Here is a 57,082-nt window from a genome sequence, read left to right as displayed (position 1 = left end):
CTGACTGCGTCTCGCCGGAGTCCTTCTCTCCGGAGTCCTGCTCCGACTTCTTCTCTTCGTCGGCTTTCTTCTTCTCCTCCGCGGCCCTCTTCTCCTCCGCGGCCTTCTTCTCCTTGGCCTTTTCAGCGGCGCTCTTCTCGAGCGTGAACTCAGTCGGTTCGCTCTTCTTGTCATCGAGTTTCACGATGAGCTCATAGTCACCGGGGGCGAAGTCATCGTCTTCGCGGTTGCAGTTCTTGTCGACCTTGATCCGGTTCCACTTGAGCTTCGCGGTCTTCTCCGACTGCGGTGCGAACTCAGTGGACGCCTCTGCATTCTCGTCTTTCGAGGCCGCGCAGTACTTCGACGACCACACGACGTCACCGTCTTTCTCGACGATGAACTCCTGCTTGTCGGTGCCGACCTCGATGAGGCAGGTGGCCGAGTGTCCGTTCTCGATGACCATGCCGAATTCGGGTTCTTTTCCGTCCTTCACGGAATTCGGATCCACCTTCGCCTTCAGCGAGACCTGGTCCTCCGGGCACTTTCCGCTCGCCGCTTTCTTATCAGGCACCGGGGCCGCTGTCGTCGATTCGGCCGGAGTCGTCTCCTCGGCAGCAACCTTATCCGAGCCATCACTGCGGCCGCCGATGGCCGTGACGATGCCGACGATTCCGAGCACCAGGAGCCCCACGACTAGGAGGCTGGCCACAGCGAGCGTGATGCGGCGTCTGCGGTACACGTGAGCAGGCAGCTTCCCGCTAGACTGGCGGGGCTGCCCGGCAGCTCTGCTCGGCTGCGAACCACGATTGGAAGGAGTCATCGCTTTGAGCCTAGGCAATTGCGAATGAGCATCCAAATGACACACCGAGCCGGTTCCGAATCCGATTCCTCCGGGCCTTCTGCCGCCTTTCCCGAGGTGACGGAGCCTGTGCTCAGACGGGTCCAGGACACGATCATCGCCTGGTTCGAAGAAGCCGCCCGCGACCTGCCGTGGAGGGCTCCGAACACGAGCGCCTGGGCGATCCTCGTCAGCGAGATCATGTCTCAGCAGACGCCTGTCGCCCGGGTCGAACCACGGTGGCGTGCCTGGATGGAGATGTGGCCGACCCCGACCGATCTCGCTGCCGCGCCGACCTCCGAGGTCCTCCACGCCTGGGATCGTTTGGGTTATCCGCGCAGGGCCCTGCGGCTGCAGGAAGCCGCCGAAGTCATCGCTGCGAACCTGAACAACCGGGTTCCCGAAACGACCGAAGAACTCGAACGATTGCCGGGCATCGGTTCCTATACCGCCGCTGCGGTCTCGTCCTTCGCCTTCGGCCGAAAGACGACCGTGCTGGACACGAATGTTCGTCGGGTTCTCATCCGTCTCTTCGCAGGAAGAGAACGTCCTACCAGTTCCCCCAGCCGGAAGGAGACTGCGTGGGCGGCCGGCCTCGTGCCCGAGGATGGACATGTTGAGTGGAACGCCGGTGTCATGGAGTTCGGAGCCCTCGTCTGCACGGCTCGCAATCCCGACTGCCCCGCCTGCCCGCTCCAGGACATCTGCACATGGAACCAGTTGGGCCGACCCGCCTCGGCGACGAAGCCGAAGACACAGAAGTGGGCGGGCACGGATCGACAGCTGCGCGGAGCGATCATGGACGTCCTCAAAACCGCCCATGCCGCCGGGGACGACCGGGACGGCGTCAGCCTCGACGTCTTCACCACTCCGATGACTGACTTCGATCCAGCGCTTCTCGACTCATTGGCCGAGTCCACGGCCGCAGCAGTGGCCCGAGTGCGGGAACTCAGCGCCGACCGGGACAGGCTCTCTCGACTCATCTCTGATCTCGTCACCGACGGACTGGCACAGCAGATCGACGGCCGATTGGCACTGCCGAACCGCTGAAGCCCGAGCCGGCGCGCGACAATAGGAACAGCAGAGGTGGGGCGGCCGCCATCGCCCCCACCCGGCCGGTGAGAGGTGTGATCTGAGTCCGTCTCAGAGGTATTTGATCATCCGTGAGTTGCCCAGGGTGTTCGGTTTCACCCGTGCCAGATCGAGGAACTCTGCCACACCCTCATCGGTGGAGTGAAGCAGCTCGACGTAGACCTCGGGTGAGACGGGGATGCCTTTGATCGGCTCGAAGCCGAGCGATCCGAAGAACCCGGTCTCGAAGGTCAGGCAGAACACCCGGTCGACACCGATCTCACGGGCATCGGTGAGGAGCTGTCTGATGATCGCCTTGCCCACCCCCCTGCCCCGATAGTCCGGGGACGTGGCGACCGTGCGGGCCTCGGCGAGGTCAGCCCAGATGATGTGCAGGGCACCGCAACCGGCGAGGATCTCCGACCCGTCGGGCTGCGGGTCGACGACCAACCAGAACTCCTGCAGCGACTCGAAGTACGTCACCGTGTCCTTGGCGAGCAGAATCCGCTCCCCGGCCAGCGGAGCGACCAGTGCCTCGATGCCTTTGACGTCGCCGGTCCTCGCCCGTCGCAGGTACAGGCCTCCGGGCAGTTCGTGCTTGGAATGGTGGTCTTCGGAGATCCGCTCGTGGTCGAAGTCGCCTGCGTGTGAGCTCATACCCACATTCAACACCATCCCCGGCTGCGAATACGAAAGAGTCCGGGGAGCCGGCTGGCTGCCGACTCCCCGGACTCTTACGCGTTATCCGAGAAGGTGAGGAACGATCAGGCCGAGGTCTCCGAGGACCCGCTCGAACCGGACGAACTCAAACCTGCGAGTTCGCTGTCGACATCCTCAGCGGGCTTCAGGCTCTCGGTCTCGATGCCTTCGAAGGTGAACTCAGCGTCCTTTCCTTCACCCTTGACGTCGACCTTCACGGTCTGGCCACGCCCGAGCTCCTTGAACAGGATCTTCTCCGACAGGGTGTCCTCGATCTCGAGCTGGATGGTCCGACGCAGCGGTCGGGCACCCAGGACGGGATCGTAGCCGCGTTCGGCGAGCAGATCCTTCGCCTTGGCGGTGACGTCGACCTTCATGCCCTGATCGGCAAGGCGGACGTCGAGACGCTCGAGGAAGAGATCGACGATCTTGATGATCTCGACCATGCTCAGCTGCGGGAACACGATCGTGTCATCGACGCGGTTGAGGAACTCGGGACGGAAGTGCTGCTTGAGCTCTTCGTTGACCCGCTGCTTCATCCGGTCGTAGTTGGTCTTCGTGTCACCCTCGACCTGGAATCCAAGCTGGAGTCCACTCGAGATATCACGCGTACCGAGGTTGGTAGTCATGATGATGATGGTGTTCTTGAAGTCCACCTCACGGCCCTGCGAGTCGGTCAGGCGACCGTCCTCGAGGATCTGCAGCAGCGAGTTGAAGATGTCCGAGTGGGCCTTCTCCACCTCATCGAAGAGGACGACCGAGAACGGCTTGCGGCGAACCTTCTCCGTGAGCTGACCGCCCTCTTCGTAGCCGACGTATCCCGGAGGCGAACCGAACAGTCGCGAGACCGTGTGCTTCTCGGAGTACTCGGACATGTCGAGGCTGATGAGCGAGTCCTCATCGCCGAAGAGGAACTCGGACAGCGCCTTGGCCAGCTCGGTCTTGCCGACGCCGGTGGGGCCGGCGAAGATGAACGAACCGGAGGGACGCTTCGGATCCTTCAGTCCGGCACGGGTACGACGGATCGCCCGCGAGATCGCCTTGACCGCGTCGTCCTGACCGATGACGCGCTTGTGCAGCTCGTCTTCCATCCGGAGCAGACGCGAGGATTCCTCCTCGGTGAGCTTGAAGATCGGGATGCCCGTGGCAGAGGCGAGCACTTCGGCGATGAGATCGGCATCGACGACCTTCGAGGTGTCGGTGCCGGACTTGCGCCACGCCTCGGTCTGCTCTTCCTTCTCCTTCTGCAGCTTCATCTCGGAGTCACGCTCCGAGGCTGCCAGTTCGAAGTCCTGAGCATCGATGGCGGCTTCCTTGCGGTGGCGGGCCTCGAGGATCTTCTCCTCCAGGTCACGGATCTCCTGGGGAACCGACAGACGCGAGATGCGCAACTTGGCACCGGCTTCGTCGATGAGGTCGATCGCCTTGTCCGGCAGATACCGGTCGTTGATGTAGCGATCGGACATGTTCACCGCGGCTGCCAGGGCCCCGTCGGTGACGGTGACCTTGTGGTGCGCTTCGTACTTGTCCCGAAGACCCTTGAGGATCTCGATCGAATGCGCCAGCGACGGTTCGGGAACCTGGATCGGCTGGAACCGACGCTCGAGGGCTGCATCCTTCTCGATGTGCTTGCGGTACTCGTCCAGAGTGGTCGCACCGATGGTCTGCAGCTCTCCCCGAGCCAGCATGGGCTTGAGGATCGACGCGGCGTCGATCGCACCTTCGGCGGCTCCGGCACCGACGAGGGTGTGGATCTCGTCGATGAAGAGGATGATGTCGCCGCGGGTGCGGATCTCCTTGAGCACCTTCTTCAGGCGCTCTTCGAAGTCACCGCGGTAGCGGGAACCTGCGACCAGCGAACCGAGGTCGAGGGTGTAGAGCTGCTTGTCGGCGAGGATCTCGGGAACATCGCCGTTGACGATGGCCTGTGCGAGTCCTTCGACGACAGCAGTCTTGCCGACACCGGGTTCGCCGATGAGAACGGGGTTGTTCTTCGTACGGCGTGAGAGGATCTGCATCACGCGCTGCATCTGCTCGTGCCGGCCGATGACCGGGTCGAGCTTGGCTTCGCGGGCCGCGGCGGTGAGGTTGGTGCCGAACTGGTCGAGCACGAGCGACCCCGAGGGGGTTCCCTCTTCGCGACCGCCGGCGGACACGGGTTCCTTGCCCTGGTAGCCCGACAGCAGCTTGATGACTTCCTGCCGGACGCGTCCGAGATCCGCGCCGAGCTTGACGAGCACCTGCGCGGCAACGCCTTCGCCCTCACGGATGAGGCCGAGCAGAATGTGCTCGGTGCCGATGTAGCTGTGACCCAGCTGCAGGGCTTCACGGAGGCTGAGCTCGAGGACCTTCTTCGCCCGCGGGGTGAAGGGAATGTGGCCGCTGGGCGCCTGCTGGCCCTGGCCGATGATCTCCTGGACCTGGTCACGCACCTGTTCGAGGGAGATGTCCATGCCCTCGAGAGCCTTCGCTGCCAGACCTTCACCCTCGTGGATGAGGCCGAGCAGAATGTGCTCGGTGCCGATGTAGTTGTGTTTGAGAAGTTTCGCTTCTTCCTGCGCGAGCACCACGACGCGTCGTGCTCGGTCGGTGAACCGCTCGAACATATTCATCCTCCTCGGTCTTCTGATTCTTCTGAGCCTAACCACCACGACCGCGGATCTATTGCAGGTTTCGCCATCAGCCGAAAGGGTTTGGCTGTCGGCGAAATTCTCTAGACTCGAGACCCATACAGCAACGTCAGAGAGGACGCAGACATGCCCACCGATCCCACGATCATCCGGGACCTGGCCCGGGCCCACGGTCTCGACATCATCACCGATTCCATCGTCATCAACGAGCTCGGCCTCGACTTCCAGGTCGCCATCGCCGAGGCGGTCGACGGCGAATCGTGGGTGCTCCGGATACCTCGGCGTCCGGATGTCTCCGCCCGCGCCGCCGTCGAGGGCCGGTTCCTCAAGGCCATCGCACCGCACCTGAGCGTCGCGGTCCCGGATTGGCAGGTCCACTCGGACGATCTCATCGCCTACCCGCTGCTGCCAGGCACTCCCGGGCTGACGGTAGATGACGCCGGAGTGCCGCAGTGGCATTTCGATGTCGAATCCCCCGAGTATGCCGTGTCGCTGGGATCTGTCCTCGCGGAACTTCACACCGTCGACCCGGCCGCCGTTCGGGACACAGGCATTCCGGAGTTCTCCCCCACAGAGATCCGACAGCGCAAGCGCGATGACATCGAGACCGTCGCCGCTGAGTTCGAGGTGGCGCCGAACCTGCTCCGACGGTGGACCGCGTGGCTCGACGATGACAGTTATTGGCCGTCGTTCTCAACCGTGACTCATGGCGAAGTGTACCCGGCGCATCAGCTCATGGACGGACCCGTCAATCTGAGCATCCTCGACTGGACGACTGCTGCAATCGGCGATCCGGCCAGGGATTTCATGTTCCACCACGCCAGCGTCTCGGCCTCAGCGTTCGAGAACGCGAGCGCGCGATACGTGGAAGCCGGCGGTCGGATATGGCCCAGGTTCGCAGAGCACTGCGGCGAGCTCTACTCGACGTCGCCCGTCGAATTGGGTCTGTACGCTCTGCAGACTGGAGACTCGGAGCATATGAGCGCAGCACGAATTCAATTGAACCCGGAGAACTGAACCGACTTCAATAGCCGTCCGGTGAGCAGGGGTCTTGCCTCAGCCGCAGTGCAGGCTCCCTTGATTCGTGTGCAACTTCATCGAATCATTTGGCTGCCCATCAATCGGTATGATCTTCAACTACTCTCCACCTGGCAATTGTCTGTGATGTTTCATCATTGCTGTGTTGCCGCATCGCTGGAAGAGGGCAATTGAAAATGCGAAGGCCGAGCACAAAAAGCCCGAGGGGCCAGCGATTCAATTCGCTGGCCCCTCGGGACTAATCGGAGGTTATCGGCTTTCGAATGAGCCTCTTACTTCTCCGCTGCTTCGTATGCTTCGACGATCTCCAGCGGGATCCGCCCACGATCACCGAGCTGGTATCCGTTGCTCTGAGCCCATTCGCGGATCTTCGCCGTGTCCCGCTTGGGTCCGGACGAACCCGCACGGCGGCCACGACCACCGGTGTTGGCTACACGACGTGCCTTGGCGATGAATGGGGCGAACGTCTCACGGAGCTTTTCGGCATTCTCGGTTGAGAGCTCGAGTTCGTACGTTGCCTGATCGAGGCTGAAGCGAACGGTTTCCGCCGCTTCGCTTCCGTCGAAATCATCCGTGAGAACGAGGCGCATTTCCCTTGCCATGTTCACTCTTTTCGTAATCAGAGGATTTTGTCGATGTCATCTTAACATCCGTTTCAAGATTATCCTCGATTCCGCTAACTTCGATCTCTGAATAGTACTTATCAACCTGTGCGCGTTCATTGCGATCTGCGCGGACGATATTCCGGAATACATACCAGAACAGCAATCCCACACAGATCGACGGGAGCAGCGCTTTGAGGATATCCAACATATTCACATCAGCCCTCCTGAGCCGAATCCTCCTGCGAAGAAGCCAATGGCTTGGTGAATGGGAACAGAATTGTTTCGCGGATTCCCAAACCTGTCAGTGCCATGAGCAGACGGTCGAGCCCCATTCCCATTCCGCCGGTCGGCGGCATTCCGTGCTCCATGGCCATGAGGAAGTCTTCGTCGAGACCCATCGCCTCGTCGTCGCCGCGAGCGGCGTCCGCAGCCTGAGCTTCGAAGCGCTGCCGCTGGATGATCGGGTCGACGAGCTCGGAATAGCCGGTCGCCAGCTCGAAGCCGCGCACGTACAGGTCCCACTTCTCCACGACGCCCTTCTTCGTCCGGTGCTCACGCACCAGCGGTGAGGTGTCGACCGGGAAGTCGGTGACGAAGGTCGGAGCCCACAGCTTGTCCTGATAGAAGTGCTCCCACAGCTCTTCGACGTACTTGCCGTGTGACCTGAAGACGCCGTCTAAGTCGACGTTGTTGTCGGCGGCGATCTTGTCGAGGACGTCCAATCCGGTCTCGGGAGTCACCTCGACGCCGGATTCCTCGGACAGGGAGTCGTACATGCTCACGACCGGCCAGTCTCCGCCGAAGTCGTATTCGGTGCCGTCGTCGAGAGTCACGATGAGAGATCCGGTGGCTTCCTGGGCCGCGTTCTGGATCAGGGTCTTCGTCAGATCGGCGATCGAGTGGTAGTCGCCAAAGGACTGGTAGGCCTCGAGCATCGCGAATTCCGGGGAATGCGTGGAGTCAGCGCCCTCATTGCGGAAGTTCCGGTTGATCTCGAAGACGTTCTCGATTCCGCCCACGACCGCCCGCTTGAGGAACAGCTCCGGGGCGATGCGCAGATACATGTCGATGTCGTAGGCGTTCATATGCGTCTTGAATGGGCGCGCCGAGGCACCGCCGTGCATGGTCTGCAGCATCGGGGTCTCGATCTCGACGAAGTCCTGGTCCGCGAAGGTCTTCCGCAGCGATGACATCACTTTGGCGCGGGTGAGCATCGTCTCCCGGGCCTGCTCGCGGGTGATGAGGTCGAGGTAGCGCTGGCGGACGCGGGTGTCCTCGGCGAGTTCGGTGTGCAGGCCGGGCAGCGGGCGGATGGCCTTCGATGCCATGGTCCACGAGTCCGCGAGGACGGAGAGTTCACCGCGCTTGGACTTGATGACCTTCCCGTGCAGGAACAGGAAGTCGCCGAGGTCGACGTCGGTCTTGAAGTCATCCAGGCGCTCCTGACCGACTTCGCGCAGCGAGAGCATGCCCTGCAGTCGGGTGCCGTCGCCGGCCTGCAGGGTGACGAAGCAGAGTTTTCCGGTGGTGCGGACGAAGACGACGCGGCCGATGACGCCGACGACGTCGTCGGTCTCCTCACCGGCTTCGAGTCCGTCGTGGGCGGCGTGGACCTCGGCGAGGCTGTGCGTGCGGGGCACCGTGACCGGGTAGGCGTCGGATCCGTCATCGAGGAGACGCTGGCGCTTGTCCTTTCGGATCCGGATCTGTTCCGGGTCGAGGTGTTCGGGTGAAAGGTCTGCGTTCTCAGGTGTCTTCGAGTCGGTGTTCGCCATGCTTCAAGGCTACCGTGGACGGGCCGCACGGGGGAATTCGGCGGTCAGTCCAGAGCAGTCAGGATCTGCTGTGCCTGGGCTTCTGTGATCCGTCCCATCGCCAGGGCTTTCGCGGCTGTCGATCGCGCAAGCGCGATGTAGCTGTTGCGCACGGACGGGTTCGACCGGCTGAGGCTGAATTCGCTCAGTGCGGCCAGGTGCGCTTCGATGGTTCCGACGTCTCCGCGGCTGATCGGCCCGGTCAGTGCCTTGGGCCCATTCTGCATGGTGTTGGCGACGCTGGCGTCGACGAGGGCGTGGAGGACGGCCGAGGGATCGGCGACTCCCGCCTCTGAGAGCAGTTCCATGGCTTCGGCGAGGATCGTGATCGAATGGTTCGAGGCGTGGGTGATGGCCGCGTGGTAGAGGGGACGGTCCGCTTCGGCGATGTCGATCGGCTCGGCGCCGAGTTCGACGACGAGGGCCTCCCCCACCGGACGGATCGGTGCCGGCGCTGTGACCGCGATCGTCGCCTGCCGCAGCCGACTCAGGTCGACTTCGGTTCCGGTGAACGTCAGGGACGGATGCAGGGCGATGGGCAGGGCGCCGAGGCGGGTCCCGGCGTCGAGGACGTCCGTTCCGTACCGGCCCGAGCAGTGCACGAGGATCTGCCCGGCGTGGATGCGTCCGAGGTCGGCCAGGCCCGTGACCAACGGCGCGATCTCGTCATCGGGAACGGCGACGAGAACGAGTTCGGCGCGTTCGGTGATCTCGTCCGGGTCGAGGACGGGCACTGCCGGCAGCATCTCCTCGGCGCGTTCGAGGCTCGCCGTCGAGGTGGCGCTGACGCCGATGATCGCGTGCCCCGCCTGCCTCCAGGCGGCTCCGATGCTGGCCCCGACTCGGCCGCAGCCGATGATTCCGATGCCCAGCCGCGGTGCGTCGCCCTGGCTCATCCTTCGCCCTCCTCGAGGAACTGTGTCCGGTCGGTGTGGGGACTCTTCGCCGCCGCGTCGTAGGTCTCGCGGGCGATCCGAGTGCGTTCGGCATGCTCGGTGAAGAAGCGTTTGGCGGCGTCGGCATCCTGATGCTTCACGAGCGGGGTGATGGGTCCGGCGGTCGAATGCACGGCCACAGTGCCCAGGTTCAGCGCTCGCATCAGCGGGCCCTGATAGTAGCGCAGGGACTGGACCCTGACATGGGGCACAAAATCGACTCGTCGGTCGAGGATGCCCAGGCGCAGCACGAGCAGGGAATCGGTGAGCGCATAGGCGCGTCGCTTCCAGACAAGGGGGTCGATGATCCGTGAGGAGCGCGGCTGCGCGTGGAACAGCTCCTCGGCCGCCGCTGCGTCGGGATGTGTGGACTTCCGGTCGTACATGGCCGACCGGACGAGGCCGTCGGCGGAGATGCCTGCGGGCAGCTGCGGGTCGGGCAGGGCGAGACCCACCATGAGCAGTGCCTGGTCGATATCGCCGACGGGCAGGAGCAGATTCTCGTCGTTCTTGCCTCCGTCGCTGGCGATATTGTATTCGGCCCTCCACCAGCCGGCCCAGCGCCACAGCAGCGGCTGATGCAGGCAGACGGCCTGCAGTCGGTCGAGGGGGATGACCTTGCGGGAGGTGGAGAAGAGTCCGTGTCTGACGGCCAGCCCGTCTTCGCTGATGCGGACGACGAAATTGGCATTGTCGAGGTTCTTCTTGAATGCGGTGAATGCGGCGAAGATGCCGGGCAGTCCACCGATGAGGATCGGGAGGAAGGCCTCTTCGATCCCGACGACGAGGAAGACGACGGCAATGGCGATGAGGGCGACGATCACGCCGACGGAGATCAGCGTTCCGGTGTTGAGCAGGGAGGACACGATGACACGGTGGGCGGGCACACGGATGATCTCGCCCTCCTCACCGACATCGGCCGAGAGGTTGTACGGGGCCAGCAGATCGTTGAGGCTGCCTTCCGCTTCGTGGGAGACGTCGTCGGCGAGGGCGCCCAGCCGTTTGCTCAGCCGGACTCCGATGCTGTCGGCGCTGCGTTCGGGCACGGAGAGATCGATACCCCGCTGTTCTCCGCTGGAGTCGTGGGCTGGGCCGCCGTGGTCACCGGCCGTGACGCGAGCCTGACCTGCCGCATCCGCACCGGTTTCAGCTTCACCGGCTGCTCCTGTTTCGGGCTCGGGCCCACCGTGCTCGACTGTGGTTCCGCTCGGTGCCGTGGCGGCCGCAGTGGAAGCGTTCTTCTTCGCCTTCACCGCGGCGAGAAGCTCATCGCGAAGCTCTTCGGCACGCTTCTTCGACAAATATTTCAGGGAGATGTTCGAGTCGGTGCCGCCGGCGACGTCGAAGACGAGTTCGCCCATTCCGAGCATGCGCGGCAGCAGCTTCTGCTGCAGGTCGATCGACTGGACGCGGTCCAGACGGGCCTTGCGCAGCTTCTTCGACAGCAGTCCGCGCCGATAGTAGATCGCTTCGGCGTCGACCCGATATCCCATGACTCGCCATGCCAACCAGCTGAAGAAGGCTGTGAGAACGAGGATCAGGATGATTCCGCCGACGACGGCGAGGATCACCAGCGGGTGGGCGCCCAGCCATTCGGCGAAGGTGAGGTTGACGGAGCGGCCGGAAGCCAGGTCTTCGACGGCGCTCTGGAAGAAGTTCTGCAGACCGTAGACCGCGGCGATGAAGATGCCGACGAGGACGCCGAGGCTCTCGAGAATCGGCGTCAGCGGATGGACACGGTGCCAGACCTCCGGTGCGGCCGCCTCGGCGGGAGCGTTCGGGGTGTCGGGCGAGGATTCGTCGCTCATGGTCACAGTCCGGCGAGATTGGCCTGGCCGAGTCCGGCGAGGCTGTCGCGCAGGCGATCGGCTTCGGCGCGGGGCAGTCCGGGGATCGTCGCGTCGGTGGCGGCGGAGGCGGTGTGGAGTTTGACGGTCGCCAAGCCGAACATGCGGTCGATGGGGCCGGCGTCGACGTCGACGAACTGAAGTCGGCCGTAGGGCACGACGGTGGCGCGGTGGAACATGATGCCGCGGCGGACGAGCAGGTCGTCTTCGCGTTCGGCATAGCCGATGGCACGCGCCTGCCGAAGGATGATGATCGTCGAGATGATGCCGTAGACGGCGACGGCGATCCAGGCCAGGTGCAGCCAGGGCATCTCGGAGGTGAAGATGATCGCGACGACCAGACCGGCGATGAGCAGCGGAACGAGCAGAGTCATTGAGGCGAGGACCTCTTTCAGCCCGTACTTCGGGCTCACCCGATTGAAGGGCACATCGGCTCCGATGGAGAAGAAGCGGTCGCGGTTCATGCTGTTTCGGCTCCCGGCGGGTCTTGGGGTGGGATCTCGCAGAATCCCTCGACGATCATGCCGACGATCATGAGCACGGCGGCAGAGATCATTGCGACAAGCATACCTGCGGCCAGGTCGTTGCGGATCCCCGGGGCCGACAGGAAATAGTACCCGGCGTTGCCGAGATACCAGCCGGAGAGTCCGGCCCCGGTCAGGGCGCTGGCCTTGGCCATGATCGCCACTCTCGCCGCTTGGATCGGGTCGATCTCCTTCGTCCGGTCCCCGTCGTTCCATTTCTTGATGGGCCAGCCGAGCATGAACAGGATGGCGGAGAGGACGAGCATGCCGATGACGGCGAACCAGGGCAGGCCCGGCAGTGAGAACCCTTGGCTTTCGAGCACCACGTCGACCACGATCGCGAGCACCGTGCCGATGACGGCCCACACGGCGAGGGTGGACGAGGAGGTTCTCTGCATGCTTCCCAGTCTCTCAGATCGCGGACGGTTATCCAGAGGTGATCCGGGAGATGTCCTGGTCGTCGAGTTCGGCCAGAACCGCGCTGAGGGGGCGCCGTCCCTGAGGGGTGTCGATGAGTGTGTCTCCGACGAGCTCGGCCCAGGGGGCGAGCACGAAGGCGCGTTCATGGGCGCGTGGGTGCGGCAGCGTCAGCCGCGGGGTCCGGCGGTGCTGCTCGGCGTCCTCGCCGCCGAAGCGGATGAGGTCGATGTCGAGGGTGCGCGGTCCCCACCTGAGTTCGCGCGTGCGCCCGCAGGCGACTTCGATTCCCTGTGCCACCGACAGCAGCTCGAGTGCCGACAGCGTCGTGGTCACGAGCACTCCGAGGTTGAGGAAGTCGTCCTGGTCGACTCCGCCCCAGGGCGCGGTGCGGAAGAGTGAGGAACGGCCGGTGACGGTGATGTCCGGATGCCGGTCGAGGGCGGCCACCGCCTGGTCGAGGGTGTCCGCGGCATCGCCGAGGTTCGCCCCGAGGCTGAGATACGCTTCGGTCTCCCCCGCGTCTGCGCCGGCAGCGCGGTGGCGTTCGACGCGGATGCGCACATCATCGAAGGTCCGCTGGATCGGAGCGGATGGTTTGTGGACGACGACTTCGACGTGTTCACACAGGCTCAGGCAGTGGTCGGCGATGCGGTCGGCCAGCGTCTCGATGAGGTCGAAGGTGTTGTTCTCGACGATTCCGGCGACGTCTTCGGCGAGTTCGCCGTAGTGGATCGTCTCGGCGAGGTCGTCGGTGGCTGCCGCGCGTTCGATCGAGGTGTGCAGGGTGACGTCGATGACGAAATCCTGGCCTTCGCGTTTCTCGAAGTCGAACACGCCGTGATTGCCGCGCACTGTCAGCCCGCGCAGTTCGATGCGGTCGGGGGTCGCCTCGGCGCCGGTCATCGTCCGTTGCCCTCCGTATCGAGGTTCGCGGTAGGGTTCGCTGCTGCGGAGTGTTCCCGGACCGCGGCGATGACCTTGCACGCGACCGCCGAGGTGGCCGGATCGTGGACGCGGACCGCCCAGGCGCCGGCCTGCGCGGAGATCGCGGAGATCGTGGCCGTGGCCTGATCCTTCGCCGCCTGTTCGGCCCGCTTCGGGTCGTCGGGGCTGAGCAGGGAGGCGATGAAGCGCTTCCGGCTGGCGGCGACGAGGAGTCGGTGGTCGAGGGCGGCGAATTCGTCGAGGGAGGCCAGCAGCTGCCAATTGTGTTCGGCGTTCTTCGAGAACCCGAGGCCGGGATCGACGATGATGTTCGCAGGTTTCACGCCGACGTCGATGGCTTCGTCGATGCGGGTGCGCAGTTCGGCGATCACCTCGGCGACGACATCGTCGTAGTGGAAGGTCGCCGAGGCCTGATCGAGGTAGCCGCGCCAGTGCATGAGCACGATGGGGGCTCCGGACTCGGCGGCGACGCTGAGCATGGTCGGATCCGACTGTCCGGCGGAGACGTCGTTGATGATATGAGCCCCGGCTGCCAGGGAATCTGCGGCGACACGGGCACGCATCGTATCAACGCTGATGACTGCTCCGGCAGCAGCGAGCTCACGCACGACCGGCACGACTCGGCGCAGCTCTTCGGCTTCGTCGACGCGGGCCGATCCCGGACGCGTCGATTCGCCTCCGACGTCGATGATGTCGGCACCGGCGGCCACGAGTTCGAGGCCGTGGGCGACGGCCCTGTCGTGGTCGAACCACAGTCCGCCGTCGGAGAAGGAGTCGGGGGTGACATTGAGGACGCCCATGATCTGCGTCGTCTTCACTGCTGAGAGATCCATCGCTGTGTGATCCGTGTTCTGGCCTCAGCGGCCGAGGATGAGACTCATCGCTTCTGCGCGGGAGGCGCTTTCGCGCAGCTGCCCACGCACGGCCGAGGTGATCGTCGAAGCTCCGGGCTTGCGGACTCCGCGCATGGTCATGCACAGGTGTTCGGCTTCGACGACGACGATGACGCCCTGCGGTTCCAGGTGGTCGACGAGCGCATCGGCGATCTGCGAGGTCAGGCGTTCCTGCACCTGGGGGCGACGAGCATAGATCTCGACGAGGCGGGCCAGCTTCGACAGACCCGTGACCTTGCCGTTCTTGCTCGGGATGTAGCCGATGTGGGCGACTCCGTGGAAGGGCACGAGGTGGTGTTCGCAGGTGGAGTACAGGTCGATGTCGCGGACGAGGACGAGTTCCTCGTGGCTGATGTCGAAGGTCACGCCGAGGACTTCGGCCGGGTCGCGGTGGAGACCGGCGAAGATCTCCTCATAGGCGCGGGCCACTCGGCCCGGGGTCTCCAGCAGCCCTTCCCGGTCGGGGTCTTCGCCGACGGCGATGAGGATCTCACGCACGGCAGCGGCGATGCGCTCCTGGTCGACCTTGTTCTCCTGCCCCGAGGGTGCGGGGCCGAGGCCGGCGGAGACCTCTTCGATATCGGCCATCAGTCGTTGTTCCCTCTGTCTTCGTTCGTCTCATTCGTCGCCGGTCCCCCGGTTCCGGGACCGCCTGTGCCGGATCCTCCGGCCGGGCCGGTCGGTCCGCCCGTCGGGCCGGTGGGGCCGTTCGGGTTCTCGGGTCCCGGCGGGTTGTGCGGGACATGGGGTCCGCTGACACCGGTGGGTCCGGCTCCGGGGATGTCGGTGGTGTCGACCTCGGCTCCGGTCGAGCCTTCACCGTCGCTGCGTTCGCTCAGCGGTGCGGGAGGTGCGATAGGACCGCGTTCGGAGACGGGTCGATCGTCGTGGGCCAGCCACACGTCGCGGGTGGCGCGTTTGACGACAGGGGCGAAGATCTCTTCGAGGGCGGCCTGGTCCAGCGTTTCGCGTTCGAGCAGCTGGTAGGCGAGGTTGTCGAGCACATCGCGGTTGTGCGTCAGCGCCCAGTAGGCGTCGGCGTGTGCGGAGTCGATGAGACCGCGGACCTCGCGATCGATCGAGGACAGGGTCGAATCCCCGTATTCGTCGCCGCCGCCGTAGCCGCGTCCGGCGAAGGGTTCGGATTGGTCGTCACCGATCTTGACCATGCCCAGCTTGTCGCTCATTCCGTACTGGGTGACCATCTTGCGGGCGATGTTCGTCGCCTTCTCGATGTCGTTGCTGGCGCCGGTGGTCGGGTCGTGGAAGACGATCTCCTCGGCCACGCGCCCGCCCATGGCATAGGCGAGCTGGTCGAGCAGCTCATTGCGAGTCGTCGAGTACTTGTCTTCGCTCGGCAGCACCATCGTGTAGCCCAGTGCCCGTCCGCGCGGGAGGATCGTGACCTTGGTGACGGGGTCGGTCTGGTTCATGGCCGCGGCGACGAGGGCGTGTCCGCCCTCGTGGTAGGCGGTGACGAGGCGTTCCTTGTCGTTCATCAGTCGGGTCCGCTTCTGCGGGCCGGCGATGACGCGGTCGATGGCCTCATCCAGAATTCGATTGTCGATGACCTTCGCGTTCTCTCGCGCGGTGAGCAGGGCCGCCTCGTTGAGGACATTGGCCAGGTCCGCACCGGAGAATCCGGGGGTCCGCTTCGCGACCTGCCCGAGGTCGACCTCGTCGGCCAGCGGCTTGTCGGCGGCATGGACCTCGAGGATGTGCTTGCGGCCCTTCATATCCGGGGCTTCGACGGGGATCTGCCGGTCGAAGCGGCCGGGACGCAGCAGCGCCGGGTCAAGGACATCGGGACGGTTGGTCGCGGCGATGAGGATGACGTTGGTCTTGACGTCGAATCCGTCCATTTCGACGAGCAGCTGATTGAGCGTCTGCTCGCGCTCATCATGCCCGCCGCCCATACCGGCACCACGCTGACGGCCGACGGCGTCGATCTCGTCGATGAAGATGATGCAGGGGGCGTTCGACTTCGCCTGCTCGAAGAGGTCACGGACCCGGGAGGCACCGACGCCGACGTACATCTCGACGAAGTCGGAACCGGAGATCGAGTAGAACGGGACTCCGGCCTCACCGGCGACGGCCTTGGCCAGCAGGGTCTTACCCGTACCGGGCTGACCGTAGAGGAGCACGCCCTTGGGGATCTTCGCTCCCACGGCCTTGAACTTCTCCGGTTCGGCGAGGAACTCCTTGATCTCTTCGAGCTCCTCGAGGGCCTCGTCGACTCCGGCGACGTCGGTGAAGGTGACGTCCGGGTTCTCCTTGTTGACCAGCTTCGCCTTCGACTTGCCGAAGTTCATCATCTTCCCGCCCGACATCTGCGAGATGAGGAACCAGAAGACGACGAAGATGATGACGAACGGGATGAGCGTGCCCAGCAGCGACATCAGCCAGCTCTGCTTGGGAACCTCGTCGGTGAAGCCCTTGTCCGGGCCGGCGGAGTCGACAGCCTTGACGACCTGCTCGCCGCGCTGTTCGACGTAGAAGAACTGGACCTTCTTGCCGAAGTCCTTGTCGCCGACTGTGAAGTCGTCCTTGAGAGTGAGGTCGACGCGCTGGTCCTTGTCGACGATCTTGGCCTGTTCGACCTTGTCGTCTCCCAGCAGCTGCAGACCCTGTTCGGTGTCGATCTGGCTGAACCCGGACTGGCTGAACAGCAGCGCACCGATCGATACGACGAGCAGTGCCAGGACGATCCAGACCAATGGGCCCTTCGTCGCCTTGTTCAGCAGGGGGCGACGTTTGTTCGACTCGGCCATAAGTCCTCTCAGGAAAAAGATGTGGGCAACCGTTTCAGGCTACCGAGGCTGCCTGGGAACATCCCCCACAGCCTAGTACTTCGCACCCTTATAGCCCGAATGCGTGCCGAATCTATTCCGTCACAGACCCCGGAGGCGGCCCGGGTTCGCCGCGGGCGTAAAAAGCGGTGCAGTCGGTTCAGCTGTAGACGTGCTGAGCCAGGGTCGCGACGAACGGCACATTGCGGTACTTCTCCGCGTAGTCGAGGCCGTAGCCGATGACGAATTCGTTGGGCACATCGAATCCGACGTACCTGACGTCGATGTCGACCTTGACGGCTTCGGGTTTGCGCAGCATGGTGCAGATCTCGACAGTGCTGGCCCCGCGGGTGCGCAGGTTCTGGACCAGCCAGGACAGGGTGAGGCCGGAGTCGATGATGTCTTCGACGATGAGGACGTGACGATCGGTGAGGTCGGTGTCGAGGTCCTTGAGGATCCGCACGACGCCGGAGGACTTGGTGCCCGACCCGTAGGAGGACACGGCCATCCAGTCCATCGTCACCGGAGAATGCAGGGCACGGGCGAGGTCGGCCATGACCATCACGGCCCCTTTGAGGACGCCGACGAGGAGGATGTCCTTGTCTTTGTAGTCTTCATCGATGGCTGCGGCCAGTTCAACGAGTCGTGCGGCTATCTGCTCTTCCGAGACGAGTACTTTTTCGATGTCATTGCCGAGATCGTTGATGTCCACGAGTGTCGATTCTCCTCAGATGCGGGTCCTGGAGATTCCATTATGGGTCACTTTGCCTCACCGGTGCCAGTGGGCCCGGATGTCGGTGCCAGTTCGTCGTCGACGGCCCCCGGACCGGCCGACAGCCAGCCGGTGATCGCCATCAGCGCGGAGATGATGACCATGAACCACAGCGGCACCTGCCAGCCTCCGCTGACGCCGAGCAGTCCGCCCACGGCCAGCGGGCACAGTGCGGCGAGCACATAGCCCGACGACTGGACGAATGCCGAGGTCGAGGCCGTGACCGAGACCTCGCGGGTGCGTGAGGTGATGAGCGCCAGTGCGGCGGGGAAGGCGAATCCGCCGTAGCCGAGCAGAGCCGCCCACAGCCACGGGACGCTGAGCGGGCTGAGCAGCAGTCCGGTATAGCCGGCGACGGCGCTGACGCCGAAGGAGACGAGGAAGGCCCGTGGGGCGATGGACCGGACGATGATCTGCGGGGCGAGGAATCCGCCGGGCAGACCGCCGAAGGTGACGATCGTGAGCATGATCCCGGCGAGGAAGGGGTCGAGTCCGGCATCGCGGTAGATCTGTGGCAGCCACCCGAACTGCAGGTAGGCGTTGGCCGATTGGAGACCGAAGAACATCGCCATGTACCGCGCCTTGGGTGAGGTGAAGACCGGTCGCCGAGGCGGCGCCTCCTCCTGCTGCCCACCGGGATCCGCGGCCTGTCCGGTCAGGACGGGCACGGACTTCAGCGTCCGCAGCACCGTCCAGGTGACGAGTGCGGAGAAGGGCACGACCATCCAGAAGCCGAGGCCGACGCGCCACCCGCCGAACTGTTCGGCCAGGGGCGCGGTCAGCAGCGAAGGCAGCATCGATCCGAGGCCGAGCGAGACGGTGAACGTCGTCGCTCCCAGGGTGGGCCGGTGCGGGAAGCGGGACTTGACGTAGACGGGCAGGATGACATTGCCGATCGACATTCCGGCCAGGGCGAGGACCGTGAGCAGAGCGAAAGCCACCCATTCGGTGACGATCGCGCGCAGACCGACGCCTGCGACAATGAGAGCCGCACTCATGGCCAGAGCGGAGAACAGACCGAGTCGTTTGAGCAGGGGCACGGCGATGATGCCGCAGACGGCGAACACGAGTCCCGGCAGAGCCGTGAGCAGACCGGTCTGCCATTCGGCCAGGGAGAATCCGTCGGTGACCTCGGAGAGCACGGGGCCCAGCGAGGAGGCGGCCGGCCGCAGTGAGGCGGCGATGAGGACGAGGCAGGCCAGGGCCAGACCGTCGAGGCCGCGGGAGCGTCGGAAGCCCTGCTGGGGCGAAGTCGTCATGGCCTCATCCTTTCAGACAGCTGTTGTCGCCGGACACGCGGGCCGCGGTCCCACGGAGGCGCGCTGTCGGACACAATCTCCGATGGTATACCGTTTGACGGTCGTAGGCTGGGCACATGATCCTTGTGAAGAATGTGCGCCTCTTCCCGCGCACCCCCGATGCTCCCGCCGTCGATGTCGAGATCACCGAGGGACGATTCTCTCGCCTCTCCCCCGCCGAGGATGCCGCCCCCGGTCCCACCCCGACCGGTACGGGGACGACGCCGACCGGGGTCGAGGTCATCGACGGTGCCGGGCGGATCCTGCTGCCGAGCCTCGGCGATGTCCATGCCCATCTGGATTCGAATCGGATGGGCCAGACGTTCCGTCCGCACACCGCCGACGGCACTCTGCACGGGTACATCATGAACGATCGGGAGAACTGGCGAGGCGGCGAGCGCAGCGTCGCCGATCAGGCCGCATTTGCGATTGCGAAGATCATCGCTTCCGGAGGCACGCGCATCCGCTCACACGCACAGGTCGATGCCGACTGCGGTCTCGAGCGCTTCCACGGGGTCAGGGCCGCGCTCGAGGCTCATGCCGATGTCCTCGACTTCCAGGTCGTCGCGTTCCCGCAGGCCGGAATCGTGCACGAGCAGGGCGTCGAAGAGCTGCTCGATGCGGCTCTGGCCGACGGCGCGGACCTCGTCGGAGGACTCGATCCGCTGCTCTACGACCGGGATCCGGTCTCCCACCTCGATGTCGTCTTCGGCCTCGCTGAGAAGCACGGCAAGGGCATCGACATCCACCTCCACGAAGCGGGCACCGCGGGACTCTTCTCGCTCGAGGAGATCGCCGCGCGGACACGAGCCGCGGGCATGGCCGGGCAGGTCACGGTCTCCCATGCGTTCGCACTGAATACGAACCCGGAACCCGAGGTCGCCCGGGCCCTTGATGTCCTCGCCGAGGCGGGAGTGGCCCTGACGACGGTTGCCCCGGCCAAGGGTGCGCTGCCGCAGGCGCTCATCCGTGCCCGACGCATGGCTCTGGGGCTCGGTGAGGACGGTCAGCGGGACTATTGGAGCCCCTATGGTGACGGCGACCTGCTGCGCCGGACCTGGCAGCTGGCGTTCACGAATGGGTTCCGTGCAGACGCAGATATCGAAGGCTGTCTCGATATCGCCTCCCGCGGAGGAGCTCAGGTCATGGCCGGCGCCCGCCCCGACGGTTCGGCGCTGGTCGACGATTCCCGGTTCGGTCTGGCCGTGGGCGCTCCCGCCGACTTCGTGCTCGTCGAGGCCGACACGGTCACCTCGGCGATCATGGACTGCCCACGGGACAGGGACGTGTTCAAGGCGGGTCGGCTCATCGCCTCCGGCGGCGAATTGGCAGGCGGGCCGCGGCTGAGCTGAGCCTCAGCGGGCCTTCGCTGCGAGCTGGAACACGGCCTGCCCGCCTCCGACGACGACTTCCGTGTCCCCGGGCAGGGACAGTCGACCGCGCCTGCGGTCGCGGATGAGGGCGCAGAGCTCGGCGACCCGCACCGCTCCGAGGTTCTGTCCGGGCACGCCGAGTGAGATCACCCAGTCGCGCACGACGCGGCTGAGCACGGCATCGTCGAGTGCGGTGAAGACCTCCACCGGCACCGAGGCGGCTCCGCGGACCTGCTGCCCTGCCGCCTCGGCGTGGGCATCGATGAAATCGGCGTCGGCTCGGCAGAGGTCGGCGGTGCGGGCGAGGTTCGCGGTGACCGGTTGACCGAGTTCGGCTTCGAGTCCGGCCAACAGCTGCCGGGCCCGGACTCGGGTGAACGCGGTGTCGGCGTTCATCGGATCGTTCCAGATCTCGATGCCCTGGGCCTGACAGGATGCTTCGGTCTGGTCTCTGTCGAGGCCGAGCAGGGGCCGCATGAGACGACCGGCCAGCGGGCTCATTCCAGCCAGGGACCGGGTGCCCGATCCGCGCATGAGGCCGAGCAGTACGGTCTCGGCTTGGTCGCTGCGGGTGTGGGCGGTGAGGATCCAGTCGGCTCCGGCTGCGGCCCGAGCGGTTTCGAGGGCGGCATAGCGGGCGGTGCGCGCCGCAGCTTCGAGGCCTTCGTCGCCGGCGTCGATGCTCACACTCATCACCTCGGCGGGCACGCCCCAGGATTCGGCGGTGGCGGCGACCCGGTCGGCCACCTCGGCGGTGACGGTCTGCAGACCGTGATCGACGGTCAGCGCACGGGCACGGATCTCACCGCGCCGATGGAGGAACGCGGCCGCGTGCAGCAGAGCCATCGAATCCGCTCCCCCGGACACCGCGACGATGAGGCCCGGTGCGGACGCTCCTGCGTCCGCGAGTGCGGCACGAACGGCAGTGCGGATGGCAGCACTCGCCGGGTCGAGGGTCGGCCGTCTCGGCGAGGCTGCGTCGCGCGGACCCTCAGCCGTGGACACGGTCGAGCCAGAGCTGCGGATCGTGGATCTCTGCCGTGCGGGGAAGGTTCGCGGGTTCGGCATAGATGCGGGAGAAGCCCTTCTGTCCGACCTCGCGGCGGACGGCCCGGACGAACTTCGCCCCGTCGCGATATTGGGCGAGTTTGAGATCCATTCCGAGCAGATTGGTGAGGAAGCCTCCTTGGGCGGCATCGCGGCGGGCCTCGAACTTGCGGCGCAGCCGGCGCACGCTCGGGATCACTCCCGCGCCCACTTCGTCCATGACGACATCGGCGTGGCCTTCGAGCAGGGACAGGATCGCAGTGGCCTCGTCGAGTGCAGTGCGCATGTTCTCGTCACGGATGAGGTCGATGATGCTGGCCTCGCCCTTGACGATGCGCCCGAGGGTGGCGAAGAGGTCGACGATCCCGCCGACTCCCGGCATCGTCAGTCGGGTCGACACGGCCCCGGAGAGCAGGGTGCGCATATGGTCGCGCAGCCAGGGCGCGGTCGCGAACTGCACTTGATGGGTGGCTTCGTGGAGGGCCACCCACATGCGGAAGTCACGCGGATCGACGTCCATGGCCTTCTCGGCGATGAGCACGGCGGGGGCGACGAACATCAGCCGTCCCGTCTCCACGGCGAAGGGGTCGAACTGGCCGAGCACGCGGGTCGACAGGAGCGAGAGCACCCCGGCGACCTCGACGGCACCGGCCATCGCGGTGGCGGGGCTGACCGGGGCGGGCAGGGCCGCCTCGTCGAGCATTCCGTTGACGGACTGCGCGTTGGCTTTGACCCAGCTGACCTGGTCGAGGACGAGCACGGAACCGGCGGCGAGCCGCCCGCGCACAGCATCGGCGTGCTCCGGCGGCAGCAGAAACGAGTCGAGCACGAGGTCCTGAGCTGTCAGCGCATTGTCCTTCATCCCCTCGACGAGTGTCTCGAGCACACCCGGTTCGGGGACCTTCGCCGCGGAGACGAGCTCACGGGCGGTGCGGGCGGCGAATCCCTCGTCGATGATCATCGGCAGCCGCAGTTCGCGAGGGCTGTGACGATTTCGTCCACGGTCTTTCTGGCTTCCAAGATCTCGTCCTTATCCACGTCGTCGATCTGGATGGAGAATACGAGGTAACGTCCCTCCGCGTCGAGGACTCCCCCGGCCAGGGAGGTCACGGTCGACAGCGTTCCGGTCTTCGCATGCACCACCCCGGAGGCGTTCTTCTCGTCGAGGAATCGGTCATGCAGGGTGCCGGTGAGTCCGCCGACGGGAAAGTAGCTGACGAGCCCGGCCAGAGAGTCATCGGCGACGACCGAGGCCTGCAGGACGGTCGTGAGATCGTGTGGGGCGATCCGATTGTCATAGGACAGCCCCGAGGTGTCGACGAGGTGGGTGCGTCCGAGATCGACGGATTCGCCGAGGGCTTCCAGGACCGCCTTCGGACCGTTCTCGAGGCTGCCGTCCCTGCCTTGGGCGATGGCGACCTCGTTTCCGAGCACCTCGGCGACGACGTTGTCGCTGTGCACGAGCGCGTATTCGACGATCTCGGAGATCGTCGCCGATTCCACCCGGGCGAGTTCCTTCGGGTTCTCGGACGGCGTCTCGGTTTCGGACTCGTCGGCCTCCGCGGTGACGGTGATCCCGGTCTTCTTCAGCTCTTCTTCGAAGATCGAGAACGCGTCCTTGGCGGGGTGCTCGCTGCGGCCGCGCCATTCGGCGTTCGTCGATCCGATGAAGGCGGTGTCGACCATGATCGGCTGGATCGGGGTGATCACGCCCTTGGCGATATCGGACCGGGACCACCCGGAGTCGAAGTCCTCGCCGACGTAGCGGCTCGTGTCCAGGTTGAGGGCCACCTCGGTGATGTTCTGGTCTTTGAGGGCGGCCGCGGTGTCCTCGGCCAGGGTCCGCAGCCCCGCGTGCCCATTGACCGAACCGGGATCGGAATCTCCGGCCGACAGGAGCACATCGCCTCCGGCGGTCAGCGTCAGGGTGTGCGTGTCCGCATCGAAGTCCGTCGTCGTCGCCAGGCGCTTCTCCCCACCGATCGCGGACAGGGCGGCGGCCGCGGTGAGCACCTTCGTCACGGAAGCGGGAGTGCGCGGTTTCGTCTCGTCCTTCGCGTAGAGGACGTCGTCGCTGATCCCGTCGCGGACCTCGAGGCCGAAGCCCTTGACCTTCGAGTCCTTGAGCACTGCGTCGATCGTCTTCGGGATCTGCGTGGGAACGGGAGCGGAATCGTCGACCGCCGAGGCGGGGGCGGGCACCTGCCCGGCGTGAGCCTGCGGGGTGGGCACGGTCTGGACCTCGACCTGGGGGTCGGTGGTGAGCACACCGGGCAGACCGGGCACGAGGTCATAGGCGTCGACGGCGGCGTAGGCGCCGAGCACGAGAACGACGGCGCCGGCGGCGATCGCACCGCCCCTCTTCCGCCGCGATTTCCTGCGTTCGCGGCGCGGGGAGCCGGAGTCCGACGGGTTCTGCGGCGCATCGGTGTCGTTCAAACGCAGGCTCTCATTCCTCGACGACCGTGGGGTGGCCGCCGTCGGTGGGCGGTGACGGGGACTTGTACCATCTATTCTAGTGATGCACCCCTAACGTGAAGGAGCACTATGGAACTGCTGGCCACAATCGAGATCCCTCAGGGGTCCCGCAACAAGTACGAAGTCGATCATGAGACCGGTCGGGTCAAGCTCGATCGCTACCTCTACACCTCGATGCAGTACCCCGCCGACTACGGCTATATCGAGGACACCCTCGGCAACGACGGCGACCCTCTCGATGTGCTCGTGCTGCTGCCGGAGCCGCTGTTCCCCGGCGTGCTCGTCGACATCCGCCCGATCGGCATGTTCCAGATGGAAGACGAGGCCGGCGGCGACGACAAGGTTCTCGCTGTTCCCGCCGGAGATCCCCGTTGGGACTCCTACACCGACATCTCGGATGTGGACCAGTTCATGCTCGACTCGATCGAGCACTTCTTCAGCCGGTACAAGGACCTCGAGCCCGGCAAGTTCGTCAAGGGGTCGAGCTGGGCGGGCCGCGAAGCCGCCGAGGCCGAGATCAACGCCTCCATCGAACGGTTCAAGGCCGAGGGCCACTGAGCTCTCCCCTCACTCCCTGTGCTGGTCGCTCAGCACTTGTTCCGAACCGCCCGGATGATGACATCCGGGCGGTTTCGCATGTCCTCCGCCGCTGCCCGAGCGTGACGATCATCACGATTTCTTAGGTGACCCTAAGGGGCAGTGTGAGCCAGGTTATGCGATTGTCGAGTCATGAAACTCGATCATGTGTCATACGCCAGTGAACCTGACGGCTATCGTGCGACCGCCGAGCGGATCTCGGAGAAGCTCGGTGTGGTTCCCTACGACGGCGGTGTGCATCCTCGATTCGGCACCAGAAACCTCATCTTCCCCCTCGCGAACGGCCATTACCTCGAAGTCGTGGAAGCCTTGGAGCATCCGGCCGCTCTCTCGACGCCCTTCGGTCAGGCGGTCCGGGCTCGTTCCGAGCTCGGCGGCGGCTGGATGGGCTGGTGCGTCTCGGTCGACGATCTCACCGCAGTCGAATCCCGCCTCGAACGCAAGGCCGTCGACGGCAATCGCACGCCGGAGTCCGGTTTGGAACTCAAGTGGCTGCAGATCGGTGTCAAGGGGCTCATCGCCGATCCCCAGCTGCCGTTCTTCATCAAGTGGTCCGCCGACTCTTCGCAGCACCCGTCGACGTACAAGACGAATGCGGGAGTCGACATCGACACCCTGCAGATCGCCGGGGACCGCGACCGTCTGCGCGACTGGCTGGGCACTCAGGATGCCAAGCCGATCTCGGAGATCAACATCGACTGGTCCGCGCCCCACGGGACGCCGGGCATCATGTCGGTGAGCTTCAGCACGGCGAACGGCCCCGTCACCATCTGAGACCCTGCGGGGTCGCTGGTGAACCGGTGGGGCTCTGTGCCACAGCACAACAGAGTTCAGGACGATCTGTGCGGAGTTTCCCTTGAGAAACCCGCACAGATCGTCCTGAACTCGTTTTGAACGCAGCCGCTGACTATCGGCTGCGGCGCTCACTTGTCGCGGCCGTGGCCCTTGCCGTTTCCGCGGCCGTTGCCCTTGCCTCCGCCGTTGCCCTGGCCCTTGATGACCTGAACGACTGTCGGGCGCGGCATCGCAGCCACTCCCTTCTTCACGTCGGTGGAGTCGACGTAGTCGGGGAACTGCGAATGCTGATCCGAATAGGATCCGTCCTCGCCGGGGTGCTGGACGGCGACGAAGGCGGACCGGTATTCGTCGTGGATGAGCGGCCCGCAGACCTCGGCCTCACGCGGCACCGACAGGAACTGTTCGACTCGGCCGCGCTGCTTGCCCTCAATAGTCACTTTGAAGAGGCCATCACAGTAGCCGATGCCGTCGGGAGCGCCGTCGGTGGAGATCCACAGATTGCCCGCCGAGTCGAAGGCGACGTTGTCAGGGCAGGAGATCGGTGAGACCTGATCGGCGGGGAATCCCGAGAAGTATGTGGCATCGCCCTGTTTCGGGTCTCCGCAGACGAGCAGCAGGGTCCAGTCGAAGTCCGTCCCGGTGTGGTCGCCTGTCCGTTCGGTGATCTCGACGATATGGCCGTCGCGGTTCTCCGTGCGCGGGTTGGCCTCGTCGACTCCGGCCTTGCCGGAGGTTCCGCGGTCGGAGTTGTTCGTGCAGGCGACGTAGATCCGCCCGTTGACCGGGTTGGGTTCGACGTCCTCGCAGCGGTCCATCTTCGTCGGTCCGACCTTGTCCGCGGCCAGACGAGTGTTGACGAGGACTTCGTCGACGGAGAAGCCGGACACCTGCGACTTGCCGTCCTTGACCAGCGGAAGCCACTGTCCGCTGCCATCGAATTCGCCGTCGGAGGGCACGTCGCCGCTGCCGTCGATCTCGGACTTCGGGGAGTTGCCGGTGAACTTCGCGACATAGAGGTCGCCGTCGGTCAGCAGCGTCTTGTTGTGTTCGCGATCGCCTTCGATGAAGGTGTCCTTCGACACGAACTTGTAGAGGTAGTCGAACTTCTCGTCGTCACCCATATAGGCGACGGCATGACCGGAGTCGGAGATCGTGACGTTGGCGCCCTCGTGCTTGAACCGCCCCATACTCGTGTGCTTGACGGGAGTCGATTCCGGATCCCACGGGTCAACCTCGACGATCCAGCCGAAGCGGTTCGCCTCATTGGCGTAGCCGGGCTTGTTCGTGTCGAAGCGGTCGACATCGTTCTCCCAGCCGTTGGCCGAATCCTCGCTGTCGAGTCCATAGCGTTTGTCGGCCGCCGAGGTGCCCTGGGCCTTGAAGTAGGAGTTGAAGTTCTCTTCGCCGGAGACGACCGTTCCCCATGGGGTGAGTCCGCCCGAGCAGTTGCCCAGCGTGCCCTGGGTCCTGTCGCCCTGCGGGTAGTCCTTCGTCCGCAGCAGGTCGGAGCCTGCGGCGGGGCCGGTGAACTCGTATTCGGTGTCGATGAGGAAGCGACGGTTCTTCTTCCCGTTGACGTCGACCGACCACGGGGAGTTCTTGTGGCGGCGTTCGAGCTCGACGACGGTCAGACCGTGGGCCTGCCGGCTGATGGCGCGCTTGTCAGCGGCGGCCATCGACTCCGGGTACATGATCTCGTCGTTCGTGTACTCCTGGTTGGCGAAGAGCAGTGCCCGGTTCTCGTCGGACTCGTCGACCTGGATGGACAGGAAGTCGTTGTTGTAGCCGAATTGGCGACGCTGCGCTTCGGGGCTCTGGTTCTCCGGATCGAATTTCGGGGAGTCGGGGAACAGCGGGTCGCCCCAACGGACGATCGGATGCCAGGAGTAGCCCTGCGGAACGATGAACTCATCGACTTCGTGATGGACGGGGTCGATGGCGGAGAACTTCAGGGTGCCGTGTCCGGCCGCCGCGGCGCTGCCGGCGGTCGGGCTGGGTGCGGTGGTCACGGCGAGCGCCAGGGCTCCCGCGGCAGAGGCACCGAGGACGGCGCGGCGGCTGAGCTTGGCGTCGACGATGTCACGGAAGTAGCCGTTCGACGAGGTGTTGCAGGTGGCCTTGAGGCACGCGTTGTCGCATTTGAGGGCGCAGGTGACGGCGCTGCGCTTGCCGCGTACGTGGTCGGCCATCGGTAGGAATGTTCTCATTGCTTCTCTCCTCGCATCATGGTTCCGGCTCCCTCCGACAGCCCGACTGCTCGGTCCGACACCGGAGGGTTCACCCGGTCGAGACTGTCACCGGCACCTGACCCGAGTTCAACCCAAGTGTGAACACCGGGTGAACCCTGCCGCACTCAGCCGATGTCGACGAGGGCGAGCACTCCCGGGGCGAGGAATCCGACGGCGTCGATGATGACGTGCGCCCACACCAGCGGCATGAGTCTGCCCTTGCGCAGGAAGTACCAGCCGAAGATGATGCCCATGGCGACGTTGCCGATGAATGGGCCGATGCCCTGGTAGAGGTGGTAGCTGGCCCGGAAGAGCGCCAGGGAGATGATGATCGGCCACGGTCCGTACCCCAGCTGCCGCAGTCGCAGCGCCCCGAAGCCGAAGATGAGCACCTCTTCGAGGATTCCGTTCTTCGCGGCCGAGAGCAGCAGCACCGGGATCGTCCACCAATGATCGCCGAGGTTGGACGGCTGGATCTCGGCCGTGATCCCCAACGCCCTGCCGCCCGCGTACACCCCGAGGGTGCCGATGCCGATCACGAGGAAGATGAGGGCACCGTGGCCGAGGTCGCGCAGTCGGTGCCCGTCGACTCCGAGCCGGATGGGCAGCGGCCGGGCCGGTCGGTCTCGACTGAGCAGGTAGAGCCCGAGGGCGACCGGCACCAGGGCGAAGCCGATGTCCAGAAGCTGATAGATCAGGTCGAATCCGGGTCGGGGCGAGATCGAGGTGTTGAGTTTCGCCTGGGCGTCGCTGATCGGTCCGCGCGTGGCGATGTCTGCCAGGCGCACGATCGCGTAGACGGACGCCTGCCCCAGGGACAGCGTCGCGATGAGGCCGAGCTCGAACCACAGGCGCTTTCTCTCCTGCGGTTCGAGCTCGGTCGTCATGGACTCAACTCTAGCGGGGACGGCTCAGTGTTTGGGTTCACCATGCCCGTCGTCGCGGCGCGGGTGCTGGCTGCGCAGGGTGAAGTCCGTTCCCGGCGCATCGCCTCGCTCCCCGTCGGCGTCCCCGCCGTCACTGCCGGCGTGTTCGTCGCCGCGTCCGTCGTCGAGGCGGTCGGACCCCGTCATCTCCTCCGGCACCGAGGCGGCCCTGGCCGAATCCGCGGACGTCGAGTCCACAGTCGGTGCGGGCGCCTCGGTGGGAGCCTCCCCTTCTGTCCGTGTCCGGGTGTCACCGGAACCGGCGGCAGCGCCCGCACCGACAGGCACCGTGGCGGTCTCGCGCTGCCGCGCCCGGGCCTCGGCGGCGTCGAGGACCTCACCTCGGGCCATGTTCTTCACGTACTTCTTCTCGGCCCGGCGTTCCTTGACTCCTTCGAGCAGCAGGTAGAGCACGGGCACGAGGATGAGCGTGAGCAGGGTCGAGCTGACCAGACCGCCGATGACGACGATCGCCAGCGGCTTCGAGATGAACACTCCCCCGCCGGTGAGACCGAGGGCCATCGGCAGCAGAGCGAAGATCGTGGCGGCCGCGGTCATGAGGATCGGACGGTAACGCAGCCGGGCGCCGTGGACGATGGCTGTGCGCAGATCGACCCCGCGGATGCGGAAGTGGTTGATGAGGTCGATGAGCACGATCGCGTTCGTGACCACGATGCCGATGAGCATGAGCAGACCGATCATCGACGTCAGCCCCAGCGGAGTGTCGGTGATGAGCGAGAGCGCAACCGAACCGGTGGCCGCGAACGGAATCGAGACCAGCAGGATCAGCGGCTGCAGCAGTGACTTGAACGTGGCGACCATGATGACGAAGACGATGAGGATCGCCGCAAGCATCGCCAGTCCCAGCTGCGAGAACGCTTCGTTCTGCTCCTGGGTGGCGCCGCCGGTGTCGACGGCGACCGTATCGGGCAGGTCCACCTCGTCGAGGGCGGACTGCACTTCGGTCGACACGGCTCCGAGGTCATCGCCTTCGGGCGTCACGGACACGGTGGTCGAACGCTGCGAATCCGTGTGACGGATCGTCGGTGCGGTCTTGACTTCCTTGACCTCGGCGACGTCATCGAGTTCGATGAAGCGCGGCTCCGAGGTCACGGGAGCGCCCGCGTTCGGGTCGCCGCCTGCCGTACCGGTGCCGCCGGCCGCTCCGGCACCGCCAGTCGCACCACCAGCGCCACCAGTGCCACCGGCGCCTCCGGCCGCGCCGGCATCACCTGAACCGCCGGCTCCTCCGGCTGCTCCTCCGGCACCTCCTGCCGCGCCTGCTCCGCCGGCAGGCGTCGCTTCTTCCGGCTTGCCCGGGATCTTGAGTTTGCGCAGCTTCTCCACAGTGTCGGCATTGCGGTCGAAGAGCAGCACCGAATGCGAGACATCGTCGATGACGACCTCACCGATCTGCTGACCATGCATGGCACGCTGCACATACTGGCCGATGGACGCCTCGGTGAGGTTCTCCTCGGCTGCCTTCTCATGATCGACCTTGACCTCGATCACGGGCTGGACCGCAGCGATATCACTGGTCACCGACTGTGCCGAAGACACCCCTTCGAGCTTGTCGCTGACCGTCTTCGTCGCGTCCTCGAGTTCCTGTGGATCGGTGGCCGTGAGCGTGACGTCGATCGTCTGCGAACCCGGAGTCGAGCTCTGACTTGCCACCTCGACGTCGCCGGCGCCCTCGAGATCGTCGAACTGCTTCTGCAGGTCCGCGGAGATCGACTGCGCCGAGACTCCGGACTTCGTGTTGACGATATAGGTACCCGTCAGGGACGAATCGTCGGTGAAGCCGAATGACGTGCCGCCCAGCGACAGCTGGTAGTTGTCGACATCGGATTCGTCGGCGAGGATGTCCTCGACCTTCTTCGCCTGCTCCGATGCCTCGTCGAGGTCGGTGCCAGGGTCGAAGGTCTGCGAGATCTGCAGGGAATCCTGTCCGGTGTCGCCGAAGAGTTCGGTCTTCAGCTGCGGGATCATCGCTCCGGTGCCGGCGAGCACGAGCACGGCGATGAGGATCATGACGATCGGGTGCTTCGTCGAGAACGAGATCGCCGGCATATAGGTCTTCTGCAGACGCGTCACCGGCGAGTGCATTCCGGCGAGTTCGTCGACTGCCACCGTGCCGTCTTCGGTTTCGCCGTAGCGTGGACCGCCCGCGGCCACTCCGGTCGGTCCGGAACGAGTGGCGGCGTCGGCATGGGCCGAAACATCCGCAGGAGACGGACTGTCGGCACTGTCGCGGGCCCCGGTGTCCTCAGCGGCGGCACCGGCGGCGACGAGGTCGCGCTTCTTGTCGGCCTTCTTCGCCTTCTTCTTCTCCGCCCGCCACTGCGACAGCATCGACTTGCGGCTGCGGCGGATCTCCTTCTTCTCCGCACGGGTGAGTTTGACCTTCGCTTCACGCTGACGCAGGAACCAGTAGGCGAGGACGGGCACGATCGTCAGGGCCACGAACAGGGAGGAGAGCAGGGCGATGGTCGCGGTCAGGGCGAAGGGCCGGAACATCTCGCCGGTCTGCCCGGTCACGAACGCCAACGGCAGGAACACAGCCACCGTGGTCAGCGTCGATGCGGTGATGGCCCCGGCCACCTCGGAGACGGCGGCGAGGATGTTCGAGAATTTGTCACCACCGGAGGCGTGGCGCCTGCGGATCGCTTCGATGACGACGATGGAGTCGTCGACGACGCGGCCCACGGAGATCGTCAGCGCACCGAGGGTGAGCATGTTGAGGGTCTCCCCGCCCATCCACAGGCCGATCATGGCGATGAGGAGGGACAGCGGAATGGAGATGGCGGTGATGATCGTCGCCCGCACCGACAGCAGGAAGACGAGGATGACGAGGACCGCGAAGATCAGGCCCAGCCCACCCTCGTTGAGGAGGTCGTGGATGGACTGTTCGATGAAGGGTGCCTGGTCGAAGGCGGAGACGAATTCCGTGTTCTCCCCCATCATCTTCTCGAGTTCGGGCAGCTTGTCGGCCACCGCATGGGAGACGTCGACGGTGTTCGCGTCGGATTCCTTCATCACCGACACGGACAGCGAGGGTTCGCCGTTCGTGCGCGAGATCGACTCGACGGGTTCGTCGACGAGCTTGACGTCGGCGACGTCGGAGATCTGGATCGGTCCGTCCGTGCCGGAGATGACGAGGTCTTTGATCGCATCGATCGAGCGGATGCGGGTGCCGACCTCGACCGGGGCCGTGCCGTCAGCGCCCTTGAGCTCACCCGCCGAGGTGGGCACGCCGTTGGACTGGAGGATTCCGGCCACCTCGTCGAGGTTCGCCCCTTCGTCCTCGAGGTCGTCGCGGCGGATGCTGATCTCGACCTGTTTGGTCTTCGCTCCGGCGATCTGGACCTGGGAGACGCCGTCGACCTTCTTCAGCTCCGGCTCGACGATGTCTTCGAGATTCGCTGCCAGCTGGTCCTCATCGGCGTCCGAGGTCACCGACAGGGCGAGGACAGGAATATCGTCGGTGCCCATCATCATGACGTTCGGTTCGACCCCGTCGGGCAGGGTCGGCTGCACCTGGGAGACGGCGCGCTGCAGGGCACGGACGACGTCATCGGAGTCGTCGCCGTACTTCGTGCTCACGGTGATCTGCGCACTGCCCGCCGAGGATGTCGAGGTCATGTCCTCGACCTCGGGCAGTGCGGTCAGCGCCCCTTCGAGAGGGTCGGTGACTTCGGATTCGACGGCCTCGGGGGTGGCTCCCTCGTACGAGGCGGTGACCGTGGCCTGGGGATTGTCGAGGGATGGGAAGAGCTCTTGTTTGAGGGCACCGGCTCCGATGACGCCGAAGATGACGGCGACGACGGAGATGAGCGCGATGAGCGCCCGGTTCTTCAGGCTCAGCCGGGTCAGGAAACTCACAGAGGGGACTTTCTTTGTCGTAGGCAGAGGGGCGACGACGCAGAACGCCGACTCAATCAACCATCCTAGTGAGTGTCGCCTGAACCGCCCATGAGGAAAACCTGACTTCTCTGATTAACGGCTGAGCACGCCGCGCCCCGAACACCAGCTCGGTGAAACTGCACCAGCTTGGTCCCTGCACCGAGCTGGTGCAGTTTCACCAAGCTGCAGCGCATGTGCGGGTGCGTTTGAGCGCGTCACTGAGCCGGAGTGGCTGTGCGGGGGCGGGTCTCACGGCCGAAGAACCACAGGCCTGCGGCGATGACGCCGAGGACGCCGGTGAGCAGGAACGCCCACGAGTAGTCGAAGTGGTCGACGACGGCTCCGGCGATGATCGGGCCGAGGATGGCTCCGCCGTCGAGGGCCATCTGGTAGCGGGCGAGCACTCGGCCGCCCTTGCGGTCGCGGCCGATGACATCGGCGACCGTGGCCTGCTGCGCGGGGTTGGCCAGGCCGGAGCCGACGCCGGCGATGATGGAGAACGCGAAGAACAGCCAGATCGAGTCGATGAAGGCCAGCGCCGCGGTGGTCACGCCGAGGACGAACAGACCCCATTGGATGAACGGTTTGCGCCCGACAGTGTCGGCGAATCGTCCGACCACTGTCACCGCCGAGGCGTTGCCGATGGCGAACATCGTCAGGGCCAGTCCGGCCACGGCGGTATCGGCTTTGAGGGCCTGGATGGCGAAGAGCGGGTAGATGGCCACACGGATGCCCATCGCCGACCAGCCTTGGACGAAGGCGGAGACGAGCGCCGAACGGTAGGCCGAATCCTTCCACGCTTCCCGGAAGGACATGACTTCCTGTTGCTCCTTGTCCTTCTCCGCCTCCAGCCGGGCACGCCCGGATTTCGTCGAGGAGCCGAAGGATGCGGTGGAGGCGAGGAAGATGCGGACGACGATCGCGGCGATGAGCAGACCGACGGCGTAGATGACGAACGGGATCCGCATCCCCCATCCGGCCATCGCACCGCCGAGGACGGGTCCGGCGATATTGCCGACGAGGAATGCGGTGGCATAGGTCGACGACGCCTTCGCACGGGCGTCGATCGGGGCGAGACGGACGATGAGCGCCATCGCGGAGACGCTGAACATCGTCGACCCGATGCCGCCGAGTCCGCGGAAGATCAGCAGCTGCCAGTAGTTCTGGGCGAATGCGACGGCCGCGGTGGAGGCGGCGACGATGACGAGGCCGGTGATGTAGATGCGGCGTTCGCCGAAGGCATCGACGAGGCGGCCCGACGAAGGCGAGAACACGAACCGGAAGAACGCGAAGGAGGAGACGACGATGGTTGCGGCGGTGACCCCGAAGTCGAAGCTCGCCGCGAACTGCGGCAGGACGGGGGCGATGATTCCGTAGCCCAGAGCCACGATGAAGGCCGCGGCCACGAGGACATAGATCTCCTTGGGCAGGCGGCGCGTGTCCGGAGTCTCGGTGTCGGGAGTGCTCACAGGGTATCGAGGAACTGTTCGGGTTTCGGCAGAGGGCGGGAGCTCGTGGTCAGGCGCTGTCGGTAGCGTTCGGGGACGGCTCCGATGTAGAACCAGCCCATAAGCAGTTCGTGATCGTTCAGGCGGTGGAGGCGGCGGACCGGTTCGGTGTTCGTCAGGGTGCCCGAGCGCCACATGACTCCCCAGCCGGCTTGCCACAGGGCGAGTTCGAGCAGGTGGCCGGCACCGGCGGCGGTGGCGTGCTGCTCCCATTCGGGAACCTTGTCGTGTTTGACCGGTGAGGAGACGAGTGCGAGCAGGAGCTCTGCCCGCAGCGGCTTCGTATTGGTCTCGCCCGGCTTGCGGACCACTCCGGCGGCTTCGTCGAGGGCGTCGCCGAGGCGGTGCCGGTCGTTGCCGCGGATGATGAGGAAGCGCCAGGGGCGCAGGGCCTTGTGGTCGGCGACCGAGGAGATCGATCGGATGATCTCGAGCAGGTCGGAATCGTTCGGGGTCTCCGGGTCGACCTTCGAGATCGACCGTCGGGTGCTCAGGGCGTGCAGGACCGGATCGGCGACGATGTCGATCGATGACGGGGCTGAATAGTCGGGTCCGCGGCGGATGGTCGTCACGGCTGCGGTTCGGTCACTCGCCGAGGCGGCGGCATCCTCGGCGAGGTCAGCGTTGTTCTCGCTCTGCACTGAGCGGGCGGTCTGCGCGTCCTGCGCGGCGAGGTTCTTGGCCCACGGGCCGGTGTTGCCGTCGAGGAAGTGGGCACGGACCCGGTCTTTCGTCACTTCGCAGGCGTCGCCCGCGTCTGTGGATCGTTTGTGCTTCTTGTGTGCGGACTTCTTGCACTTGTCCTTCTTGTGGCTGCCCATCAGCTCACCCATTCGGCGAAGGCGGTGCGGGCCTTACTGAGTTTCGGGTCGATGATGACACGGCAGTAGCCGTTGTCCGGGTTCGCTGTGTAGAAGTCCTGGTGGACCGCCTCGGCGGGATAGAAGGTGCCGAGGGGTTCGAGGGTGGTCACGATCGGATCATCGAAGAGGGTCTGCGCGGATTCGATGGCTTCGGCGAAGTGCTGTTTCTCGGTCTCGTCGCGGTAGAACATGGCCGACCGGTACTGGGTGCCGACGTCGTAGCCCTGGCGGTTGAGGCTCGTGGGGTCATGGCCGGTGAAGAACAGTCCGAGGATGACCTCATCGGGGACGATGTCGGCGTCGAAGGTCACCTGCAGGGCTTCGGCGTGGCCGGTCATCCCGGAGCAGACCTCACGGTAGCCGGGATTGTCGGTGTGTCCGCCGGTGTAGCCGGAGATCACTTCTCTCACGCCGGTGGTCCGCTGATAGACGGCATCGAGGCACCAGAAGCAGCCGGCGCCGAGGGTGAGGGTACGAAGATCGGTCATGCAACGTATAACGATGACGCGCGCAGGTTATTCCCGGCAGGTCCCGCCTCACATCACCGGGCCGGACGGCAGAGAGAAGCCGAGCTCGGCGGCTGCCTTCTGCGTCGAGGGCTGATGCCAGAACTTCGCGACCGATTCGTTCGTCGACAAGGACCGCATCTCGGCTTTGTCCAGGAAGAGGATCCCGGACAGATGGTCGGTCTCGTGGGCGACGATGCGCGCCGACCAGCCGGAGACCTCCTCGGCGATGGGGTTGCCCTGCAGGTCGACGCCCGTCAACGCGATCTCACGGGGGCGGGCGACGACGGCCTGATAGCCGGGGATCGACAGGCATCCCTCAAAGAAGGCGACATCGTCGGCCCCGGCGCGTTCGTAGCCCGCATTGAGGACCACCCGCAGCGGCATCGGCTCCCGTTGCCGGACCCTCGCGACCTCGGGATCGCGGGCACCTGGGTCTTCGGCCACGAACATCGACAGGCCGATGCCCACCTGTGGCCCGGCGAGGCCGACCCCCGGGGCGGCGAGCATGGTCGCCCGCATCACCTCGGCGAGCTGCTCGAGCTCAGCATCGTCGACCTGCCCGTCGAAGGGGCGGGTGTCGGTGCGCAGGATCGGGTCCCCGGCCTCGACGATGGGCGCGGTCCCGCCCCCCGCCTCGGCGGCGGTGAGGACGGCGCGGATCTGGTCGGCGATCAGTGCATCGGCGGCGTTCACGAGGCGGTGTCTCTTCAGTTCGCGCGGGCGACGATGAGTTCGGCGTGCTTGAGCAGCGGGGCGTCGATCATCTTGCCCTCGAAGGAGAACGCGCCCTTCTCCGTCTTCGCCAGGTCGAGCACGGACTGCGCCCAGGTCAGCTGTTCGTCGCTGGGGCGGAAGGCGTCGCGGACGACGGGCACGTGGTTGGGGTGGATGGAGACCTTGCCGGAGAACCCCGACTGCACGGCATCCTCGGCCTCGGCTGCCAGACCTTCGAGGTTCGGGATGTCCGCCCAGATCGAGTCGAGTGCGAACTTGCGGTGGGCCCGAGCGGCGAGCAGGGTCTGGCTGCGCACATGCGTGGCCACGTCCCGGTAGCCGCCGTCGTCGTTGCGGGAGGAGCCTCCGCCGAGGTCGGCGATGAGATCCTCCGAACCCCACATCAGTGCGTAGACGTTGGGGGCGGCGGCGATCTCGGCGACGTTGACGGCCCCGAGGGCGGTTTCGATGAGCGCGATGACCTGGAATCCGGACAGGATCGACACATCGGAGGCAAGCTCTGCCTTCGGCAGCATCACGGCCGTGTACTCGGTGCGTGCAAGCATCTTCAGATCCTCGCCGAGGTGGCCCGAATCGTGGGAGTTCACCCGCACGACCGTGCGGGATGGGTCGAGCGGGAAGTCGACGATGGACTCCCGTGCGGCGGCTTTGTCAGCCTCGTTGACGGCGTCTTCGAGGTCGAGGATGACGATATCGGAGCGTTCGGCCGCTTTCGTGTACCGGTCGGGACGATCGCCGGGAACGAAGAGCCAGGCGGGTTTGAACTCGAGTGACATATGGGGGCTCACTTTCCGGTGTCGGTCTGATCGGCGGACTCGGTCGCGGACGTCGTGGTTGCCGACTCGTGGCTGGAGTCGAACATCATCGCCTGGCGCATAGCCTTCGCGACGAGCTTGCCGTCCTGGTTGTAGCCGCGGTGTTCGAAGGTGACGATTCCCTGACCGGGACGGGACTTCGAATTGCGTTTGTCGAGGATCGTCGTCTCCGCGTAGAGGGTGTCGCCGTGGAACATCGGAGAGGGGAAGCTGACCTCGGAGAAGCCGAGGTTTCCGACCGTCGTACCCTGAGTCAGCTGGGACACGGACAGACCGATGAGGGTCGCCAGGGTGAACATCGAGTTGACGAGGCGCTCGCCGAAGGGTTCGGTGGCCGACCAGGCGGCGTCGAGGTGCAGGGCCTGGGTATTCATGGTCACGGCCGTGAACCACGTGTTGTCCGCCTCGGTGATGGTGCGGCCCGGTGCGTGCCGATAGGTGGCGCCGACTTCCATCTCGTCCAGCCACAGACCTCGTTGTGCAATGACCTTGTCACTCATGTAACGCTCCTCACTCGTCGTGATTTGAGTTTATCGCCATTCACCGGACCCCTGCGACCCGGGGGTCAGGTCGGGGTTGCCGACTGTCATTGACGGCGTCGTGGTCCCAACAGCGCACCGAGGGCGGCTCATCCGGCATGGAGTCCGGGTGAGCCGCGTCGGTGCGGTCAGCGTATGCTGCTGACCTCGGTATCGAGTTCGTTGAAGGCCGATGACCAGCCGTCGTACGCGCTCGCATCCGTCCCCGAGTCGCCCGGCAGGCCGGTCAGCGAGAACGTCATGCGGGTGCGGTCGGCGGCCAACTCCTCGAGTGCGACGCTCACGCGCGGGGCATCGTCGACCTCGCCGGGACTCCCCCAGGTGAAGTCGAGGCGCACGGGCTCGTCGATGTGGAGGTACTTCCCGGCCGTCGGGAACTCCTGTCCCGTGTCGGGAATGCGCATCGTATAGGTGTATTCGCCGCCGACCCGCAGGTCGACGGAGACGGATTCGCGTGGGGTGACCAGAGTTTCGGGGTGGAACCAGCGGGCCATGACGTCCGGGTTCGTCCAGGCTTCCCAGACGCGGGCCCGCGGTGCGGCGAATTCGCGGACGATGGTGAAGCCGGGTTCTCCCGCCTGTGCGCTGTTCGGATCGGTCACCGGGGTGTCCGTTTTTGCTATGGTGTCGGTGCCGCTTGTGATGTCAGTGTTCTCGGCGTTCATCGCTGTTCTCCCCTTTGAGTCGTGCATGAAGTCTGCGTTGTGCGTGATGTCTGCGCTGTTCGGTTCGTCGTTGACGTTGATGGTCGGTCCACATATCGGTCTGCGGCGGACGGATCGGTCGTTGAAGGGTCGGTGGGCACCTCCTCGGCGAGGATGCGATCGAGATTGTCGAAGCGCTGCTGCCAGTCGTCGTGCGCCGCCTGCAGCCAGCCGGCCGCCTCGGTGAGGGAATCGGGGTTGAGTGCGACGATGCGCTGCTGCGCGGATTTCGATCGGGTGATCAGCCCCGCCGTCTCGAGCACCTTGAGGTGCTGGGAGACTGCCGAACGGCTGATCGGCAGCGGCTCTGCGAGCTCACCCGCGGTCCTGTCTCCACCGCGCAGCCGATCGATGATCGCCCGACGCGTCGGATCGGCAAGCGCCGAGAAGACGAGATCCATACTCATTTAAGTATCCCTTTAATTAAGTATTTACTACAATACACTCTTCGGCCGCCCCGTCAAGGGAGCCCTTGGACGATCCGCGACAGGGGTACGGCGCCACCGGATGGGACCTCTCAGGACACTTGCGCCCAACCCGACTAGGCTGGAAGGAGCCGCTCCGGCCCACCCCGAGCTCGAGGAGAGACATGGATCGCGATTCGATCGACTGCTGGCTGACCGACATGGACGGCGTCCTGGTCAAGGAGAACAATCCGCTGCCGGGAGCCGCAGAGCTGCTCGCCCAGTGGCGCCAGGCCGACATCCCCTACCTGGTGCTGACGAACAACTCCATCTACACCGCTCGCGACCTCTCCGCCCGGCTGCGCTCGAACGGGCTCGACGTTCCCGAAACGAACATCTGGACCTCGGCGATGGCCACCGCGGATTTCCTGTCCAATCAGGTCGAGCACGGCACCGCCTATGTCGTCGGCGAGGCGGGGCTGACCACGGCGATCCACGAGGCCGGGTTCGTCATGACCGAGCACGACCCGGACTTCGTCGTCGTCGGCGAGACCCACTCCTACTCGTTCGAAGCGATCACGAAGGCGATCCGCCTCATCGATGCCGGCTCCCGCTTCATCGTCACGAACCCCGACGCCACCGGCCCCTCTCCGGAGGGTGTTCTGCCGGCCACCGGCGCCATCGCCGCCCTCATCACAAAAGCGACCAACCGCGAACCATACGTCGTGGGCAAACCGAACCCGATGATGTTCCGCTCGGCGCTGAACAGGATCGGCGCCCATTCGATGAGCACCGCGATGATCGGCGACCGCATGGACACCGACATCATCGCCGGAATGGAAGCGGGCATGCACACGGTCCTCGTGCTCTCGGGAATCTCCACCGCCGAGGATGTCCGCCGCTTCCCGTTCCGACCCAACGAGATCGTCGACGGCGTCCACGAGCTGCTCGACGTGCCGCTGGAGAGCCGCGGCGAGCTCGGCCCCGATCCCACCGGCTCCGCCTGAGACACATACTCCTTCGCCGACACACCCCAGGCACCGAGAAACGGGGACAGGCACCCCAGGCGCCGAGAAACGGGCTGAGTGTCGAGAAACGCATGTGCGCACCCGCTTCTCGACGCTCAGCCCGTTTTTCGATGGAACCAGCCCCCACACAACTTAACGTTTAATAGCATTTGCTTGCATTTGCGCATCTTTGGAGTCATCCTTGATAGATGCTCCGAGTGCTGACGACGAAGCAGCTCCGTGGACTCGGCATGTCCCGCAGACAGCTGGCCGAAGCGAAGCGATGCTGCCTGCGCCTCGTCAGGAAGGGTCACTACGTGATCCGCAAGTCGTGTGATGCTGACCATCACGGACCCATCCGCGGTCTATCCACGGATCGCGACACTTCGTTCCCAAAAACCTTCGGAGATCTGCGGGACGAAGCCGAGGAGCTGCGGGTCCAGATCGCATGCCGCCTCGATGAGCTTCTGCCTGGGGATGTGTTCTCCCATGTTTCGGCTGCGCTCATCCACCGTCTTGACCCAGCCGTTCTCGAATCGCCGAAAGTCGAGATCTCCAGGGACTCCCCTACCCGCAATTACGATGGTGTGTTCATCTACTCGCGCAGACTTCCACCGGAACAGGTCTCATCCGCGTTCGCCTATCCGGTCACTGCTCTGCCCAGGACTCTGGCTGACATTGCCCTTGACCGTTCGCTCGAGGTTTCCGTCCCGCTCATCTCTCAAGCACTCCGCTCGGGAGAGGTGGGCCGGGCAGACATCACCGATCTGCTGGCGAAAGGGCAACGCGGACGCCGAAGAGCCCTCTTGGCGGTTGATCTCTCGAGCGCCGAATATGAATCTCCAGCCGAGGCGGTCTGTGCGGTCAAGTTCCATCGCTTCGGAATCACCGGAATGGTCCCGCAGGTCGACACCTTCACAGAGTCGGGAAGGTTCATCGGACGCAATGACTTTCGGCACAAGTTCGCTGCTGTCGCAGTGGAAGTCCACGGTCTCGGCAAGTTCTATCTCAACCCTCACGGCCCCGATGAGGCGGCCAAATTGAGTCATCAGCGCAATATGGATCTTCTCAATGCCGGTTTCAAGGTCTTCAACCTGAGCTTCGGCGACCTCTTCAGGCCTCGCATCTTCGCTGCGATCAAGCGGGCCATCGAGACGACTGATCAGCGAAAAACGGGCTGAGTGTCGAAACACGGGTGTGCGCGCCCGTTTCTCGGCGAAGCAACCTGTCCCCAGCACGGCTACTGCAGCGATGATGTCAGGCGCATGACGGATTCCATGTACCGACGAGGCCATGGGCGCTTCTCCCATTCCTCCAGGGTGAGTTCGCGGCTGACGTCCTGATAGTCGGCGACGACGTCGACGATGTCGTCGACCAGGTCGCCGCCCGTGGTCAGCAGGCTGATCTCGTAGTTGAGGCCGAAGGAGCGCATGTCCATGTTCGACGAGCCCATCACGGCGTAGGTGTCATCGACGATGAAGCACTTCGTGTGCAGCACGGCGGGTTTCGGGTACAGGAAGATCCGCACACCTGCTTCGAGCAGCGACCGGTAGTAGGACGACTGTGCCCGGTCGACCATGTACTGGTCCGCCTGCTCGCTGACGTAGAGTTCGACGTCGACCCCACGCCTGGCCGCGGTCTCGACTGCGGCCAGCAGCGATTCGTCGGGCACGAAGTAGGGGCTGACGATGGCCAGACGCGTCTGCGCCAGGTACATCATCGAGGTGAAGACCTTGAGGTTCGGCGAGGTCGTGAATCCGGGCCCGGAGGGGACCAGCTGCATCGCGCTCGTCGCGCCGCCGACCGGCGGCTCATTGCCGTCGCGGTCGTAGGGGCGGATGCCCAGCGCCTGCCCCGATTCGGAGTACCAGTCGGTGGAGAACGCCGCTTCGATTCCGGCGACGATGGGCCCGGAGAGTTCGACCATGATGTCGTGCCAGGTCCGGCCGATCTGAGAGTTCTTCCTGTTGAGGTAGCTCGAATCGATCATGTTCTGCGACCCCATCATCGCCCGCTTGCCGTCGATGACGAGCAGCTTGCGGTGGTTGCGCAGGTCGATGCGCCGGGCCTTGCCGCGCCACGGAATGAACGGCAGCATCAGGTGCCATTCGATTCCGGCGGCGTCCAGTCGCTTGCCGAGCCGGTGGAACCCCGGATACTTCCTCGACCCGATATGGTCGAAGAGGACACGCACCTCGACCCCGCGCGCCGACGCCCGCTCGAGCGCCCGGAAGAAGACATCGGTCGTCGAATCCCACGCCATGATGTAGATCTCGACGTGGACGTAGTCGGCGGCGTCGTCGACGAGTTCGGCCATCCGCGCAATCGACGCTTCGTAGTCCGAGATCACCCCGTGGCTGTCGCCGGTGACCATCGGCAGTGCGGTCAGCGCCCGCCCCAGTTGGGCGACGGAGACGAATTCGGGCTCGGCGACCAGAGACGGCGGCACGTCCGGCAGGTCGTCGGCACCTTCGTGCATGAGTTCGTTCGCTTCGGCCTGGATCCGCGCCCGGCGCTGATTGATATACGGGCTGCCGAGCAGCAGGAATGCGGGAATGCCGACGATCGGCACGAACAGGATGAGCAGCAGCCACGCCGATGACGATGACGGGCGACGGTTCTCCGGCACCACACCGACCGCGATGATCTTCACGATGTATTCGATGACGATCCACGTCGTCGTCGCCACCGATGCCACCATGCTGAGATCCATCTGCTCCCACTTCCCCTTCGGTCGCCGTCTCACCTCACGGTGATATCGGATAAGAATATCGCCCGCCGAGGCGGACCTGCACGTCCGTACGGATGTGCGGCGCCGCCTCGGCGGGCGATGATGGTGCTCAAGCTCGGTCGGGTGACCGACGGGAGGTCGGCACCCGCACCCGAGTCAGGCGATGAACTGAGCTCAGAGTCCGAGTTCGCGGGCGATGAGCATGAGCTGGACCTCGGTGGTGCCTTCGCCGACTTCGAGGATCTTCGAGTCGCGGTAGTGGCGAGCCACGAGGTATTCGTTCATGAAACCGTAGCCGCCGTGGATCTGCGTGGCGTCGCGCGCATTGTCCATGGCGGCCTCGCCGGCGATCATCTTCGCAATGGCCGCTTCCTTCTTGAACGGGAGTCCGGCGAGCATCCGCGAAGCCGCGAGGTAGTACGCCGACCGGGCTGCGACGACGCGTGCTTCCATGCGGGCGATCTTGAAGGAGATGCCCTGGAAGTCGGCGATCGGCTTGCCGAAGGCCCGGCGTTCCTTCGCGTACTTCACGGACTCGTCGACGCAGCCCTGCGCGGCGCCGACGGACAGGGCGCCCACGGCGATGCGGCCCTCGTCGAGGATACGCAGGAAGTTCGCGTAGCCGCGGCCCCGTTCGCCGAGCAGGTTCTCTTCGGGCACCTGCACATTGTCGAAGGTCAGCGGGTGCGTGTCCGAGGAGTTCCAGCCGACCTTGTCATAGGCCGGTTCGGCGGTGAAGCCGGGGGTGCCGGTGGGGATCATGATCGTCGAGATCTCCGGGACTTCGCGACCCGAACCAGAGGTTCGGGTTCCGGTCACGGCGGTGGCGGTGACCAGGCGGGTGATGTCGGTGCCGGAGTTCGTGATGAAGCACTTGCTGCCGTTGATCGTCCAGGTCCCGCCCTCCAGAGTGGCCTTGGTCCGGGTGCCGCCGGCATCGGATCCGGCCTCGGGTTCGGTCAGGCCGAAGGCGGCCAGGCCCGAGGCGTCAGTGAGCTTCGGCAGCCATTCCTTCTTCTGCTCTTCGGTGCCGAAGCGGTAGATCGGCATCGCTCCGAGCGAGACTCCGGCTTCCAGGGTGATGGCCAGGGACTGGTTGACCCGGCCGAGTTCTTCGATGGCCAGGCACAGGGCGAAGTAGTCGCCGCCCATTCCGCCGTACTCTTCGTCGAAGGGCAGACCGAACAGGCCCATCTCGCCCATCTTCGCAACGAGGTCGTAGGGGAACTCGTGCTTGGCGTCGAGTTCGGCTGAGACGGGTGCGACCTCTTCGTCGGCGAATTTCGCGACACCTTGGCGCAGGTCTTCGTATTCTTCGCGCAGCATGCCCGGAACAAAGGTTTCCATTGTTTCCTCCCCGCTTGTGGCGTGGTTGTGGTGTGAGTGGCTGGTGACTATTCGGCGGCTTCTGCGACGGCCTCGGCTGCGGCTTCGTCGACGACGGTGGCGAGCACCTCGTCGAGGGCGACCTGGGCGCCTTCGACGGCGGTGACGGTGACGATTCCGGCTGCGGGTGCGGTGAGCACGTGTTCCATCTTCATCGCTTCGACGACGACGATCGGGGCTCCCTGTTCCACTGCGTCTCCGGTCTCGACCTTGATATCGACGACGGAGCCGGGCATCGGTGCGAGCACCTCGGCGCCTTCGAGTCCCGGCGTCAGCGACGAATCTGCCAATGGCCGGGTGAAGACGTGGATACCGGTGTCGGTGCTCACCCAGATGCTGCGGTCGCGGGCATCGGAGAAGATCCGGGCGGTGTGCTGGATCCCGTCGAGGGTGACGTGCCACAGTCCGTCGGCATCGACATCGACGGCTCCCGCACGAGCCTCGACTTCGGCCGCCTGTCCTCCGGTGGCCAGGGTGACCGTGGGGCGGAAGTCCGGGCGTGAGGTGCGCCAGGCGCTCGGTCCTGCCCACGCCGAGGCGGTCGACCGATTTGCGGTCAGCTCGGCGGCTGTGACCGGTCCGGTCAGGGTCGTACCGGCCGCTCCCCCCGTGACCGTGACGGCTGCCGCCGCCAGCTGCGCGTGGGTCTCACCGGCGGTGTGCGCCAGCTGATCCTCGCCGAGGTTGTCGATGAGTGAGGTGTCGAGGTCACCGGCGACCACCTCGGGCAGGCTCATGAGAGTGCGCAGGAAGTCGATGTTCGTCACGATTCCCGGAACCGCCGAGGCGGCGAGCGCGGAATCGAGGCGGGCGATGGCTTGGGCGCGGTCATCGGCGCGGACGATGAGCTTGGCGATCATCGGGTCGTAGTCCGAGGCGATGGTCTGCCCGGCCTCGAGTCCGGCGTCGACGCGGATGCCCTCCCCGTCCGGGAAGACGACGTCGAGGGCGCGACCGCCGGTGGGCAGGAATCCGCGCGAGGGATCCTCGGCGTAGATTCTCGCTTCGATCGAGTGCCCGGTCATCGTGATGTCGTCCTGGGTCAGCGGCAGCTCTTCGCCCGCGCCGACACGCAGCTGGAGTTCGACGAGGTCGACTCCGGTGACCTCCTCGGTGACGGGGTGTTCGACCTGCAGTCGGGTGTTCATCTCCATGAAGAAGAACTCGTCGGGACGGTCGGCCCCGACGATGAATTCGACGGTGCCGGCGCCGACGTAGCCGACGGATTTCGCGGTCTCGCAGGCGGCCTGGCCGATTCGGGCGCGGGTCTCTTCGTCCAGCAGCGCCGAGGGCGCTTCCTCGATGACCTTTTGATGGCGGCGCTGCAGGGAGCATTCGCGTTCACCGAGGTGGATGACGTTGCCGTGAGAGTCGGCCATGATCTGGACCTCGATATGGCGCGGAGTGGCGACGAGACGTTCGAGGAACAGGGTGTCGTCGCCGAAGGAGCTCGCGGCTTCGCGGCGGGCAGTCTGCAGTGCCTCGGCGAGCTTGCCGGCTTCGAAGACCGCGTGCATGCCTTTTCCTCCGCCCCCGGCTGAGGGCTTGATGAGCACGGGGAAGCCGATGTCCGACGAGGCGGCAATGAGGGACTCGTCGCTCATGGCGGCGTCCTTCGTGCCGGGCACGAGCGGCACGCCACGGGAGGACACGGCCTGCTTCGCGGTGATCTTGTCGCCCATCGTCCGGATCGCGTCGGCCCCGGGGCCGAGGAAGACGATTCCGGCGTCGGCGCAGGCGGCGGAGAATTCGGCGTTCTCAGACAGGAATCCGTAGCCGGGGTGGATGGCTTCGGCGCCCGTGGCCTGCGCGGCGGCGATGACCTTGTCGATGCGCAGGTAGGACTCGGAGGCGGCCGCCGGGCCCAGGTGGACCGCGGTGTCGGCGGCCCTGACATGGGCCGCATGGGCGTCGGCGTCGGAGTAGACGGCGACGGCGCGGATGCCGAGGCGGCGGCAGGTGCGGATGACGCGCAGGGCGATCTCGCCGCGGTTGGCGATGAGGACGGTTGTGAACATTTTCGTCATGGTGGGGCTCACATTCTGAAGACGCCGTAGCCGCTGGCATTCAGCGGGCGTTCCATCGGTCCGAAGCGGGCGAGTTCGAGGGCCAGTGCCAGTACCTGGCGGGTGTCACCGGGTTCGATGATTCCGTCATCCCACAGACGTGCCGTGGAGTAGTACGGGTTGCCCTGGGCTTCGTACTGGTCGCGGATGGGCTGTTTGAAGGTGTCTTCGGCCTCTGCGCTCCACTCTTCGCCGCGAGCCTCGAGCTGGTCGCGTCTGACCGTCGAGAGCACGCTGGCGGCCTGTTCGCCGCCCATCACGGAGATGCGGGCGTTGGGCCACATCCACAGGAAGCGCGGGGAGTACGCGCGGCCGCACATCGAGTAGTTGCCGGCGCCGAAGGAACCGCCGATGACGATGGTGAACTTCGGGACGCGGGCGGTGGCGACGGCGTTGACCATCTTCGCGCCGTGTTTGGCGATGCCGCCGGCTTCGTAGTCGCGGCCGACCATGAATCCGGAGATGTTCTGCAGGAACACCAGGGGCACGCTGCGCTGGTCGCAGAGTTCGATGAAGTGGGCGCCCTTCTGCGCTGATTCGCCGAAGAGGATGCCGTTGTTGGCGATGATGCCGACGGGGTGTCCGTCGAGGTGAGCGAATCCGGTGACGAGACTCGTGCCGTATTCGGCTTTGAATTCGTGGAACTCGGATCCGTCGACGAGGCGGGCGATGACTTCGCGGACGTCGTACGGGGTGCGTGAGTCCACGGGTACAACGGAGGTCAGCTCCTCCGGCGAGTGTGCCGGCAGGCGGGATTCGATGACGTCCCAGTTCGCGGTGCGCTTCGGCCCGAGAGTGGAGACGATGTCGCGCATGATCTCCAGCGCATGGGGATCATTGGCGGCGAGGTGGTCGGTGACGCCGGAGACGCGGGAGTGCAGTGCGCCGCCGCCGAGTTCTTCGGCGGTGACTTCCTCACCTGTGGCGGCCTTGACCAGGGGTGGGCCGCCGAGGAAGATCGTGCCCTGTTCGGAGACGATGATCGATTCGTCGGCCATGGCCGGGACGTAGGCGCCGCCGGCGGTGCAGGAGCCCATGACGGCGGCCAGCTGCGGGATGCCGGCAGCGGAGAGTGTGGCCTGGTTGAAGAAGATGCGGCCGAAGTGCTCTCGGTCGGGGAAGACGTCGTCCTGGTTCGGCAGGTTCGCGCCACCGGAGTCGACGAGGTAGATGCACGGAAGGTTGTTCTCCTTGGCGACTTCCTGGGCCCGGAGGTGCTTCTTCACGGTCACCGGGTAGTAGGTGCCGCCCTTGACGGTGGCGTCATTGGCCACGATCACGCATTCGCGTCCGGCGACTCGGCCGATGCCGGTGATGATTCCGGCTCCCGGGCTGGCGTCGTCGTACATGCCGTTGGCGGCCAGCGGGGAGAGTTCGAGAAAGGGGGTGCCGGGGTCGAGGAGATGCTCGACGCGCTCACGCGGCAGCAGCTTGCCACGATCGATATGACGCTGCCTGGACTTCTCGGAACCGCCGCGGGCCGTGGCCGCAATGCGCTCCCGGAGTTCAGCGATGAGTTCGGCGTGGGCCTCGGAGTTGACCTGCCCCGTCGCCGGACTGACCGCAGTTCCCACTGCTCTCATTCCATCCTCATTTCAGTTAATGATTCTTAACTGACTGTTATGATACTGCTCACAGGCAGAACTGACAACGCATGAGTTCGACCGCACCGACGTCTTCCGCGACGGCGGGCATGAGGCTCAGGGAAGGAGGCCGAATGTCGATCTCAGACGGGGCCAAACCGACGGCGCGAGCGGCGGCGAAGGCAGCCAGGCGCGAGCAGCTGCTCGAGGTCGCAAAGACGCTCTATGCCCAGCACGGCTTCCATGGGGTGCGCCTCGACGATCTGGGCAAGGGTGCGGGGATCTCGGCACCGGCGGTCTACCGGCACTTCTCGTCGAAGGAGGCCGTGCTCGAGGAGCTGCTCGTCGGCATCTCCGCCTATCTGCAATCGGGAGGTGAGGAGATCGTCTCCGCTGCCTGGGATACCGCCTCGGGGATCTACCCCGCCGAGGCGGCCCGGACCCTGCGACGTCTCATCGATTTCCATGTCGACTTCGCCATGGGCGAGCCCGAGCTCATCCGCATTCAGGACCGCGACCTCGAAGCGCTGCCGGACGAATCGCGACGGACCGTGCGCCGCCTCCAGCGTGCCTATGTCAGCCGGTGGGCAGAAGTCGTCGAGGCCGCCCATCCGACGTGGACTCTGGAGACGTCAACGGTGCGCGTGCACGCGGCGTTCGGGATGATGAATTCGACCCCGCACCAGGCTCGTCGCTCCAGCGCCGAGGTGGTCGGGGTCGAATTGCGCGCGGCTGCTGCCGCGGCGCTGGGGCTCAGGGAACGATGACGAGCTTGCCGCGCACATGGCCGGTGGCGCTGTCCTTGAAGGCCTGCGGAACCTGGTCGAGACTGTAGGTGGCGGCGACGTCGACGGTGAGTTTGCCCTCGTCGACGAGGAGTCCGAGGCGAGCAGTCTCGGAGCCGTCGGGACGCACCCAGATGTAGCGTCCGTCGTGGTCGGCGACGCTGGGATCGGCCACCGAGGCGTGCGCTCCGTCCTCAGCGAGCACGGCCAAGGTGTCGTCGAGAACTCCCCCGACGAAGTCCGCGACCCCGTCGACCTTGCCGCCGGCCGCCTCGAGGACTCGCTCGACCAGACCGTCGCCGTAGGTCACGGGTTCGGCGCCGAGACCGCGCAGGTATTCGTGATTGGTCTCCGACGCGGTGCCGATGACGCGCGCTCCGGCGGCCCGGGCGATCTGCACGGCGAAGCTGCCCACTCCCCCGGAGGCTCCGTGGATGAGCACGGTCGTGCCCTCCAGGTCGCCGAGGGAATCGAGAGTGCGCAGCGCGGTGCCGCCGGCCAGCGGCAGTCCGCCTGCCTGCTCCCAGCTCAGGCTCTTCGGCTTCGCGGCTACGGCATGAACCGGCACCGCGACCTTCTCGGCGAAGGTTCCGCCGCCGAGGACATCCTTGCGGGCGTAGGCGACGACTTCATCGCCGATGGAGAACTCCGGGGTGTCGAAGCCGAGTCCGACGACGACTCCGGCGACGTCCCAGCCCGGGATGACCGGGAACTGTGTGGGCATGACCGGGTCGAGGTGCCCGCCGACGAGCTTCCAGTCGACCGGGTTGACTCCTGCGGCCCTGACCTCGATGAGCACCGAGGCGGGCGGCAGCTTCGGATCGGGCAGCTCGCGGACGGTGATGTCGTCGAAGTTATCGGTGTAGGCGTCGTAGACGGCGGCGCGCATAGCAATGGCCTTCCGGTAGATGTCAGTGACACTGAAGTCTCAGTGCCTCTGGACAACACCGGAAGGCCATCGAGCTATTCCAGGTGCCGGCCCCGCCTCGGCGATCATCGGGTCAGGCAGGACCTAGCTGACCTGCGACTTATTCGTAGGTCTCCCCGGTCTTGGCACGCTCGACCAGCGAGGCCGGCGGGGTGAAGTGCTCGCCGTACTTCGCGGCCAGATCGTTTGCCCGATCGACGAAGCCGGCCAGCCCGCCTTCGTACTGGTTGACGTACTGGAGCACGCCGCCGGTCCACGCGGGGAAGCCGATGCCGAAGATCGAACCGATGTTCGCGTCCGGCACCGAGGTGAGCACACCCTCGTCGAGGCATTTGATCGTCTCGATCGCCTCCGCGAAGAGCATCCGCTCCTGGAGATCGGCGAAGGGCTGGTCGTTCGACCCGGACTCGTACTTTTCGCGCACACCAGCCCACAGCGAAGTGCGCTTGCCGTTCTCGTCGTAGTCGTAGAAGCCGGCGCCGTCCTTGCGTCCGGTCCGTCCCTGCTCGACCATCCAGTCGAAGACGGACTCGGAGGGGTGGGAGACCCAGGTGCCGCCCGCGGCCTCGACCGCGTCGCGAGTCTCCTGGTTGATCTTCTGCGACAGAGTCAGCGTCAGCTCGTCGAGCAGCTGCAGGGCACCGGTGGGATACCCGGCCTGCAGGGCCGCCTGTTCCACGCTGGCCGGTTCCACTCCCTCACCGACGGCGGCGACCGCCTCGGCGATGAAGGTGCCGATGACGCGGGAGGTGAAGAATCCGCGCGAGTCATTGACGACGATCGGGGTCTTCCGGATCTGCTGGACGAGGTCGAAGGTGCGGGCGAGGATCTCGTCGGAGGTGTTCTCGCCGCAGATGATCTCGACCAGCGGCATCTTGTCGGCCGGCGAGAAGAAGTGGACTCCGATGAAGTCCTTGTCGCGGGTGACGCCCTTGGCCAGGTCGGTGATCGGCAGGGTCGAGGTGTTCGAACCGAGGACCGCATCGGGTTCGACGATGTCCTGGATCTCCTGGAAGACCTTCTGCTTGAGATCGACGGATTCGAAGACCGCTTCGATGACGAAGTCGACACCGGCGAAATCTTCGGCCGAGGCGCTCGGGGTGATCCGGTCGAGGACGGCCTGCGACTTCGCCTCGGTGGTCTTGCCCTTGGCCAGGGCCGATTCCTCACGCTTGGCGGCGTAGGCCTTGCCCTTCTCCGCATTGGCGAGCTCGACGTCCTTGAGGACGACCTCGATCCCGGACTTCGCTGCGCTGTAGGCGATCGCGGCACCCATCATTCCGGCACCGATCACGCCGAGCTTCTTCACCTGTCGCGGCTCGAATCCGTCGGGGCGCGAGCCGCCGGAGTTGATGTGGCCGAGGTCGAAGAAGAACGCCTTGATCATGTTCTTCGCCACCGGAGTGTGGGTGACGTTGACGAAGTAGCGGGACTCGACCGTCAGCGCGGTGTCGATGTCGACCTGTGCACCTTCGACCGCTGCGGCGACCACGGCGCGCGGAGCCGGCATCGGCGCACCCTTGCCCTGCTTGCGCAGAAGAGAGGGCAGCGCGGGAAGCATGGCTCCGATCTTCGGCGAGGACGGGGAGCCGCCGGGGATCTTGAAGCCCTTGACGTCCCACGGCTGCACGGCCTCGGGGTTGGCCTTGATCCAGGCCTTGGCCCTGGACTCGAGTTCGGCTGCCGGAGCGAGTTCGTCGACGAGGCCGAGGGCCTGAGCATCGGCGGCCTTGAACTTCGTCGACGGCAGGATGGCTTTCTGCAGTGCGGTCTGGATGCCGAGCATGCGCACCGACCGGGCGACTCCGCCACCTCCGGGCAGCAGGCCCAGAGAGACCTCGGGGAAGCCGAAGCGGGCACTCGGGTTGTCATCGGCGGCGATCCGATGGTGGGCGGCCAGGGCGAGTTCGAGTCCGCCGCCCAGAGCCGCACCGCCGAGGGCCGCGACGACCGGTTTGCCGAAGGTCTCGAGGCGACGCAGCACCTTCTTGAGGTGTTCGACGGTCTCGAATTCCTCCTCGGCACGGGCCGGATCGGCCTCGCGCAGCTTGTTGAGGTTTCCGCCTGCGAAGAAGGTCTTCTTCGGGGAGGTGAGGACGACACCGGTGATGTCATCGACATTGGCTTCGAGCCACTCCACGGTCGCCTCCAGGGCGGCTGCGAAGTAGTCGTTCATCGTGTTGACCTTGGCACCGGGCTCGTCGATGACGACGGTGACGATGCCATCGGCATCGGTGTTGCGCTGGTAGTCGGCAGCGGTGGTTTCAGTTTTCGTCATGTCAGACCCTTTCGATGATCGTCGCGATGCCCATGCCTGCGCCGATGCACAGGGTGACGAGTCCACGCTTGAGGTCGCGGCGCTCGAGTTCGTCGAGGACAGTGCCCAGAATCATGGCGCCGGTGGCGCCCAGCGGGTGGCCCATGGCGATGGCTCCACCGTTGACGTTGACCTTGTCGTGGGGGATGTTGAGATCCTTCATCCACTTGAGCACGACGGCGGCGAAGGCCTCGTTGAGTTCGAACAGATCGATATCGTCGACGGTCATGCCTGCCTTGTCGAGGGCCTTCTGCGTCGCAGGGGTCGGGCCGGTGAGCATGATGGTGGGTTCGGAGCCGGTGACCGCGGTGGAGACGATGCGGGCGCGGGGCTTCATCCCCATCGTCTGCCCGACTTCCTCGTCACCGAGGATGACCAGCGAGGCGCCGTCGACGATTCCGGACGAATTCGCGGCGGTGTGGACGTGGTCGATGGCTTCGATCCAGTGGTACTTCTGCAGAGCCACCTCGTCGAATCCGGTCTGCGCGGCGAGCTTGGCGAAGGCCGGGGGCAGCTGCGACAGCGATTCGACGGTCGAGCCGGGGCGGATGTGCTCGTCACGGTCGAGCACGGTGATCCCGTTGATGTCCTTGACCGGGATGATCGATTTCTCGAACCGGTTGTTCTCCCAGGCCGCGGCGGCACGCTTCTGCGATTCGGCGGCGAAGGCGTCCACGTCTGCACGGGTGAAGCCCTCTGTGGTGGCGATGAGGTCGGCACCGATTCCCTGCGGGACGAAGTAGGTGTCGTAGTTCGTCGTCGGGTCCTGCGCCCAGGCTCCGCCGTCGGATCCCAGCGGCACACGCGACATCGACTCGACACCGCCGGCCAGCACGAGGTTCTCGAACCCGGAGCCGACCTTCTGTGCTGCGAGGTTGACGGCTTCGAGTCCGGAGCCGCAGAAGCGGTTGACCTGAACTCCGGCGACGGACTCGTCGAGCCCTGCGACGATGGCGGCGACTCGGGCGATATCCGACCCCTGCTCGCCGACCGGTGACACAACACCGAGGACGATGTCGTCGATGGCCTTGTCGTCGAGCTCGGGGTTGCGCTCCCGAATTGCGTCGATGAGCCCGGTCACGAGATCGATGGGTTTGACGCTGTGCAGCGAACCGCCGCGGTTCTTGCCGCGTGGGGTGCGCACTGCGTCATAGATGAACGCTTTGCTCATGTGTTCCTCACAGTCTGGATGGAAGACCGATCACAGTATTTGATCGATCGTTCAGTAACATTCGCATCCCTATTGTGTCCCACTTTCGAGTGACGGGCAACACACGCACGAGCGCCGACGCAAGCAGAGTGAATTGGTCGCACACTCGTACTTCCGCAACTTCCTCAGTTGTCGAATATTCCGCGTTTCCTTTCGACGACAGACGTGATTATGATAAGCCGACACATCAACTCGGAACCCTTGGAGAATCATGTCCTTGACCACCCCTGCCCGCACGAAGACGGGTTCGAAGCTCATGGCACTGACCCTTGCTGTCGGCCTGCTCGCCGGCCCCATCGCCGTCGATGCACAGCCGGCCGAAGCGGCAACGAAGAAGTGCTCGGCGAAGATGTCGATCTCGAAGCCTCGCCAGTACTCGTACACCAACGTCAACGTCTCGAAGGTCGGCTCGAAAGCCAAGGTCGAGACCCTTGCCCACTACAAGACGACGAAGACGAAGAAGAAGGCCACCGCATCGAAGAAGGGCAAGGCCTCTCTGAAGTACTACATCTCCGGCGCTACCCCCGGTAAGGCCGTCAAGGTGACCGTGACGGCAAAGAAGGGCAAGACGACGTGGAAGTGCTCGACGTCGTTCAAACCGGTGAAGAAGCGCTGACGGCTGAGTCACACTGCGTTCGGACCTCGTGCCGATTCTCTTTCCGGCGGCGGCGATGCCCCTCCGCAATTCTCGGGCCCGTCTCGACATGGCAGATCATGTCGAGACGGGCCCGATGTCTTCCGTGGCTCAGATCCCGCAAATTCCACAGTTTCGCGAAACTATTCAATGACTGAAACATTTTCGCCGCGGAAATCACCTGATGTTCGGTAGCATCATCTGCAGTTTCCACCCCGGGAACACGTTGATCCCCTATCCGCAGACCACTCCCCCAGATGCGCGACCCACCCATTGCGCCAGGGTTTCCCGCTCCCCACCTTTCACAGGCTTCTTCTGAGCCTGGTGCGTTCCTCGTTTCGCACCGCGGTCTGTGGAGCAGGCGATACCGAGAAGCGAGCACCTTCGATGATCCAGAACCTACGCGAAAACGAGCTCAGCGAACTGCTGAGCGTAACCAGAGGGGCCGGGTCCGACACGGTCGTCGTCACCGGTCCTGCCGGTTCGGGGCGTACCACGCTCCTCACCTCTGTGGCTGATGCAACCACCCTTTCGGTGAGCATCCTGCGTGCCAACCCGGTCGAAAGAGAGTGGCGACTCTCCGGACTATCCGCGTTCCTCGCGGCTGTCGACGATGCCGTCGGGACGAGCCTGCGGTCGCTGATCACGTCGTCCACCGATGAACGATCGACCTTTGCCGTCGCAGAGAACCTCGACGCTTCTCTGCGGCAGAGAACTTTCAACGCTTTCGCGGTCATCGTCGATGATGCCGATCTGATGGATCCGGCCAGTCTCGAGGTGATCGGCTATCTGCTGAGACGTCGCAGCGTCAAGAATCTGCGCGCGATCCTCTCGGTCCGGTCGATCGACAGATCCGGACCCCTGAGCAGCTTTCCACGGGTCGTCCTGAGCCCGCTCAAGGTCGAATCGCTCATCGAGTTGGGATTGTCCTCGACGTCGCCTCTGGCGTGGAAGAGCGTGCTCGAAATCGTCGCCAGGTGCAGTGCAGGCAATCCCGGGTCATTCGAATCGCTCCTCTCGGCGATTCGCCCTGGAGCGCTGTACGAGAACGAAGCTCTCTCACTTCCCCTCAGACCCGGTCCCGAGCTGCAGCAGACAGCGGGGCGCTCGTTCGAGAACTGCTCCATACAGATGTTGGATGCGCTCAGAGTCATCTCGTGCGGTGCGTACATTCCCGCCCACATCGCCGAGCAGGTCGCGCAGGTCGGTGAGGGAAGCATCGAGGACCTCGTCGCACAGGGGTTGGTCCGACAGATGCGGAACGGCGTCGAGGTCTGCGATCCACGCATCCGATCGGTTGTCTACTATTCGATGACCGACACCGAACGTCATCGTCTTCATGCGGCGATCGCCGATGAGCTCGCGGACGATGAGGCCGTGCTGCACATGTGGCACACCAGTTTCGCTGCCATCGATGCCGAAAGAATCGTCGGTCTGTTCATGTGTGCAACCGAATGTGTCCGAGGCGGTCGGATACTTCACGGACTGGAATTGGCAGAGCGAGCTCTTCTCCTCTCTGACGGCCCTGCGCCTGAGTCGGCGGTCGAGGAGCTGACCGCAGAGCTCATGGCACAGTGCCAGTACACGCTTGCGCGCAGATATCTGCGGTTTCTGCAGGGGCGGAAAGGTACCAATGAAGTCACCCCCTCGGTGCTGAGGCTGCGAATCCTCATCGACTATGCCGAATTGAGCGTGATCAACGATCAGCATGTGATGAGAGTCGTCGACAGCAATGCGGAGAAGTCACCGCAGGCCTGCGCCTCCCTGTTGGCCAGTACGGGATTCTGTTATCTCCAGCAATGGGACGCAGAGAATGCACGAGCAGCAGCTGAACGATATCAACTCTGCTCGGCCCAGATGCAGAGGTGGCTCAGGTCGTCGAATCAGTCGTCGATCTCTTCGACGCAGCCCTCAATGGACGATGCCTTCCCTCCACCGAGGAACTCGCTGCCACCGGCGACCGCATTCGACAGACCTTCTCCGTCGAATTCTCATGGATAGTCATCGCCCAGACGCTGTCCTTGGCCGACCGATTCGACGAGGCTCGTGCAGCGTTGAGCAACTTCTTCGACCAGTCATCGCATCTCACACCGCTATGGGCGAGGTTCTCCAGGGTCGTGGCGTTCGACAACGAGGGCCGCGCCGGAAACTACCATCGCGTTCGCGAACTGGACGAACTGCTCAGCGCCGGCAATGACCATCTCGAGAGCGTGTCCGTCAACGATCACATTCGAACCGCGAAGATGGCAGTTCTTGACGGCCATTCGGACCTCGCACGCAACGCAGTGCACGATGCCCGCCGTCTCACGGCACAAGGGTCGAGTCAGCTGCTGAGATGCAGGCTCGCGACGATCGAAGCACGCACAGCGATGCAGGAGGGTGATTTCGCCTCCGCAAACAGGCATTTCGCGCGCTGCCACCGTCTGTCGACGCGGCTGCCCAGCCCTCACCTTCTGCGCTATCTCGACGACTTCATCGAGTCCCTCGTCTATGTCGGCGATATCTCCAAGGCCAAGCGGATCCTCGCCGAGCTCGAACAGGCACAGCGGGATGTTCCGATGACCTGGACGGCAGCGGCGGCAGGACGCAGCAGGGCGCTGCTCATGTCCGGCAATGAAGCGTGGAGGGAGTTTTCCCGACTCCTCGATTCGTGGACGAGTCCGGAACTCGAATATGTGCGTGGTCGGACGTTTTTGGCGTACGCCCATAAGCTCAAAGAACTCGGCTACGACGCCGACAGCGAGGAGATGAAGGCCATCGGCAGATCCGTCCTGGCCGACATCGGGTTCGGAGACGCTCGAGTCGTGGGAGAAACGCACGCCGAGTCGACCGGGTCGATCACGGATTCCCTCAACGACAAAGAACTTCCGGTCGTCGAACTGCTCACTCAGGGCTACAAGAACCATGTCATCGCCCATGAGCTCTTCGTCTCTGTGCGGACGGTGGAGCTGAGACTGACGAATATCTACCGCAAAGTCGGCGTGAAGTCCCGGTTCGAGCTGATGCGGGCTCTGGACCAGGAGAACAAGGCCCGCTCCGAGGACGAGTGAGTGCAGCGCGTCCGTTGCGGACCAGACAATCGGCTGCTGTCCTCAGTCAGGCCGTTGGCAGTTCGGCCACGAGACACACCGGGTCGTTGGGCGAGGCGTTCAGCCTTCGCGGTCTCAAGGTTGCGTGCGGCTGCGGCGAGTGCTGTCTTGCCCGACCCTCCGTGCATCCGGCAGACAGTCAAACCCTACCGCGGCGGCAGGCGACACTGGTCTCCTCGCTTCTTGTTAACGGCCTGGCACTTCTTCGGATCCCAGTTGCTCTTGTCGACGGCCATGGTCACAGCCCCCGCACTTCAACGGTGTCGAGGACGTCGATCCTGGCCCCGACCGGGACTGTGTGCAGGTGATCGTTGATCTGGAGGGTGATGGTGCCTGGTGCGGCTGCGTGGATGGCGTGGAGGGTGCCTCTGCGGCAGTAGCCGAGGGCGGACCAGGTGGGGAATGAGACGGTGGAGCCGATGTGGTCGGTGGTGAGCTCCGAAACGTATTGGATCTTCATGCCCGAAGCTAAACGCCGGGCACGGGAGAGTTACCAGGGACGACACGCAGGCACCTCGCAGAATTACTCTCTGCGGCGCTCAGAGCTGCTGTTTTGAGACTGTTAACCTCCTCGGCAGCATCGTAGCCAGCGAGGGCGATTGCGACGAAATTTCAGTTTCGATCGATATGACTCGAACACACAACGGCCAATATTGTTACTGGAACGTCACGAACGAGGGCTATGCACCCCTGGATACGGGCCCACCGATTGATAGGCACCAGGAGCCTTGTTAGGTTGAAGTGGTCCACATCACAGGTGGGCAAGCAAATGTAGAACTATTCGAAAATGTCAGATAGGAAAACAGATGCGAAAAGCAC

The 57,082-nt window shown here is 64.9% G+C and carries 50 protein-coding genes and 1 pseudogene (2 of these 51 cut by a window edge); 12 read left to right on the top strand and 39 right to left on the bottom strand.

Annotated elements, in window-relative coordinates; all coding sequences use genetic code 11:
- A protein-coding gene (locus QYM46_RS05385) for a hypothetical protein (RefSeq protein ID WP_169251633.1) crosses the window boundary here: on the bottom strand, positions 1–721 show its 5' portion. It extends 17 nt beyond the left edge of the window; 721 of the gene's 738 nt are visible here — the first part of the coding sequence; its start codon is at positions 719–721; its stop codon lies off the left edge, out of view.
- A 117-nt stretch (positions 722–838) separates the two neighbouring features.
- Here QYM46_RS05385 and QYM46_RS05380 point away from each other — a divergent pair, with 117 nt between their 5' ends.
- The gene (locus QYM46_RS05380) at positions 839–1,870 is read left to right on the top strand and encodes an A/G-specific adenine glycosylase (RefSeq protein ID WP_432791150.1); all 1,032 of its coding nucleotides are present in this window, start codon (positions 839–841) and stop codon (positions 1,868–1,870) included.
- A 93-nt stretch (positions 1,871–1,963) separates the two neighbouring features.
- Here QYM46_RS05380 and QYM46_RS05375 read toward each other — a convergent pair whose 3' ends face one another.
- On the bottom strand, positions 1,964–2,548 hold the full coding sequence (locus tag QYM46_RS05375) for an amino-acid N-acetyltransferase (protein WP_101555858.1): 585 nt from the start codon (positions 2,546–2,548) through the stop codon (positions 1,964–1,966).
- A gap of 107 nt (positions 2,549–2,655) precedes the next feature.
- Positions 2,656–5,196 (bottom strand): ATP-dependent Clp protease ATP-binding subunit, encoded by a 2,541-nt coding sequence (locus tag QYM46_RS05370; RefSeq protein ID WP_169251631.1) that lies wholly within the window; start codon positions 5,194–5,196, stop codon positions 2,656–2,658.
- A 150-nt stretch (positions 5,197–5,346) separates the two neighbouring features.
- On the opposite strand from QYM46_RS05370, the gene QYM46_RS05365 reads away from it, so the two are divergent.
- On the top strand, positions 5,347–6,237 hold the full coding sequence (locus QYM46_RS05365) for a macrolide 2'-phosphotransferase (protein ID WP_432791149.1): 891 nt from the start codon (positions 5,347–5,349) through the stop codon (positions 6,235–6,237).
- A gap of 293 nt (positions 6,238–6,530) precedes the next feature.
- On the opposite strand, the gene QYM46_RS05360 is transcribed toward QYM46_RS05365, so the two are convergent.
- The 13 genes from QYM46_RS05360 to QYM46_RS05300 all read right to left on the bottom strand — a co-directional run bounded on the left by QYM46_RS05360 (position 6,531) and on the right by QYM46_RS05300 (position 19,061).
- Positions 6,531–6,860 (bottom strand): histone-like nucleoid-structuring protein Lsr2, encoded by a 330-nt coding sequence (locus QYM46_RS05360; protein ID WP_025778016.1) that lies wholly within the window; start codon positions 6,858–6,860, stop codon positions 6,531–6,533.
- A complete protein-coding gene (locus tag QYM46_RS05355) occupies positions 6,826–7,077 on the bottom strand; it encodes a hypothetical protein (protein WP_169250772.1) in 252 nt (83 codons plus the stop codon). The genes QYM46_RS05360 and QYM46_RS05355 overlap by 35 nt, the downstream gene beginning before the upstream one ends.
- A gap of 1 nt (position 7,078) precedes the next feature.
- Positions 7,079–8,638, bottom strand: coding sequence for a lysine--tRNA ligase (lysS, locus tag QYM46_RS05350; protein WP_432791148.1), 1,560 nt, complete (start codon positions 8,636–8,638; stop codon positions 7,079–7,081).
- 44 nt (positions 8,639–8,682) lie between these two features.
- Complete coding sequence (locus QYM46_RS05345) at positions 8,683–9,573, bottom strand: Rossmann-like and DUF2520 domain-containing protein (protein WP_432791147.1); 891 nt, start codon at positions 9,571–9,573, stop codon at positions 8,683–8,685.
- Positions 9,570–11,420: a PH domain-containing protein gene (locus QYM46_RS05340; RefSeq protein WP_432791146.1), complete on the bottom strand. Its 1,851-nt coding sequence runs from the start codon at positions 11,418–11,420 to the stop codon at positions 9,570–9,572. The genes QYM46_RS05345 and QYM46_RS05340 overlap by 4 nt, the downstream gene beginning before the upstream one ends.
- Positions 11,421–11,422: 2 nt before the next feature.
- Positions 11,423–11,923, bottom strand: a complete 501-nt coding sequence (locus tag QYM46_RS05335) for a PH domain-containing protein (protein WP_169251626.1) — start codon at positions 11,921–11,923, stop codon at positions 11,423–11,425.
- Positions 11,920–12,381 (bottom strand): DUF3180 domain-containing protein, encoded by a 462-nt coding sequence (locus QYM46_RS05330; RefSeq protein WP_169251625.1) that lies wholly within the window; start codon positions 12,379–12,381, stop codon positions 11,920–11,922. Before QYM46_RS05330 ends, QYM46_RS05335 begins: the two co-directional genes overlap by 4 nt.
- Before the next feature lie 28 nt (positions 12,382–12,409).
- A complete protein-coding gene (gene folK / locus QYM46_RS05325) occupies positions 12,410–13,306 on the bottom strand; it encodes a 2-amino-4-hydroxy-6-hydroxymethyldihydropteridine diphosphokinase (RefSeq protein ID WP_432791145.1) in 897 nt (298 codons plus the stop codon).
- The gene (folP, locus tag QYM46_RS05320) at positions 13,303–14,181 is read right to left on the bottom strand and encodes a dihydropteroate synthase (protein ID WP_432791144.1); all 879 of its coding nucleotides are present in this window, start codon (positions 14,179–14,181) and stop codon (positions 13,303–13,305) included. The genes folK and folP overlap by 4 nt, the downstream gene beginning before the upstream one ends.
- A 24-nt stretch (positions 14,182–14,205) precedes the next feature.
- Positions 14,206–14,829 (bottom strand): GTP cyclohydrolase I FolE, encoded by a 624-nt coding sequence (gene folE, locus QYM46_RS05315; RefSeq protein ID WP_025778024.1) that lies wholly within the window; start codon positions 14,827–14,829, stop codon positions 14,206–14,208.
- Positions 14,829–17,012 (bottom strand): ATP-dependent zinc metalloprotease FtsH, encoded by a 2,184-nt coding sequence (gene ftsH / locus QYM46_RS05310; RefSeq protein ID WP_169251623.1) that lies wholly within the window; start codon positions 17,010–17,012, stop codon positions 14,829–14,831. Before ftsH ends, folE begins: the two co-directional genes overlap by 1 nt.
- 178 nt (positions 17,013–17,190) lie before the next feature.
- Positions 17,191–17,742 (bottom strand): hypoxanthine phosphoribosyltransferase, encoded by a 552-nt coding sequence (gene hpt / locus QYM46_RS05305; protein ID WP_169251622.1) that lies wholly within the window; start codon positions 17,740–17,742, stop codon positions 17,191–17,193.
- Positions 17,743–17,789: 47 nt separating this feature from the next.
- A complete protein-coding gene (locus tag QYM46_RS05300) occupies positions 17,790–19,061 on the bottom strand; it encodes an MFS transporter (protein WP_169251621.1) in 1,272 nt (423 codons plus the stop codon).
- A 116-nt stretch (positions 19,062–19,177) separates the two neighbouring features.
- On the opposite strand from QYM46_RS05300, the gene QYM46_RS05295 reads away from it, so the two are divergent.
- The gene (locus tag QYM46_RS05295) at positions 19,178–20,452 is read left to right on the top strand and encodes an amidohydrolase family protein (RefSeq protein WP_211168070.1); all 1,275 of its coding nucleotides are present in this window, start codon (positions 19,178–19,180) and stop codon (positions 20,450–20,452) included.
- 3 nt (positions 20,453–20,455) lie between these two features.
- Here QYM46_RS05295 and tilS read toward each other — a convergent pair whose 3' ends face one another.
- Genes tilS through dacB form a run of 3 tightly spaced genes read right to left on the bottom strand, consistent with a single transcriptional unit; the run spans position 20,456 to position 23,959 of the window.
- Entirely contained in the window at positions 20,456–21,478 is a 1,023-nt protein-coding gene (gene tilS / locus QYM46_RS05290; RefSeq protein WP_432791143.1) for a tRNA lysidine(34) synthetase TilS, read from the bottom strand.
- On the bottom strand, positions 21,465–22,481 hold the full coding sequence (locus QYM46_RS05285) for a zinc-dependent metalloprotease (RefSeq protein ID WP_169251619.1): 1,017 nt from the start codon (positions 22,479–22,481) through the stop codon (positions 21,465–21,467). Before QYM46_RS05285 ends, tilS begins: the two co-directional genes overlap by 14 nt.
- Positions 22,478–23,959: a D-alanyl-D-alanine carboxypeptidase/D-alanyl-D-alanine endopeptidase gene (gene dacB, locus QYM46_RS05280; protein WP_432791142.1), complete on the bottom strand. Its 1,482-nt coding sequence runs from the start codon at positions 23,957–23,959 to the stop codon at positions 22,478–22,480. The genes QYM46_RS05285 and dacB overlap by 4 nt, the downstream gene beginning before the upstream one ends.
- Before the next feature lie 108 nt (positions 23,960–24,067).
- On the opposite strand from dacB, the gene QYM46_RS05275 reads away from it, so the two are divergent.
- Both QYM46_RS05275 and QYM46_RS05270 read left to right on the top strand, forming a co-directional pair.
- Positions 24,068–24,556, top strand: coding sequence for an inorganic diphosphatase (locus QYM46_RS05275; RefSeq protein WP_169251617.1), 489 nt, complete (start codon positions 24,068–24,070; stop codon positions 24,554–24,556).
- A 171-nt stretch (positions 24,557–24,727) separates the two neighbouring features.
- On the top strand, positions 24,728–25,369 hold the full coding sequence (locus QYM46_RS05270; protein WP_432791141.1) for a VOC family protein: 642 nt from the start codon (positions 24,728–24,730) through the stop codon (positions 25,367–25,369).
- 149 nt (positions 25,370–25,518) lie between these two features.
- Here the strand turns inward: QYM46_RS05270 and QYM46_RS05265 are convergent, their stop codons facing one another.
- The 11 genes from QYM46_RS05265 to QYM46_RS05215 all read right to left on the bottom strand — a co-directional run bounded on the left by QYM46_RS05265 (position 25,519) and on the right by QYM46_RS05215 (position 38,530).
- Complete coding sequence (locus QYM46_RS05265) at positions 25,519–27,600, bottom strand: PhoX family protein (protein WP_169251615.1); 2,082 nt, start codon at positions 27,598–27,600, stop codon at positions 25,519–25,521.
- A 146-nt stretch (positions 27,601–27,746) separates the two neighbouring features.
- The gene (locus QYM46_RS05260) at positions 27,747–28,508 is read right to left on the bottom strand and encodes a CPBP family intramembrane glutamic endopeptidase (protein ID WP_169251614.1); all 762 of its coding nucleotides are present in this window, start codon (positions 28,506–28,508) and stop codon (positions 27,747–27,749) included.
- Positions 28,509–28,532: 24 nt separating this feature from the next.
- Complete coding sequence (locus tag QYM46_RS05255) at positions 28,533–32,429, bottom strand: efflux RND transporter permease subunit (protein ID WP_432791140.1); 3,897 nt, start codon at positions 32,427–32,429, stop codon at positions 28,533–28,535.
- A 236-nt stretch (positions 32,430–32,665) separates the two neighbouring features.
- Positions 32,666–33,919, bottom strand: a complete 1,254-nt coding sequence (locus tag QYM46_RS05250; RefSeq protein WP_432791139.1) for an MFS transporter — start codon at positions 33,917–33,919, stop codon at positions 32,666–32,668.
- Entirely contained in the window at positions 33,916–34,791 is an 876-nt protein-coding gene (locus tag QYM46_RS05245) for a nitroreductase family protein (protein WP_432791138.1), read from the bottom strand. The genes QYM46_RS05250 and QYM46_RS05245 overlap by 4 nt, the downstream gene beginning before the upstream one ends.
- Positions 34,779–35,309, bottom strand: coding sequence for a peptide-methionine (S)-S-oxide reductase MsrA (gene msrA, locus QYM46_RS05240; RefSeq protein ID WP_432791137.1), 531 nt, complete (start codon positions 35,307–35,309; stop codon positions 34,779–34,781). Before msrA ends, QYM46_RS05245 begins: the two co-directional genes overlap by 13 nt.
- Positions 35,310–35,357: 48 nt before the next feature.
- On the bottom strand, positions 35,358–36,023 hold the full coding sequence (locus QYM46_RS05235; protein ID WP_169251610.1) for a peptide deformylase: 666 nt from the start codon (positions 36,021–36,023) through the stop codon (positions 35,358–35,360).
- Between the two features lie 14 nt (positions 36,024–36,037).
- Positions 36,038–36,841 carry an HpcH/HpaI aldolase/citrate lyase family protein gene (locus QYM46_RS05230; RefSeq protein WP_432791136.1) on the bottom strand — a complete coding sequence of 268 codons (804 nt, stop codon included), beginning with the start codon at positions 36,839–36,841 and terminating at the stop codon, positions 36,038–36,040.
- Positions 36,842–36,849: 8 nt separating this feature from the next.
- Positions 36,850–37,380 (bottom strand): MaoC family dehydratase, encoded by a 531-nt coding sequence (locus tag QYM46_RS05225; RefSeq protein WP_432791135.1) that lies wholly within the window; start codon positions 37,378–37,380, stop codon positions 36,850–36,852.
- Positions 37,381–37,547: 167 nt separating this feature from the next.
- Complete coding sequence (locus QYM46_RS05220) at positions 37,548–38,084, bottom strand: SRPBCC family protein (RefSeq protein WP_432791134.1); 537 nt, start codon at positions 38,082–38,084, stop codon at positions 37,548–37,550.
- Positions 38,081–38,530, bottom strand: a complete 450-nt coding sequence (locus QYM46_RS05215; RefSeq protein ID WP_432791133.1) for an ArsR/SmtB family transcription factor — start codon at positions 38,528–38,530, stop codon at positions 38,081–38,083. The genes QYM46_RS05220 and QYM46_RS05215 overlap by 4 nt, the downstream gene beginning before the upstream one ends.
- A 182-nt stretch (positions 38,531–38,712) precedes the next feature.
- Here QYM46_RS05215 and QYM46_RS05210 point away from each other — a divergent pair, with 182 nt between their 5' ends.
- Positions 38,713–39,534 carry an HAD-IIA family hydrolase gene (locus QYM46_RS05210; RefSeq protein WP_169251605.1) on the top strand — a complete coding sequence of 274 codons (822 nt, stop codon included), beginning with the start codon at positions 38,713–38,715 and terminating at the stop codon, positions 39,532–39,534.
- Between the two features lie 209 nt (positions 39,535–39,743).
- The gene (locus tag QYM46_RS05205) at positions 39,744–40,715 is read left to right on the top strand and encodes a hypothetical protein (RefSeq protein ID WP_432791132.1); all 972 of its coding nucleotides are present in this window, start codon (positions 39,744–39,746) and stop codon (positions 40,713–40,715) included.
- Between the two features lie 59 nt (positions 40,716–40,774).
- Here the strand turns inward: QYM46_RS05205 and cls are convergent, their stop codons facing one another.
- The 4 genes from cls to QYM46_RS05185 form a co-directional block, all read right to left on the bottom strand.
- The gene (gene cls, locus QYM46_RS05200) at positions 40,775–42,247 is read right to left on the bottom strand and encodes a cardiolipin synthase (RefSeq protein WP_169251603.1); all 1,473 of its coding nucleotides are present in this window, start codon (positions 42,245–42,247) and stop codon (positions 40,775–40,777) included.
- A 192-nt stretch (positions 42,248–42,439) separates the two neighbouring features.
- Positions 42,440–43,612, bottom strand: coding sequence for an acyl-CoA dehydrogenase family protein (locus QYM46_RS05195; RefSeq protein WP_432791131.1), 1,173 nt, complete (start codon positions 43,610–43,612; stop codon positions 42,440–42,442).
- 47 nt (positions 43,613–43,659) lie between these two features.
- The gene (locus tag QYM46_RS05190; RefSeq protein ID WP_432791130.1) at positions 43,660–45,669 is read right to left on the bottom strand and encodes an acetyl-CoA carboxylase biotin carboxylase subunit; all 2,010 of its coding nucleotides are present in this window, start codon (positions 45,667–45,669) and stop codon (positions 43,660–43,662) included.
- Positions 45,670–45,686: 17 nt separating this feature from the next.
- Positions 45,687–47,300 carry a carboxyl transferase domain-containing protein gene (locus tag QYM46_RS05185; protein WP_432791129.1) on the bottom strand — a complete coding sequence of 538 codons (1,614 nt, stop codon included), beginning with the start codon at positions 47,298–47,300 and terminating at the stop codon, positions 45,687–45,689.
- 134 nt (positions 47,301–47,434) lie between these two features.
- Here QYM46_RS05185 and QYM46_RS05180 point away from each other — a divergent pair, with 134 nt between their 5' ends.
- Entirely contained in the window at positions 47,435–48,067 is a 633-nt protein-coding gene (locus tag QYM46_RS05180) for a TetR/AcrR family transcriptional regulator (RefSeq protein WP_432791128.1), read from the top strand.
- Here QYM46_RS05180 and QYM46_RS05175 read toward each other — a convergent pair.
- The 3 genes from QYM46_RS05175 to QYM46_RS05165 all read right to left on the bottom strand — a co-directional run bounded on the left by QYM46_RS05175 (position 48,054) and on the right by QYM46_RS05165 (position 52,501).
- Complete coding sequence (locus tag QYM46_RS05175; RefSeq protein WP_432791127.1) at positions 48,054–48,974, bottom strand: NADP-dependent oxidoreductase; 921 nt, start codon at positions 48,972–48,974, stop codon at positions 48,054–48,056. The genes QYM46_RS05180 and QYM46_RS05175 overlap by 14 nt on opposite strands.
- Before the next feature lie 139 nt (positions 48,975–49,113).
- A complete protein-coding gene (locus QYM46_RS05170) occupies positions 49,114–51,291 on the bottom strand; it encodes a 3-hydroxyacyl-CoA dehydrogenase NAD-binding domain-containing protein (protein WP_432791126.1) in 2,178 nt (725 codons plus the stop codon).
- 1 nt (position 51,292) lies between these two features.
- Positions 51,293–52,501: an acetyl-CoA C-acetyltransferase gene (locus tag QYM46_RS05165; RefSeq protein ID WP_432791125.1), complete on the bottom strand. Its 1,209-nt coding sequence runs from the start codon at positions 52,499–52,501 to the stop codon at positions 51,293–51,295.
- A gap of 250 nt (positions 52,502–52,751) precedes the next feature.
- On the opposite strand from QYM46_RS05165, the gene QYM46_RS05160 reads away from it, so the two are divergent.
- Together QYM46_RS05160 and QYM46_RS05155 are read left to right on the top strand one after the other, a co-directional pair.
- Positions 52,752–53,156 (top strand): hypothetical protein, encoded by a 405-nt coding sequence (locus QYM46_RS05160; RefSeq protein ID WP_432791124.1) that lies wholly within the window; start codon positions 52,752–52,754, stop codon positions 53,154–53,156.
- A gap of 405 nt (positions 53,157–53,561) precedes the next feature.
- Positions 53,562–53,933 (top strand): annotated as a pseudogene (locus QYM46_RS05155) (hypothetical protein); the annotation flags it as partial.
- Between the two features lie 300 nt (positions 53,934–54,233).
- Here the strand turns inward: QYM46_RS05155 and QYM46_RS05150 are convergent.
- Positions 54,234–54,884 carry a hypothetical protein gene (locus QYM46_RS05150; protein WP_432791776.1) on the bottom strand — a complete coding sequence of 217 codons (651 nt, stop codon included), beginning with the start codon at positions 54,882–54,884 and terminating at the stop codon, positions 54,234–54,236.
- Positions 54,885–55,039: 155 nt separating this feature from the next.
- Between QYM46_RS05150 and QYM46_RS05145 the strand changes: the two genes are divergently transcribed.
- Positions 55,040–56,224 carry a LuxR C-terminal-related transcriptional regulator gene (locus QYM46_RS05145; protein WP_432791123.1) on the top strand — a complete coding sequence of 395 codons (1,185 nt, stop codon included), beginning with the start codon at positions 55,040–55,042 and terminating at the stop codon, positions 56,222–56,224.
- 277 nt (positions 56,225–56,501) lie between these two features.
- Here QYM46_RS05145 and QYM46_RS05140 read toward each other — a convergent pair whose 3' ends face one another.
- The gene (locus QYM46_RS05140) at positions 56,502–56,723 is read right to left on the bottom strand and encodes a hypothetical protein (protein WP_432791121.1); all 222 of its coding nucleotides are present in this window, start codon (positions 56,721–56,723) and stop codon (positions 56,502–56,504) included.
- 346 nt (positions 56,724–57,069) lie between these two features.
- Between QYM46_RS05140 and QYM46_RS05135 the strand changes: the two genes are divergently transcribed.
- Positions 57,070–57,082, top strand: the beginning of a protein-coding gene (locus QYM46_RS05135) for a hypothetical protein (RefSeq protein ID WP_432791120.1). Its footprint extends 452 nt past the window's final position; only the first 13 of its 465 coding nucleotides appear in the window; the start codon lies at positions 57,070–57,072; the stop codon falls past the right edge of the window.

The sequence above is a fragment of the Brevibacterium sp. K11IcPPYGO002 genome, from assembly GCF_050920635.1.
Lineage (GTDB): Bacteria > Actinomycetota > Actinomycetes > Actinomycetales > Brevibacteriaceae > Brevibacterium.
The sequence above is the reverse complement of the archived record's forward strand: the minus strand, read 5'-3'. Positions and strand labels throughout refer to the sequence as shown.

Excerpts from the sequence above, each read along its gene's own strand:
- QYM46_RS05380 (WP_432791150.1), top strand. The coding sequence starts at position 839 with ATGACACACCGAGCCGGTTCCGAATCCGATTCCTCCGGGCCTTCTGCC.
- QYM46_RS05375 (WP_101555858.1), bottom strand. The coding sequence starts at position 2,548 with ATGAGCTCACACGCAGGCGACTTCGACCACGAGCGGATCTCCGAAGAC.
- QYM46_RS05370 (WP_169251631.1), bottom strand. The coding sequence starts at position 5,196 with ATGTTCGAGCGGTTCACCGACCGAGCACGACGCGTCGTGGTGCTCGCG.
- QYM46_RS05365 (WP_432791149.1), top strand. The coding sequence starts at position 5,347 with ATGCCCACCGATCCCACGATCATCCGGGACCTGGCCCGGGCCCACGGT.
- QYM46_RS05360 (WP_025778016.1), bottom strand. The coding sequence starts at position 6,860 with ATGGCAAGGGAAATGCGCCTCGTTCTCACGGATGATTTCGACGGAAGC.
- lysS (WP_432791148.1), bottom strand. The coding sequence starts at position 8,638 with ATGGCGAACACCGACTCGAAGACACCTGAGAACGCAGACCTTTCACCC.
- QYM46_RS05345 (WP_432791147.1), bottom strand. The coding sequence starts at position 9,573 with ATGAGCCAGGGCGACGCACCGCGGCTGGGCATCGGAATCATCGGCTGC.
- QYM46_RS05340 (WP_432791146.1), bottom strand. The coding sequence starts at position 11,420 with ATGAGCGACGAATCCTCGCCCGACACCCCGAACGCTCCCGCCGAGGCG.
- QYM46_RS05335 (WP_169251626.1), bottom strand. The coding sequence starts at position 11,923 with ATGAACCGCGACCGCTTCTTCTCCATCGGAGCCGATGTGCCCTTCAAT.
- QYM46_RS05330 (WP_169251625.1), bottom strand. The coding sequence starts at position 12,381 with ATGCAGAGAACCTCCTCGTCCACCCTCGCCGTGTGGGCCGTCATCGGC.
- folK (WP_432791145.1), bottom strand. The coding sequence starts at position 13,306 with ATGACCGGCGCCGAGGCGACCCCCGACCGCATCGAACTGCGCGGGCTG.
- folP (WP_432791144.1), bottom strand. The coding sequence starts at position 14,181 with ATGGATCTCTCAGCAGTGAAGACGACGCAGATCATGGGCGTCCTCAAT.
- folE (WP_025778024.1), bottom strand. The coding sequence starts at position 14,829 with ATGGCCGATATCGAAGAGGTCTCCGCCGGCCTCGGCCCCGCACCCTCG.
- ftsH (WP_169251623.1), bottom strand. The coding sequence starts at position 17,012 with ATGGCCGAGTCGAACAAACGTCGCCCCCTGCTGAACAAGGCGACGAAG.
- QYM46_RS05300 (WP_169251621.1), bottom strand. The coding sequence starts at position 19,061 with ATGACGACTTCGCCCCAGCAGGGCTTCCGACGCTCCCGCGGCCTCGAC.
- QYM46_RS05295 (WP_211168070.1), top strand. The coding sequence starts at position 19,178 with ATGATCCTTGTGAAGAATGTGCGCCTCTTCCCGCGCACCCCCGATGCT.
- QYM46_RS05285 (WP_169251619.1), bottom strand. The coding sequence starts at position 22,481 with ATGATCATCGACGAGGGATTCGCCGCCCGCACCGCCCGTGAGCTCGTC.
- QYM46_RS05275 (WP_169251617.1), top strand. The coding sequence starts at position 24,068 with ATGGAACTGCTGGCCACAATCGAGATCCCTCAGGGGTCCCGCAACAAG.
- QYM46_RS05270 (WP_432791141.1), top strand. The coding sequence starts at position 24,728 with ATGAAACTCGATCATGTGTCATACGCCAGTGAACCTGACGGCTATCGT.
- QYM46_RS05265 (WP_169251615.1), bottom strand. The coding sequence starts at position 27,600 with ATGAGAACATTCCTACCGATGGCCGACCACGTACGCGGCAAGCGCAGC.
- QYM46_RS05260 (WP_169251614.1), bottom strand. The coding sequence starts at position 28,508 with ATGACGACCGAGCTCGAACCGCAGGAGAGAAAGCGCCTGTGGTTCGAG.
- QYM46_RS05245 (WP_432791138.1), bottom strand. The coding sequence starts at position 34,791 with ATGGGTGAGCTGATGGGCAGCCACAAGAAGGACAAGTGCAAGAAGTCC.
- msrA (WP_432791137.1), bottom strand. The coding sequence starts at position 35,309 with ATGACCGATCTTCGTACCCTCACCCTCGGCGCCGGCTGCTTCTGGTGC.
- QYM46_RS05230 (WP_432791136.1), bottom strand. The coding sequence starts at position 36,841 with ATGTCACTCGAGTTCAAACCCGCCTGGCTCTTCGTTCCCGGCGATCGT.
- QYM46_RS05225 (WP_432791135.1), bottom strand. The coding sequence starts at position 37,380 with ATGAGTGACAAGGTCATTGCACAACGAGGTCTGTGGCTGGACGAGATG.
- QYM46_RS05220 (WP_432791134.1), bottom strand. The coding sequence starts at position 38,084 with ATGAACGCCGAGAACACTGACATCACAAGCGGCACCGACACCATAGCA.
- QYM46_RS05215 (WP_432791133.1), bottom strand. The coding sequence starts at position 38,530 with ATGAGTATGGATCTCGTCTTCTCGGCGCTTGCCGATCCGACGCGTCGG.
- QYM46_RS05210 (WP_169251605.1), top strand. The coding sequence starts at position 38,713 with ATGGATCGCGATTCGATCGACTGCTGGCTGACCGACATGGACGGCGTC.
- QYM46_RS05205 (WP_432791132.1), top strand. The coding sequence starts at position 39,744 with ATGCTCCGAGTGCTGACGACGAAGCAGCTCCGTGGACTCGGCATGTCC.
- cls (WP_169251603.1), bottom strand. The coding sequence starts at position 42,247 with ATGGATCTCAGCATGGTGGCATCGGTGGCGACGACGACGTGGATCGTC.
- QYM46_RS05195 (WP_432791131.1), bottom strand. The coding sequence starts at position 43,612 with ATGGAAACCTTTGTTCCGGGCATGCTGCGCGAAGAATACGAAGACCTG.
- QYM46_RS05190 (WP_432791130.1), bottom strand. The coding sequence starts at position 45,669 with ATGTTCACAACCGTCCTCATCGCCAACCGCGGCGAGATCGCCCTGCGC.
- QYM46_RS05185 (WP_432791129.1), bottom strand. The coding sequence starts at position 47,300 with ATGAGAGCAGTGGGAACTGCGGTCAGTCCGGCGACGGGGCAGGTCAAC.
- QYM46_RS05180 (WP_432791128.1), top strand. The coding sequence starts at position 47,435 with ATGTCGATCTCAGACGGGGCCAAACCGACGGCGCGAGCGGCGGCGAAG.
- QYM46_RS05175 (WP_432791127.1), bottom strand. The coding sequence starts at position 48,974 with ATGCGCGCCGCCGTCTACGACGCCTACACCGATAACTTCGACGACATC.
- QYM46_RS05170 (WP_432791126.1), bottom strand. The coding sequence starts at position 51,291 with ATGACGAAAACTGAAACCACCGCTGCCGACTACCAGCGCAACACCGAT.
- QYM46_RS05165 (WP_432791125.1), bottom strand. The coding sequence starts at position 52,501 with ATGAGCAAAGCGTTCATCTATGACGCAGTGCGCACCCCACGCGGCAAG.
- QYM46_RS05160 (WP_432791124.1), top strand. The coding sequence starts at position 52,752 with ATGTCCTTGACCACCCCTGCCCGCACGAAGACGGGTTCGAAGCTCATG.
- QYM46_RS05150 (WP_432791776.1), bottom strand. The coding sequence starts at position 54,884 with ATGCTGATCGTTGATCACGCTCAATTCGGCATAGTCGATGAGGATTCG.
- QYM46_RS05140 (WP_432791121.1), bottom strand. The coding sequence starts at position 56,723 with ATGAAGATCCAATACGTTTCGGAGCTCACCACCGACCACATCGGCTCC.